Origin of the sequence: Apibacter sp. wkB309 (assembly GCF_002964915.1) — a bacterium.
In the GTDB taxonomy this organism is placed as follows: Bacteria; Bacteroidota; Bacteroidia; order Flavobacteriales; family Weeksellaceae; genus Apibacter.
The window spans coordinates 57,672-115,342 of the sequence record NZ_PSZL01000003.1; the positions used below are offsets into that span (position 1 = coordinate 57,672).

The following is a 57,671-nucleotide window of genomic DNA, read 5'->3' on the forward strand; positions in this document are numbered from 1 at the left end:
TCGATTTGTTGTGTGGTGGAAGTGAGGGAAAGGGAAGTAGGCATATTATTCCATAAATAGGTAGTGTTAGCAAAATCAGCTGTTAATGTTTTACCTTTCCAATCATAATAAGTATTTTGAATCTTATACGTATTAGAGCTTTTACCTTTGACAGGGTAATTCCAATATTTCATAATTTGGGCCATAGTGGTAGCCACACAACCCGTTGGACAAGATTGGTTTTCATAGGTTTTAGGTACCAACTTATTATAAAATGTATTTTGACTCCACTTTGTTGTAATCAAAGGATCTATTGTTAAAGGAATTTCATTGTATTTAAGATTAATTTTAGATAAAGGTATTTCTTTTCTATAAAGTAAAGCATCCCATTCTTCTTTTATTAAATATCTTTCTTTATCCTCGCCTATTTTTTTAACTTTACTTTTTCTTAAATATTCGTTTGCTGATTGGTATTCTCTAAGAAAGTATAAAAATTCGGGCGATTGATTTCCTTCCGCGTTAAGAGTTGTATCAAATGAATAAGCTAGAATTGGGTGGTTTTCACTTTGTGAAGAAATTATTATAAAACCATTTAAGCTTTTGAAAATGTAGAAACCATCGTATTTTTTATCAAAACAATCTGTAATATTAATTAATTTATTGTGGTTTGAATTTTTTGAATGAATTCTTTGATTTAAAAAATTATTGGCTACAATACGGGCAGTTTTTTCAGAAATATCTTGACTATAATATGTGTAAGATATAAATATAGCTATAATTAAAATAGAATATTTTAATCTCATCGGAATTGTTTTTAGTGTTTTAATTATGAAGTAAAATTGTAATTACTATAAATTTAATTATTCTAATAAACGTATACTGTTTGGTATAGAATATATAGTTGAATGGAGTGAAAAGATTTTGATGTAATTTTTTTAAATTAAAATAATTACATACTATGAAAAAATATATTTATTAAGATAAAACATAAGCTTTTTAAGTTTTTTTAGGTTACTATATATCAAATTTACTAAATTATATTAAATAATGTGTAAAAATGATAATATAAAGTTTACTATTAATTATTTTTTTAGTATATCATGTTTATTGGATATATGAAATTTGTAATTGATAACTTTTATATTAAAATGATTTGCATAAAAAAACCGAAAGATTGATCTTTCGGTTCTTTTTTAATTATAAATTAAAAACTCATTTTTTAATGAATTTGTAATTTTGCCCCTGAATTTGTAAAAAATAAATATTCGGAGGGAGGTCTGAAACATTTACAAGTATATTGTCGTCAACTTTAGATTGCAAAATTTTCACAACGTGCGCATTTCTGTCAACTATAGTTAATGTAATAAGTTTTCCTTTTTCCAGTATATTTAATCCTTTTATATTTATAGCATCATGAACAGGATTAGGATATACGAAAACGGAATTCTCAGGATTTCCAAATTCAGGTGAATTCTTAGCAGGAACATAGTTAACACTTAGATTATAACATTTGCCCGGCTCATATGCGCCATTTTTACCATATACATATACATAATAAATGCCTTTATTTAAATTTTTAATATCAATAATTTCTTTGGTAGTTCCGTTGTTAGTACTACTTCCTATTTCTCTTTTTAAATTATCATAAAGTTTAAGGTCATAATCATTTGGTAAATTTTCTAAAATAACCAAAAGATCAGATTTTTCACCTATATATATTTTATAATAATCATCATCAGTTGAAGAACTTATATCAGAAGAATAGGTCAATATATTTCTTATGGTATATGCAGAATCAAAGGTGTTATTTGGCTCATAATTATCCTTACATAATGAATTACTGCTTTCTGTTTGAACTTCTAAATTATAACAAAAAGTAGTATCATAGGCGCCTTCATATCCATATACGTATACATAATAATTACCGGCAGGTAAATTTTCAGCTACAATTTTTTCATTTATTGTACCCTTATTTGAACTGCTGTCAATTTCATCACCTACTTCATCAAGAAGTTTTAAATCATAGTTTTTAGGTAAATTTTGAAGTAAAACCGTTATGTCTGATGTTTCATTGATTGTAAATTTATAGTAATCTTTATCTGTTGGAGAACCAATACCGGCTTCGTATACAGTATTTAGATTTATTGGAGTTGCTTTTTCTAACGAATCATTAGATTCAAAATTATTAACACATGGAGAAGCTGTAGCGATCGTTTCTACTAATAATTCATAACATTGAGTAGCATTAAATGCGTTATCAATTCCTTCAACCAATATATAATAAGTTCCGGGATCTAAATTGTCTAGATTAATAGTTTCATCGCTTAGATCTTCATTATAACTTCTACCTATTTCTCTTTTAGAAGAATCATAAACTTTCAATTCATATTTATCAGCTATATTTTGAAGAGTAACCGAGATGTTAGATTTATTATCTAAAATAAATTTATAATAATCAAGATCACTAGGAATTCTTATTCCTGCTGAATATTTATTATCAGTTTTAATATGAATGGCATGTTCAAATGAATCATTGGGTTCATAATTATTAATACAAGAATGTCTTGATATATCAGTATCAATTAAAAGTCTGTAACATTCAAATGGGTTTAATTTACCTGTTATTTCAATGTAATAGGTACCTGAAGGCAGATCTTCAATATGAATTACTTTGTTATTGGGTTCATCAAATACTCCTTTAGCTACAAATTTTTTTGATGAATCATATAAATTGAATTCATAACCAAAATAAATATTTTGAAGACTTATATTAACATCAGAAGTTTCTTTTAATGTAAATTTATAGTAGTCCATATCTTTAGAAGATCCAATAGCCGCATAGTAAGTGGTAAGAACATCAATTGGGTAAGCTTCTTCAAAAGATTCATTGGGTTCATAATTAGTACTGCATGTAGGAGCAGCAGGTCCGGAATTGATCGTTAATTCATAACATTCTGACTCATCATATGCTCCATCATAACCAAATACTTTTAAATAATAGGTGCCGGGTAAAAGATTTTCAATTTTAATTCTTTCACTTGACTCGCTACCCGCAATACTCTTCCCGATTTCTTTATAATAACGATTATATAATATAATATCATAATCCTTATTTAATTTATTCATTAATACTACTAAATTTGAATTAGTAGTAAAAACAATTTTGTAGTAATCAACGTCCTCAGGATATCCTATACCAGCAAGGTAAGTAGAATCAGATTTTATTAAATAAGCATCATCAAAAGAATTATTAGGTTCAAAATTATTAACGCAAGCAGATGAAGTAGGATATTCAGGGATACTGGTTTGAAAGGTTGTTTCTGCAAAGTTATTTGTATTGGAATAATTAGCATCGCAATTGGCTGCTACTCTTGCAGTATATGTTGTATTTGCCTTTAAATTTACTAACTCAAGAGATGATCCTGTGGCTTTATCATTAGCAACGGTCCAATTGGAATCTCCACTTGATTTATATTCAATCTTATAACTTTTAAATCTAATATCATTACTCCAATTAAGAGTGGCACTGTTGGATGATATGTTTGACGTTGAAAGACTTGAAGGCGGAACACAATAAGTTTCTGAAGGATATATATTTATTACTATCATTTGGCTGGATGAATAGCCGCGAAGATCATTAATATAATAATATCCGTTAGCTTCTCCGGCCCATCCTAAATTAAGATGTACATAATTATTTGAATCATATCCGTCAGCTATATACGCATGTTCGGCATCCGGGCTTATAGATGAAAAATATACAGGGTAACCTTGTGAAATTTGGCCTTTAATAATGTCTAACCATTCCTCATCTGAATTAAAATCAGATCTGTTTTTTAATTCAATATTTGAGCTGTATTTAAAATATTTTTTTAAAGCATTAGGAACTTTTTCACTATGAGCACCTGATCCAATAGGTCCATACATCATATTAACGGAAATTCCGGTATGAGACAAGAGTGTAGCTACCGCATCGATCTCCTCGTCTGTAGAACTTCCTGAAAGCGAGGTAGGCATCTTACTCCATTGATAGTTTGTTTTTTGAAAATTAGCACTTAACTTTTTCCATTTCCAATTATAGAAATAATAAAAATAATTGGAAGGAATTCGATAAGTTACAGAATCATTTCCTGTAGCAGGATAATCCCAATATTTCATAATTTGTCCTAATGCTGTAGCAGCAGAACCCGTAAATGTGGGTTGTCCTTCATAAGTAATGGGAGTGTGCTTGTTATATAAAGGAGCTTGATCCCAATTAGTTTTTATTAGTGGAGCAATCGAATCCGGAATTTTAGCACTAACCGATAGATTTCTTAATAATTGTGTTGAATTTGGAAATACATTATCGGAAAGTAAAGCATCCCATTCTTTTTTTATTTGTTCGCTTTCTTTACTATAAGATTTTTTTAAATAGTTTCTTCTAAGATTTAAATTAGTATACTGATAATTATTTAAAATATTTAAAAATTCTGGAGAGCTCTTTTTGTTGGTTAGTATAGATGAGTTTAAAGAGTAAGCTAAAATTGGATGATTTGCGCTTTCAGCGGATACAATACAGAATCCATTTCCATTCTCCACTTTAAATACATAAAAGCCATCGTATTTTTTATCAATGGTTGAAGTAATATTTGATAATTTGAATTGTTTCGATAATCTTTTTAAAGGATCTTTAGCTTTCAATTTTAAAAAATTGTTAGCCACTCTCTGTGCAGTTCTTTCTGAAATATCTTGTGCTTGATATACACTAAATATAATGAAAGCTGTGATAAAGAGCAACGGTTTAAAATTTATCATAATCAAAGTTTAGGTTAAATTAGTAAATAAAATAATGTTGAGTTTATATTGTATATAAGTATTCTTACTATTTCATCCAAGATAAAATAATGAAAATATTAGGGATCAAAATACCTCAATATATAATAAAAAGGTATAAATGCTTAAATAATTTATTAAATATTAGTTATGTCATTTCATTCATATATATTTTGGTTAACATAATTCAAATATATAAAAATAATTTATATTATGACAAAATACTATAAACATATTATTAATTTATGTTGATTACTACTGTTATAATTTTTATTAATAGTAATTATATAGTTGAGATCTGATATATAATTTATATATTTTATTTAAATATTAATAATATTTTTCATGATATATTAATTATAATAAATTATAAAATTATGTTTTATGATTATAAAGGATAATAATAAAAAAAATAAAGTATAATGATTGTGGAGATAATATATCTTATATATCTATTTAATTGTTTTTAGGTAAAAATTAAACAATATGAAAATGTGAATTAATGATATAAATATTAGAATTATCTAAATATTTATGTTACTTATATATGATAATTAATTTTGAGAATGTTAATAGAACTAAGATTTAATGTGATTGTGTATAATTGTTTTTTGTTGTAAACCATTTGGCTAAATAAATTAAATAGTAAAACTATTATATCAACAATAATTTACAATTAAGTAATAAAGTATTTACAATAATTAAAAAGTGATATAATATATAATAAAAAAATATTTTTGGAATATTTAAGTTTTTTAATAAAAAAATCTTCCATAATGTTTTGAAGATTGTAGACTACTATGATTAAAAAAAAATAAGTTTTTGTATTTATTTATATAATCTATAGAACAAATATTATATTGGTAAAATAGAAAAAGCCCTGTTATATCAGAACTAATTCATAATTATAATATAAAAATATTAAAATTAATAGAAGAATTTAAAAGTAACTAAAATAAGAGATAAAAAAACAATATTTATATTTTTTATTAATCAATAAAGTATTTTTTGAAACAATTACCCAACTAAAGGGGGACAATGGAATTTATAAGATTGAAAAATTATATGGAAATTAAATTTTGTTTAATTTCTTTGATTTCGATTTCCAATTTGAGGGACACACCCAAATATCTGTATAAGTGCATCCAAATTTAGTGTTTTTTGCCATAATTACATTGCCGTTTTATGTAATTATACACTTGAAGTAGTTTATTAAAAAACTCCAAAGCTGTTGTAGGAGTGCTTTGGAGCTTTGGGTGGCCAATGGGTCTCGAACCCACGACCTTCGGAACCACAATCCGACGCTCTAACCAACTGAGCTATGGCCACCGTTTTGGGAATGCAAATATATGAATAGATTTCATATTATCAAACAAAATTTTCAAAATCTTTCAGACCAATCCATTTTTGAGAAGTAAAGCCTTCACCTGCATCACAGCCTATTAACCTACCCAAATTTTCAGCTCTGTATATAATACTTTTTTTGAAATTAATGGAGGTAATAGGAGTATTAGGTTCTAATGAATTCGGATCATAAAACTGTGTTTTATAGGCCATACAAGCTTCTATTTTTTTATCTAAAAAATGAGATATATCGATTATAAAATCCGGTTTTTCTTCATTCCATTGAATGTAATTGAATATATGTTTAGGTCTCCATCTATCTTGTGTTACCCCGTTATAACTTGTTTGTATTTTTAATAAACCGGAGAGAAAACAGGCATCATAAACCAGCTTAGCAGCTTTCCCGTGATCAGGATGTCTATCGTTTACCGCATTAGCTAAAACAATATCCGGTTTATATTTTCTTATTATTTTAATTAATTTAATTTGATGAATATCATCATTTTTAAAAAAACCATCTCTGAATTTTAAGTTTTCACGATAAGCAATTGAAAGTATTTTACTGGCTTCTTCGGATTCAGATTTTCTAGTAAGAGCTGTTCCCCTTGTCCCTAATTCACCTTCCGTCAGGTCTAATATTCCCACTTTTTTATTTTCAGAAATCATTTTGGCCAGAGTTCCTCCACACCCTAGTTCAACATCATCAGGATGGGCACCTATGGCTAATATATCTAATTTCATTGGTCAAATTTTAAGTTAAAAAAACTCCAGTAAGTCATTACTGAAGTTTTGAAGTTTAGTATATAAAATTTTTTTTACAGTTCAGATTTTACTTTGGACATAAGTTTTTCAACTCTTGCCTTTATATCAGTATTATCAGAAATTTGCCAGGCACTTATGGTAAATGTATTCCCTTTAGTTCTAATCATAAGACCATAATCAGGATTATTTGAAGTCCAAATTCCGGGTGAAGAAGCAGAGCCAAATTCTTGTTGAATCAGAGCTTCCACTTTCTGTACTTTTTCATTGGTAGATTGTATTTCTTCTCTATATTTATATTTTTCTTGAGAATAACCGAATATAGAAGAAAAGGTCATTATTACTAATAAAATTAAAATTTTAGCATTCATAATATGTTGTTTTATTAAGGCAGAAACCTAATTTACTATTCTTTCCATCAATATTTATGCCAAAAAGATAAAAAAATATACCCATGGTATTACTACTATGGGTATATTTAATTTTTTATAATAGTATTACTATATTACTTTTTATAATTTTTGTATTTGTTAAAGAATTTATCAACTCTACCTGCAGTATCAACCAATTTAACTTTTCCTGTATAAAAAGGGTGAGAAGAACTTGAAATCTCCATCTTAACTAAAGGATATTCTACTCCTTCATATTCAATTGTATCTTTTGTTTCTGCAGTAGATTTACATAAAAATACCTCGTCGTTGCTCATATCTTTAAAAACAACTAATCTATAGTTATCCGGATGAATGTCTTTTTTCATTTCTCTAAAAATTTGAGTTGCAAAATTACAATTTTATTTCTAAATAATCAAGAATACATAGGAAAAAAATATGAGATTCTTCATATTAGAAAAATATGTTAATATTTAGTCACACAAGTAGTTGATTAATAAGATAAATATATTTGTGCGACAGATTAAAAATACTTGATTATTTAACTAATTTATTTTTTAACCCTTTGTCAATAGCATCTAGAAAATCTTCAGTATTAAGATAATCTTCTCTGGTCATTTGTTTACCTTTTACTAATAAAGCAAGGTCTTTGGTCATTTTACCTCCTTCAACAGTTTCAATACAAACCTTTTCCAGCGTTTCTGCAAAATTGACAACATCCGGAGTATGATCTAATTTACCGCGATGCATTAAGCCTCTGGTCCATGCAAAGATAGATGCTATGGGATTGGTAGAAGTTTCTTTACCTTCTTGATATAATCTATAATGTCGGGTAACAGTACCATGAGCAGCCTCTGCTTCAACGGTTTTGCCATCCGGAGTAACCAAAACAGAAGTCATTAAGCCTAAAGAACCAAAACCTTGAGCAACAGTGTCTGACTGTACGTCACCATCATAATTTTTACACGCCCATACAAAGCCTCCGTTCCATTTCATGGCACAAGCTACCATGTCATCGATTAGACGATGTTCATAAGTAATTCCCAGTTCTTCAAATTTAGATTGATAATGATCTTCATATATTTTCTGAAAGATATCTTTAAATCTTCCGTCATAAGCTTTTAAAATGGTATTTTTAGTAGACAGATATAAAGGCCATTTTTTGCTTAATGCCATTTGAAATGAAGAATGCGCAAACCCCTCAATAGATTCATCGGTGTTATACATGGACATTGCAACCCCGTCATCTTTAAAATCAAAGACTTCCCAAGTTTGAGGTTCACCGTTTTCAGGAGTAAAAGTCATGGTTAATTTACCCGGACCTTTAGTTACCACATCCGTTGCTTTATATTGGTCACCAAAAGCATGACGGCCAATTACAATGGGTTGCGTCCATCCTTGCACATATCTCGGAACGTTATTCATAATAATAGGTTCTCTAAAAACTGTTCCTCCAACAATATTACGAATGGTGCCATTAGGCGATTTCCACATTTTTTTTAAGTTAAATTCTTTAACACGAGCTTCATCAGGAGTAATAGTAGCACATTTTACGGCAACATTATATTTTTTAGTTGCTTCTGCAGAGTCTATAGTAACTTGATCGTTAGTTTTATCTCTGTTTTCAATACCTAAATCAAAGTATTTCAGATCTATATCTAAATAGGGGAGAATGAGTTTGTCCTTAATGAACTTCCATATAATTCTTGTCATTTCATCTCCGTCCATTTCAACAACCGGATTAAGTACTTTTATTTTTTGCATGATAACTATTGATTTGTATCAAATATAACAATACTTACCTCAGTAAAACAAATATTTGACCTAATTTTAGTTTAATACAATGAATAAAGATAAGTTATGGTCTACTTATGTTTAATAGATTTAATCGAAGAGTTTGGTAAGGATCTTTAAAAGCATAGATTAAAAATAAAAAAGGTTAATAATTACCATTTATTAACCTTTTTATTTTACTAAAAAAATAGATTTTTAAACTCTTATAAATTTTCTGCAAATTGTTGTCTGATTAGTTTTTTATTTAATTTTCCCACACTGGTTTTGGGGATTTCTGAAACAAATTTTATATTTTGAGGTATAGCCCATTTACTCAATATTCCGGATTCCGTATATTGTTTTAAATAATCTTTTAATTCATCATGAGTTAACGTCATATTCGGTTTTAAAACGATAAATGCACAAGGCTTTTCACTCCATTTTTCGTCCGGAATTCCTATTACAGCGGTTTCAGCCACAGATTCATGTCCGGTAATAATATTTTCTAATTGAACAGAAGAAATCCACTCACCTCCACTTTTGATAATATCTTTTATTCTATCTGTAATATTTATAGAATTATTGGAATTTATGGTAGCTACGTCTCCTGTATGTAAATATTGTTCATTCCATAATTCGTTTCCTCTTTCTTCGTCTTTAAAATAACCTTGAGTTAGCCAGGGCGCTCGAATAATAATTTCCCCTTGTTCAACATCATTATTTTGTACATGGTTTCCTTGTTCGTTAATAATTTTTATGGTTGTAAATAGAACAGGAGTTCCGGTTCTGATTCTCATTTCAGATTGTTCATCTATATCTAAATTTTTATATTTAGGGTCTATGTGAGTTAATGTTATAATTGGACAAGTTTCGGACATCCCGTATCCTGACATAATATCAATATTTTTTTCAAGAGCATTTTTTGCTAACTTTTTGGTTAAAGAAGCTCCACCAATAATAACTTTCCATCCGTTAAAATCAATATTTTTAGTTTCATTGCTCTCTAAAATCATTTGCAAAATAGTAGGTACACAATGAGAGAATGTTGGTTTTTCTTTTGTGAAAATATCGATAAATCCGGTTAAATTAAATTTTCCGGGATATATTTGCTTTAATGAAAAGGTGGTTGCAAGATAAGGAAATCCCCATGCATGAACATGAAACATCGGTGTTAATGGTAAATACACATCATTGGAATTTAAACGACACGCAATTGAACCGGAAAATCCAAAACTGGCTGCCGTATTGTAGGTATGAAGCACCAATTGTCTATGGGTAAAATATACGCCTTTGGGATTGCCGGTTGTACCTGTAGTATAAAATGTTGTGGCAACTGCATCTTCATCAAATTCTTCGAATTCATATGAATCAGAAGCTTCAGCCATCAATTGTTCGTATTCTCCGGTAATACTTAATTTTTCAGAAGTTATTATAGTATCATCATCTTTACAAATGATTAAATGTTTTAAAGAGGGCATATCTCCTGAAAATTTTTCCAAAATAGGAAGAAAATCTGCATGGGCAATGATAACTAAATCTTCAGCATGATTAATAGTATAATGAATTTGCTCAGGAGACAATCTCCAATTAATCATATGAAGAACATTTCCGGTCATAGGAATAGCAAAGTAAGATTCGAGATATCGATGACTGTCATAATCCATTACGGCAATGGTTTCTCCACCGTCTATCCCAAGATTTCTTAGCATATTGGCATATCGTTGAACTCGTTTTTTGAATTCTCGATAATTATATCTGGAAATATCTTTGTAAATAATCTCATTATTAGGATTTAAAGTAGTACAATAATCATATAATCCTTTTATGAGCAGAGGAGACTTGTGAGCATTTTTTACAGAGTTAATTTTTTTAAATATCATCTTAAATTATTAAATATGCGCTAATTTACAAAATATAATATTTTATGCTAATGGTTTTTATTATAAATCATATGAATGCGGTTTTAGTAGTAGAATCATAGCACAATTTCTAATTAATATAAATATTTGAGCTTGTATATAGATGTTGCTTGATGAATTAATAATTATAATTAATTTATTGGATTACATATCTGTTTTGTATAGGAGTAATAAAGCTGAGTAACTACATGCGTTATCATTATGCTGGTTTATATATTTTATAAACGTGTGTAAACTTTAATATAAATATGTTTAATAAAAAAAACATACAGACAAGTATGTCTGTATTTAAAAATTTATTTTATCTTTGTTGAATGGAATTAAAGAATAAGCCCCCCAGAGAAAGAATAGTATACGTAGCATCACAATTATTTCATCAGCAAGGATACAATGCTACAGGAATCAATGAAATCATTGAAAAAGCCAAGGTTGCAAAAGCCAGTTTTTATCAACATTTTAAATCAAAAGAAAATTTAGCTCTTGAATATTTAGAAGTACGTCATAAAACCTGGTTTGAAGGATTAAAACATTTTACTAAAGAAAAAACAATCCCGAAAGAAAAAGTACTATCAGCTTTTGATTATTTAGAACAAATGAATGAAAAAGAAAATTTTCGAGGTTGTTGCTTTTTGAACATGCTATCAGAAATACAACCGGATAATGTTCGCATTTTAAGTGTAATACAAAAACATAAAACAGAACTGCGGAATTTTTTTATTGATATAATAGGTGAGGAAAACGACGCCTTCATTATTTATATGTTTTTTGAAGCATGTATGATCGATAGTCAAGTATATAGAACACAAAATCTTATAGAGAAAACAAAAAATAATATCAAAAATTTAATGAAATGAATAGTAAAAAATATCTCTCAAAATTTATAAGTAGAGAACGTAGTCCTCTTAAAGTTAATTTTAATTTTTCAATTTTATCGGGAATTGGAGGATGTATAGCAATTATATGTATAGCCTTATTAACAAAATCAACCTCAATTCCTTTTATTATGGCACCTTTCGGCGCAACCTGTGTATTGGCATTTGGTGTACCTGAAAGTCCACTGTCTCAACCTAGGAATATTATTGGTGGCCATATTTTATCTTCAATTATGGGTTTAATTGTATCGATGGTATTAAAAAATGAATGGTATTCCCTATCATTGGGAGTAGGATTAGCTATATTTGTCATGCAAATAACGAAGACTACACATCCGCCGGCAGGAGCAGATCCGCTTATAATTATTACCGGAGGAGTAGAGTGGAACTTTTTAATTAATCCGGTTTTAACGGGATCAATCGTGTTGGTGATTATTGCATTATTATTCAACAATCTGAGCAAAAATAGAAAATATCCTAAATTTTGGATTTAATTAATTTATATAATGATTTATTAGTAGTAGATAAGTTCGTAAATAATATTTAAAATTTATTTTAAGAGCTGATAAGCAAGTAAAGCGACTAAATAGGCTATGCCCGTCATAAAAAATAATTGGATCGCCGGCCATCTCCACGAATTCGTTTCTTTTTTAACAACAGCCAAGGTACTGACGCATTGCATGGCAAAAGCATAGAACAATAAAATGGAAATGCCTGTCGCTAAATTAAATGTAGGCTTCATCGTATTGTGGTTAATATCCTTTCTCATTAATTCTTTTAATTTAAGATTTTCACTGCCATCATCTTCCAAACTGTATATGGAAGCAATGGTTCCGACAAAAACCTCTCTGGCAGCAAATGAAGAAAGAATACCAATATCAATTTTCCAGTCATACCCTAAAGGTTTAAAAACCGGTTCAATTACTTTTCCGAAATTTCCTAAATAAGAATTTTCTAAAGGAACATCTGCCAGATAATTTGTTTTACCATTTTCGGCTGTCTCTCCAAATTTTCCTAAGGCCCAAAGTATGACACTGACAGCAACGATGATTTTACCGGCATTAGCTATAAAGCTCAATGATTTTTCAAATAAACCGTAAAATACATTTCTCCAAAAAGGAACTTTATAATTCGGCATATCCAAAATAAGATAGCTTTTATAGTTAGATTTTATTAATTTGTTGGCAATGGATGCACTTATAAAAACCATTATGACTCCCAATAAGTACATAATCATCATAACAATACCCTGTAAATTAAAGATTCCATTTCCTTTAGGAATGACTAAAGCGATGATAATGGAGTATACCGGAAGGCGAGCCGAGCAGGTTATAAATGGTGTAACCAAAATTGTAATTAATCGTTCCTTTGAATTTTCAATATTTCGTGCCGACATTATTGCAGGAATAGCACAAGCGGCACCGGATAATAAAGGAACAACACTTTTTCCGTTCAGTCCAACAGGTCGGAACCAACGATCCATCAAAAATACAACTCTAGCCATATAACCGCTTTCTTCCATAATCAACAGAAAGAAAAATAAAATTGCAATTTGAGGGACAAATACAGCAACTCCACTAATTCCGGGAATTATACCTTGCGTAATAAGCTCCGATAGTGGTCCTTGCGGTAAATAAGCATCGAGAAGTTCACTTGTAGTAGCAAATAGAGTTTCAATCCAATCTTGAGGATAACCTGACAAAAAAAATAAAGCTTGAAAAATTAAAAATAGGATTGAAAAAAATAAAAAATATCCCCAAAAATGATGTGTTGCAATTTTATCGAATTTGTTCGTGAAAGTCTGATAGTTTGGGTCTTTATAAACAACTTTTTCTACAAGATCATCAATTTGGCGATGCCTCAAAATAGTTTCTTTAAGTTGAAGTCTTTTAGGAATCAACTTATACTTATTTATAATTTCTGATACATTTTCACGATACGCACTCGGGATGTTGTTCGTTTTTGTTTGAGCCAAGAATAGCCAAGCGAGATAATCATCAATTTTAAACCTATCGGATAATTCTCTTACCGGTTTTTCAAATTCTTTAGGATATTGAAAAGTTTCAAACGATTCATTGACGAAGCCATTATTTATGGTTTCTTTTAATTGATCAATACCTTTACCTTTTCTAGAACTAACAAGCACTACAGGAGTAGAAAAATAATCGGCTAAATTTTTATCTCGAATTAGAATTCCTTCTTTTTCAATATTGTCAATCTGATTAATAACTAAAATAGTAGGAATTTTTAAATCTTTGATTTGTTCATACAGAAATAAACTTCTTTTCATATTATGAACATCGGCTACTACTATAATAATATCAGGATAGTAAGGATTATCAGGATTGGCAAGAATTGATAATACCACCTCTTCATCAGCAGAAGAAGGACAAAGACTGTATATCCCCGGAAGGTCAATTAACCTATAGTCAGTATCTTTATAGGTAAATTTACCTTCTTTTTTTTCAACGGTAATACCCGGATAATTTCCGGTTTTTTGATGTAATCCGCTTAGTTGATTAAAAAGTGTTGTTTTTCCGGCATTTGGATTTCCTATGAGAGCAATAGTTTTAATACTCATTGTTTTTTTCTATTGCATTTCAATCAATATACAATCTGCTTCTTCCTTACGCAACATTACCGTGCTTTTCTCTTTACCGTATTCAATAAAAAGAGGACCGTTCCAAGGAGCTTGACGTTTTAATTTAACAAAAACACCGGGAACTATTCCCATTTCTAAAATCTTTGTGGGTATATCTTCTTCAGAAAATCCTATAACTTTTGCTTGTTGTGCCGGTTTTAAAAATGAAAGGGATTTATGGGTAAGCATGATTTTATAACTAAACACCTTTTTAATATTCTCAAGCAAATATATGAATTATTTGTATTTAATCTAAATAAAATCAAAAATTATTTAATAGACTAGATACCAAAAGATTTGTATAATAGGGATAAAATAAAAACTTAAGGTATGTTATCAAATTAAAAATTGAACGTATTGAAATTTATTAATTTCGTAAAAATCCTATAGTTTTGCTACACTATGACATTTATAATGATGAGAAAAGCAGTATTTATGTTCTTTATTATGACATCTATTATAATGCAAGGAGGAGGGTTTAGGGTTTCACTTCAAGGAGCGAGACAAGCAGCTATGGCACATACCAGTGCCCACACCAGAGATGCAAGTGTTGCTTTCTTCAATCCGGCAGGTATATCATTTATACCCTCAAAATTAAGCATTGCAGCGGGAACTTTCATAATAATGGGAAAAGCTGATTTTCAAAATAAGCCTACTTTATATAAAACAAAAACAGATAATCCGATAAGTACGCCTTCTCTGTTTAATATAGCCTATAAAGCCACTGATAAACTATCCGTTGCTTTTAGCTTTACTACTCCTTTCGGAAGCAGCGTCGATTGGGGACAAAATTGGGAAGGTAAAGATTTAATTACTAAAATTACTATTCGGTCGTATTTCTTTCAACCAACAGTAGCCTATCGTCTAAACGATTGGTTTAGTGTGGGTGCCGGATATATATATGCTTTAGGTAGCGTTAATCTGCAAAAAGCTATATCTTCAATAGACGGAAGAATGAAACTGGTTGATAAAAATGCAACCGGTAATGGGTATAATGTAGGTATGTATATCAGGCCTATTAAAGATTTGGATGTCAGTATAGCCTATCGTTCCAATATCGATATTCATGCGGTCAATGGAAAAGCTCGGTTCAACCTTCCAAAATCATTAGTTGGAAGTGAATCATTTCCTACGGAAAATGACCGATTTAATGCAAAGTTACCCCTTACCTCTGAAATCACACTCGGATTAACCTATAGGCTTTTACCTCAATGGACGATTTCTACCGATTTGAATATTTCTGGATGGAATAAATACAAAGCTTTGACAATTGATTTCAATCAAAATAAGGTAGGCAATGATCCCAACGATCCAACGATATCCACATCGCCTAAAAATTTACATAACACTCATACATTTAGAGTGGGTTCAGAATATTCCGTATCTGATAAGTTGGATGTTCGTTTAGGATACTACTACGATCCTTCACCGATCAGTAAAGACTATTGGAGTCCGGAAATGCCAAGTACAGATAATAATGCCATAACAGGAGGTATTGGTTATAAATTCTTAAAAGATAAATTAATGCTTGATATGACAGGAATGTATTATGTAGGTAATTCAAGAAAAGTAGTTAATAAATTTTATAATTTCAAAGGAGATGTCAAGATGCATAGCTTTATGTTCGGGCTGGGATTAGCTTGGAATCCTTTTTAAAACACAAAATATGGGTAAGAATATACTAATGCTTTGGTTAGGAATGTTTATTTTTTTCCTTTCATGCAATAATGACTTTAATGAAGATATAAATACGGTATTTAGTTCGGGAGATGCAAATTTTTCTAAATATATAGCCTTAGGAGATTCGTTTACTGCAGGTTTTAGAGATAATGCACTGTATATATCAGGACAAAAAGAATCCTTTCCATTAATGATTGCCGAGCAAATGAAGCGTTCAGGCTGCCAAAAATTTAATATTCCTTTTATGGCAGATGAATTAGGAGGAATTCCGAGTGCGAAAGTGGATAATAAAAAAATATTGGTAGTATCAGAGGGTTCTCTTGCTCCTGTTACCAGTGCGGGCGTAGGAACAACTACTCTTGCAAATATTTATTCAAAAGATGGATATCAAAATATGGGTATACCGGGAGCTAAATCATTTCATTTGCTTGCGTCAGGATATGGAAATCCGACTCATTTAGCTTCCAAAAAATCTAATCCTTATTTTGTACGATTTGCTTCTAAGCCCAATGCTACGGTGGTAGAAGATGTAATGGAACAAAATCCTACTTTTTTTTCTTTGTGGATTGGAATTAATGATATTTTAAGCTATGCCACTTCAGGAGGAGATGGATCTGCTTTGATTACAGATATTTCAACTTTTCAGAATGCTTATAATACATTGGTACAAACACTTACCTCAAATTCGGCAAAAGGAGTCGTAGCTACAATTCCGGACGTTACCGATTTTCCTTTTTTCAATAAAGTTTCTTCCTTACCTTTTCGAGCCAATCAATTTACACCGCAGCAAATAAAAAATTTAAATGTTTCCTATCAAAAGTATAATGCCGGTTTGGATCAAGCAAAAGCAAAAAATTTAATTACAGAGGAAGAAGCCGAAAGTAGAAAAATTGTTTTTATTGAAGATAAAGCTAATGGAGCAGTAATTATAGATAAAATTCTAACTAATTTAGATGCGATGGGACTTCCTTCTATAAGGATGTCTACATCAAAAGATTTATTTCTATTGTCAGTATCTTCGATTTTGAAAACGGGAGGAGGAACCTCAAAACCTATAGATGATCAATATGTTTTGACCGATAAGGAGATTTTAACCATCAAAGAAGCAACTCAAGCATTTAATGAGAGCATTGAAGCTGTAGCAAAACAGTATAACCTGGCAATAACAGATACAAATTCACTAATTAAAAATTTAAAAACAAAAGAAGGTATTCTTTACAACGGAGTAAGTTATACCAATGAATTTATAACAGGAGGATTTTTTTCATTAGATGGTATACATCCAACCGGAAGAGGGTATGCAATTATAGCTAATGAATTTATTAAAAGTATAAACTTTAAATTTAAATCGAATCTTCCTTCCGTTAATCCTAATCTATATCAAGCAGTTAAGTTTCCTTAAAGATAAAGTAAATATTAAATAAAACTGAACAAATTTTGTTCAGTTTTATTATGGTATGATTAAAAAAATCATAAATTTGCAGTACTCGTTTTCAGAAAATATTTTTAACACATATAAATGATTCAACCAGTCCATATTTTCTCGACTAGAGAAAGTGTTTCTTTAGCAGAAAAAATATCACAAAGTTATGGAATGCCCCTAGGGAAAATGAGTTTCTTTGATTTTAGTGATGGTGAATACCAACCCTGTTTAGAAGAATCGGTAAGAGGTTCCAGAGTCTTTATTATAGGGTCAACATTTCCACCGGCAGATAATTTGATGGAAATGTTGTTAATGATAGATGCAGCCAAAAGAGCATCTGCAGATAAAATAACAGCAGTAATTCCTTATTTTGGTTTAGCGCGTCAAGACAGAAAAGATAAACCTCGTGTTCCAATAGGAGCAAAATTAGTAGCCAATTTATTGACTGCTGCCGGTGCAACGCGTGTTATGACTATGGATTTACATGCTGATCAAATTCAAGGATTTTTCGAAATTCCGGTTGATCATCTATTTGCGTCTGCAATATTTATTAATTATGTAAAATCACTAAATCTAGACAACTTAACCATTGCATCTCCGGATATGGGAGGAGCAAAAAGAGCAAGAACCTATGCGGGATATTTAGATGCTGATGTGGTTATTTGTTATAAGGAAAGAAAAAAAGCCAATAATGTCGATTTTATGACTTTAATTGGAGATGTTAGAGGAAGGAATGTGATTTTAGTAGACGATATGATTGATACTGCAGGGACTTTAACTAAAGCGGCTGATATATTAATGGATGCAGGAGCAACCAGTGTACGAGCCATGGCAACACATGCAATTTTTTCAGGTGCTGCTTATGATAGAATCAACGATTCTAAATTGGAGGAAGTGATTGTAACTGATTCAATTCCTTTAAAAAATACTTTGGTAAGTAAAATAAAAGTGTTATCTTGCGCCCCTTTGTTTGGAGAAGTGATGAACTTGGTACATAACAGAGAATCAATAAGTAAAAAATTTATAATGTAAATATTATATGAAATCAATTACAATTCAAGGAGAAAAAAGAGAAAGCGTAGGTAAAAATTCTTCAAAAGCCTTACGTAATGCTGAAAAAGTTCCTTGTGTTGTTTATGGAGAAAAAAATGTAATCCATTTTTCTACTAAAGAAAGAAGCTTTACTGATTTAGTTTATACTCCTGAAGCACACACAGTTACTTTGGAAATAGATGGAGAAAAAATAGATGCTATTTTGCAAGATCTACAATTTCATCCGGTAACAGATAAGATAATCCATGCTGATTTTTATCAAATAAATCCGGAAAAATATGTTACTATGGAAGTACCTGTGGTAATTACCGGTAGAGCAAAAGGAGTTGTTAGAGGAGGTGTATTACGTGTTAACTTAAGAAAACTTAGAGTTAAAGCCCTTCCTGCAAATTTACCGGATGAGATTGTTATAGATGTAACTTCTCTAGATGTTGGTAATAAATTTGAAGTATCTAAAGTTGAATTAAAAGATTACCAAATATTACATCCGGCTAATACTGTAATTGCAGCTGTGAAAACATCTAGAAATGTTAAGGCTGCTTCTGCAGATGACGAATCAGAAAACTAATACTCATAAAGTTTTCGAAATTAATTTAGAATCTATAGTATTCTATATAAATCAAAATAAAAGCTGTTCAAAACGAACAGCTTTTTTATTTTTTATAAAATATAACTAATTTGTTATAATTAAAAAGTTTATCACTTTTTTAATTTTTAATTATTGTTTTTTTCTTTATTCCTTGTGAGCATAATTATTGAAATGATTCCCATTATAATCATTAACACCATTTGTAAACTGTGAGCAAGTATTGCATAAGAATAGCCAATATCTTTGCCTTCATCTAAAGATTTTCCGGATTGTAAATATAAAGCCGAAAACCCGATCATCATTGCAAGGTGAAAAGCACCTATACCTCCCGATGCAGGTACTAACATGCCTAAAGTTCCAACGGCTAAAATATAAAAGCCTGTTTGAACAGGTAAAGAAGAAGTTTCGGGCAAGGCAAAAACTACAAGGTAAGAAGCAAAAAAATAACATATCCATATTCCAAAGGACAATAAAATAAACTTCAATCTTTGTTTTAATCTAAAAACTGAAACTAAACCGTCAATAATTCCTTTTATGAAAAATATTATTTTTTTAATAATTGATAATTGAAGTAATTTTTTTCTGAATACATACATTAGAATACAGCATAATAATATTACGACTAGTATAGATATATAAAGTGTATAATTTTTTTCATCAGGATTATTCGTTTTATTTTTACTTAGTAATTCAAAAAAAGACAGTAATGTTGAATAATTAAAAACTAAGGCCAAAAGAATAATAAATAACATAAAAAATAAATCGATAATTCTTTCAGTAACGATAGTCCCAAATGAATTAGTAAAAGGTACTTTTTCTACGGTTTGTAAAGCAGTTGCTCTTCCTATTTCTCCCATTCTTGGAATTCCTAAGTTTAAAAAATACCCAAATGAAAGAGCCCATAAAGCATTCGAATTTTTAATTTTATAGCCCATAGGTTCTAAAAGTAAATTCCATCGGACAGCTCTGATCCAATAAGCCCCTAAACCGAAAATAGCAGCCATGCTTATCCAAAAATAGTTTGCTTTTTTTGCAGTTGATATAGTTTTTTCAACAAAATCACCACCTAAACTTTTAGAAACTAAAAACATTAGTCCACCGGCAATTAAAACAGATATACAAACCGTAAGGATATTTTTTAATTTTTTACTCATGTATTCAATGTATTATTCAGACCAAAATAATAATTAATCATATAATCTCCAAAATCAAAAAACTTATAAAAGTTAAACTATAAATAGCTGAAAAATTGTAATAGTTAAACATAAATTTAATGATTTTATATTTAATATATTATAATTTAAATAAATAGGTAAGGCTATAAGATATAATATTATTTAAAATAAAGATAAGATAATTGTAAATTAAATAAATAATGGAATAGTTTTTTAATGGTATGTAATGATATAATTAATTTAGACTTTATCTTATTTGAATGTTATCTATCAAACGGATCTCTCCGGCAAAAACAGCTATAAAAGCTCTATAATGTTTAGAGGGATCAAAAGATTTAGCCGCCTGTAAAGATTCTTCTTCAGTTATGGTGAAGTATTCCAACTTTAAATCTGAATTGAGATACAATTTTTCAATTTTGCAAATTACAATTTCAGGAGCATAATGGGAAGATAATTCTTTAGCTTTAAGTAACGATTGATATATAAATAATGATTTTTTTTTAAATTCCTCGGTAAGCCTCATATTACGTGAACTCATAGCTAAACCGTTGGATTCACGAATAATTGGCATTCCTAAAATTTCGACAGGCAATTGTAAGGTTTTGACCATTTGGCGAATAATTTGTAACTGTTGAAAATCCTTTTCACCAAAATAGGCTCTGGTAGGCTGAACTTGTAATAACAAACGCTTTACAACCGTTGCCATACCTTGAAAATGACCTGGGCGAAAAGCTCCTTCCATAACAACATCCAATCCGTTCATATCTATTGATTCACATTCCAACCCATTTGGGTATAAATCTTCAACGCTTGGTAAGTATAATGCGTCGCAACCGACACTTTCCAATTTTGCAATGTCTGCTTCTTCCGTGCGAGGGTATTTAATCAAATCAGCTTGATTATTAAATTGCGTAGGATTTACAAAAATGCTGCCTATAGTATATTGATTATCTTCTATAGCTTTTTTAAAAAGAGAAAGGTGGCCTTCGTGAAGTGCGCCCATAGTAGGAACAAATCCTAAAGTTAATTTTTTAGCGTGGATATATTGAATGAAATCAAATAATTCATTTCTGGATTTTAATAATAACATACTTTAGATTTAAGTGACGAATGTCATGGTTTAAAATGCAAACTTACTACAGTTTGATTAATTTTTTGTAACTTTGTTAAATTATAATCAGCCTTCAATTTATAATGAGTTCAAAAAGAATACTTCACGTTACTTCAGAATTAGTACCATACTTTGACGAAAATCCGATTTCATCAGGAGTTTACAATTTAGCCAAACAAATGTTTGCACAAGGAAATGATGTTAGAATCTTTATGCCTAGATTCGGGCAAATAAATGAAAGAAGATTTCAGCTTCACGAAGTAATCAGGCTATCAGGTATGAATTTGATTATAAATGACCTTGATCAGCCATTGGTTATTAAAGTAGCTTCACTTCCGGGAGAAAGAATGCAAGTTTATTTCATTGAAAATCATGAATATTTCAAAAGAAAATCTCCCTATAAAGATGAAGCAAATGAATGGTTTGAAGATAATGATGAAAGGGCTGTTTTCTTTACCAAAGGGGTTTTAGAAACAATAAAAAAATTAAATTGGATACCCGATATCATTCATTTACATGGATGGATGGCCAGCTTTTTACCAATTTATTTGAAAACGAATTATGCTAATGATGCATTCTTCAGTGATATAAAAGTGATCACTTCGGTTTATAACCAAGGAAGTAACGGGATTTTTAGCAATAATCTTAAAGATATTTTGGAATTTGATAATATAGATACAAGTAAATTAAATTACTTAACTGATAACAAGTACGTAAGTATTATCAAAGAAGCCATGAAAGGATCCGACACTATTGTAAAAGGCGAAGAAGTTTTAATTGACGAATTGGAAGAAATGTTTAAACAATCAAGCAATCCTAAATTTGATTTTATTCAAAATGAAGATGTCAAAGAAATTTATCACGTCACTAGCGAAATAAAGATCCAAGAGTAAAACAACTATGAAAATATTTAAGTCTCAAGTAAAGTTATTAGCTCTAACTTTACTTCCAACCTTTTTTTTATTAAGTTGTGAAAACGATACAACAGATATTGGAGCTAACCTTATACCTGATAAATTAGAAGGAAATAAAACATTTGTTGATCTGGTTGCGTATAATATTTCTAACAACGATACTATTCGAGCAGATTATAACACTCTAGGAAGTGGATTGATCGGTATTTATGAAGATAATACTTTTGGGAAATCAAAAGCCTCTTTTAATATTCAAGTAAGACTAAGTACAGCCGATGAAATCAAAGGGACTATCCAGCAAGTCGATTCTGTTGTATTAAGCCTCAATCCGGCATTCAATTCCTCTTCTTACAAAGAAAAGAAAATCATTTTAAATCCCGGAAGTACCAGCGGTGTTGATACTATAAAATATGTTAAAAAATATACATTAGCTTCTTATTTAGGTAAAGCAGGTAATTCCATGGAAGTTAATGTGAATAGGATTAATACATTTTTGGAATCAACCTCATCCAAGTTTTATTCCAATAAAACAGTTGATGTTGGCGATAAATTAGGAAATGCACTGTTAGGTGATTCATTGACCAGTATATCGGTAAAAACAAGTGATGGAAAAGTTATTTCAGAACCTACTGCTGCCGGATATAGAATAAAATTAAATCCCGATTATTTCTACCAATATTTTTTCAGTAAAAAAGGAAACGCAGATATTAGTGATAATTCACGGTTTATTCAGTATTTTAAAGGAATTAAAATACAACCGGTCGATGAAAATTCAAAATTTATGTTTAATTTTCCTGTAAGCAAAATGACCTTAATTGCTTATTATAGATATAAAGATCAATCATCAGACAATTTTACACCTGCAACTTATTCATTTACCATGAATTCGGCCTATAATTCAATGTTAGGAGAATATAACTTTTATAATCGTAATACTGCCAGTTCCCAATTTAAGCAGCAAATGCAGAATCCGGATAAGCAGTCAGGTGAATCCATTTTATTTTTACAAGGTATGGGAGGGCCTTCCATTCATCTTAAATTAGATGATTCTCAATTGGAAGCTATAAAAGATTCTGTACAAAATCACAATTGGGCTATTACCGGAGCAAAATTGAAATTTTATCTTACCGAAAATGTGCAGTCAAAACCTGATTATATATATGGATATAATTATACACAAAAGAAGTTTTTGCCTGATTTAACTTTTTATTCCGGTTTAGCGGGTTATTTCTTCAATCCAAAGTACGATTTTGAAACTAATCCCCAATATTATACACTGAATGTAACCAAACAAATCAAAGATATTGTAGAAAAAAATAAACCTAATGATGAAATACTTGTAGAAATGGGTAATTTTATAACTCGTTCTACCAACAGTAACGAATATTTAGGATATTCAAAGACGACAAGAGCTTATGAACCTTTCCGATTAACTTTTTATGGTAATAAAAATTCAGGAGATAAAAAATTAAGATTAGAAATATTGTATACCAAAAATTAAATATATATTTAATATAAAAAAATATAAAAACATTAAATTATGTGTGGAATAACTGGATATATTGGAAATAAAAAAGCCTTACCCATAATATTAAACGGTCTAAAAAGGTTAGAATATAGAGGTTATGATAGTGCGGGCATAGTTTTAAATGAAAACGGAGCCTTTAAATTAAGAAAAACAAAAGGTTCAGTATCCGATTTAATAGCTAAATGTAAAGATTTAAACTCAGAAGCAACTGTAGGAATTGGCCATACAAGATGGGCTACCCATGGAGTTCCCAGTGATATAAATGCACACCCTCATATATCAAATAACGGAAAATTAGCAATTATTCACAACGGTATTATTGAGAATTATGGAACTTTAAAAATAATGCTTACCTCTAAAGGATATACATTTAAAAGTGAAACCGATACAGAAGTATTAGTTAACTTGATACAGTATATGCAAGAGACACAAAACGTAGATTTATCAACAGCTGTCAGATATGCTTTAAATGAAGTTGTAGGTGCTTATTCCATAGCAGTTATGGAAGTAGACCAACCGCAAGAAATCGTAGTAGCAAGATTAAGTAGTCCGTTAGCAATAGGTATAGGTGAAAATGAATACTTCGTAGCATCAGATGCCTCTCCTTTCATTGAATTTACCAATGAAGTCGTTTATCTTGAAGACGGAGAAATGGCGACCATAACTCTAAAAGGAGTAGATGTATATAAAATAAAAGATAATTCTAAAGTAAATCCACAAATTCATGAACTAAAAACGAGTTTAGAGAAGATTGAAAAAGGAGGTTATGAACATTTCATGCTAAAAGAAATCCACGAACAACCCAGATCTATTATGGATACCATGCGTGGAAGGTTATTAGTAGATGAAGACATAATCCAAATGGCGGGAATATGGGATTATCAAGAAAAATTTTTAAATGCAGAAAGGATAATAATTATTTCATGTGGAACTTCTTGGCATGCTGGTTTGGTTGGAGAATATCTTATTGAAGATTTAGCCAGAATACCAGTAGAAGTAGAATATGCCTCTGAATTTAGATACAGAAATCCGATAATAACAGATAAAGATATTGTTATTGCAATATCTCAATCAGGAGAAACAGCAGATTCAATTGCTGCATTAAAATTAGCAAAAGAAAAAGGGGCATTTATTTATGGTATTTGTAATGTTATCGACTCTTCAATAGCACGTTTAACTGATGCCGGTTCATATACTCATGCAGGACCGGAAATTGGTGTTGCTTCCACCAAAGCATTTACTGCTCAACTTGCCCTTTTGGCAATGATAGCACTTAAATTAGCTAAACATAAAGGTACTATAAGTAAAGAGCGATTCAATAGTCTAATCATAGAGTTGGAGACTATACCGGAAAGGGTAGCAGAAGTGATTAAAAATACAGAAAATCAAATTAAAAAGATTGCAGAGCAATACGTTGGAGCAGGAAACTTCTTATATTTAGGTAGAGGTTATAACTATCCTATCGCCTTAGAAGGTGCTTTAAAATTAAAAGAAATATCCTATATCCATGCAGAAGGATATCCGGCAGCAGAAATGAAACACGGACCTATAGCATTAATTGATGAAAATATGCCGGTTGTTGTCATTGCACCTAAAAAAGGATATTATGAAAAGATTGTAAGTAATATACAGGAAATTAATTCAAGAAAAGGAAAAGTAATTGCAATTGTTACCCAAGGCGATACCGTAGTTAAAGATATGGTAACCGAATCCATTGAAATTCCTGATGTTTCAGAATGCTTTACACCGCTATTATCCGTTATACCTTTACAATTGTTAGCGTATTACATAGCTGTATTAAGAGGGGTTAATGTAGATCAGCCTAGAAATTTAGCCAAATCTGTTACCGTTGAATAAACACTAGATCATGATTATTAAATATATAAAAGACTTGATTACCAAGTCTTTTTTTATTAGAAAAAAGAATGGATTATCGATATATATTCAACAAAAATCATAAAAATTCAGTAACTTTAAAATTAAAAATACGCATAAAAATAGATTAATTTTACAAAAAATAATAAATTATGAATAAAAAAGTAATCTTAATGATTCTGGATGGATGGGGAATAGCCACAGATAAAAGTGTATCTGCTATTGACCATGCTCATACACCTTTTATGGACAGTTGTTTTCAAAAATATTCCAATACCACTTTAGTAACTTATGGATTGGACGTTGGATTACCTAAAGGACAAATGGGAAATTCAGAAGTAGGACATATGAATTTAGGTGCTGGAAGAGTGGTTTATCAAAATTTGACGAAGATTAATTTAGCCGTAGAAAACGGAACCTTAGGAAATGAAGAAGAATTAAAAAAAGCATTTGAGTATGCTAAACAAAATAATAAACCGGTACATTTCATCGGGTTAGTATCCAACGGAGGTGTTCACTCACATATAAGCCATTTAAAAGCACTAGTAGAAGCGGCAAACTCTTCGAATGTACCTAATGTTTTTGTACACGCTTTTACCGATGGGAGAGATTGTGATCCGCAAAGTGGTAAAGGTTTTATAAAAGATACGATCGAATTTTGCAAAGATAACAATGCAAAATTAGCTTCTATTGTAGGCAGATACTATGCTATGGATAGAGACAAACGTTGGGAAAGAGTTAAAATAGCTTATGATGTAATGGTAAATGCTGAAGGAAATAAAACAGAAGATCCTTTACAAGCTATACAGCAATCGTATGAAGACGGAATTACCGATGAGTTTCTTATGCCTATCGTTGTAACAGAAAATAACAATCCGGTAGCAAAAATACAAGAAGGAGATGTTGTGATCTGTTTTAATTTCCGTACCGACAGACCGAGAGAAATAGTAGATGTTTTATCTCAACATGACCATCCTGAAGTTGGAATTAAAAAATTGGATTTATATTTTGTTACTATGACGGAATATGATGAAACATTCAAAAACATTCATGTCATATTCAAAGAAGATACTATTAAAAATACAATCGGTGAAGTAATAGCAAATGCAGCTCTTAAACAAATCAGAATAGCCGAAACCGAAAAGTATCCACATGTGACATTCTTTTTTTCAGGAGGAGAAGAAAAAGTATTTGAAAATGAAAAAAGAATTTTAGCCCCATCTCCTAAAGATGTGCCAACATATGATTTAAAACCACAAATGGCTGCATATGATATTAGAGATGCTATTATTCCCGAACTAGAAAAAAAAGAAGTGGATTTTGTATGTCTCAATTTTGCCAATGCGGATATGGTAGGACACACTGGAGTATTTGAAGCAGCAGTTAAAGCGGCAGAAGTAGTTGATGAATGTGCCGGAGATATTTGTAAAGTAGCGTTGGAAAATGGATATACAACTCTGATTATTGCAGATCACGGAAATTCTGACAAAATGAAGAACGAAGACGGCTCACCTAATACTCAACATACAACTAATTTAGTCCCTTTAATTGTAGTAGATAATCAAAAATACAATTTAAAACAAGGTAAACTAGGAGATATAGCTCCTACCATTCTAACTTTAATGGGCTTACCTATTCCATCAGAAATGACAGGAAATGTTTTAATTTAGAAATAATTAGGAAAAATTTAAATTATAAAAAAAAGAGATATTATAAATATCTCTTTTTTTTATTGTTATAAATAGTTGCTAAAATATTGAGCTGTATGAAAATTAATTTTCATATATTTTTATGATATAGAGATAAAGTTTATCAAAATAAGGCTGTTTATTTTTAACAAGCATTTAACTAATGGAAAAATACTATCTACTTTCAAATACGTAAATTTGTAAAATTTGAAAATTTCACTAAAAATCATTATTATTATGTCATTTAGAGCACGATTAGAGGTAGCCGGAAGAAAATATAATATTGTTAATGTAAATTATTCATTAGCGCAAGAAACAGATCCAACCGGGCGACCATCAGCACAAATTAGAGGAGGAAGAATTGAGATAACTTTAAGATCAACTAATGAAACTCGTTTTTTTGAATGGATGACTAATAGCTATGAAAAGAAAAATGGCAAAGTAGTCTTTACAAAAAAGGATTCTAACACCCCCTTAAAAGAATTAAATTTTACAGACGGTTATGTAGTAAAATATAAAGAAAAATTTGATTCCTTAGGATTAGGTAGATCCTCGATTACAGAAACATTTACCATATCAGCAAAGGCTATAAGTATGGGATTAGGAGAACATGTCAATGAATGGATAGGATAAAATCCATGCTTATTTTATACATATATAAATAAAAAAAGCAAATCAATAAGCCGGATTTTGTCATTTTCATTACTGAAAAGCCTTGTTATTTATCTAGAATAAGAATTACTCCTTATTTCAATCTGCTTACCCCCCGGCATCGGACGGATAGCCCTTATAAATCCGGTATACATAGCATTGCACCTCACAGAGTTTACCTGATTTCACTACAGCCGAACTGTACTTCCTTTCTGTTGCACTGGTCCTCATCTTACGATGGACGGGCATTACCCGCTGTGATATCCTTTGGTGTCCGGACTTTCCTCTTCTATAAAAAATAGAAGCAACAAGGTTGATTTGCTTTTTGCAAAATTACGATATTTTTCAATATTCAAAAATGGACTTAAAATATTAGTTGATTATATTTGCTTTTAAATTTAGGAATGAATGAATTTAGACGAATTACTGGAAGGTAAAATATTTTTAATAGATAAGCCGTTAGATTGGACTTCATTTGATATAGTAAACAAAATTAAATGGAAAATAAAAAAGCAATTTAATTTAAAGAAAATCAAAGTAGGTCATGCGGGAACATTAGATCCCAAAGCAACCGGTTTATTAATTGTATGCGTTGGTAAAGCAACCAAACAAATACAACAAATTCAAGATGCATCCAAGATCTATTCCGGAGAAATTAAATTAGGAGTGGAGACTCCTTCCTATGACTTAGAAACTGAAGAATTTAATTCCAAAGAATACAATCATTTACAAATTAAAGATATTGAAGAGGCAGTACATGATTTCATAGGGGAATCCATTAGTCAAAAACCTCCGGTATTTTCTGCTTTAAAAAAAGATGGGAAAAGATTGTATGAATTTGCAAGGAAAGGAATAGCTATTGAAGTTCCCTCTCGTGAAATTTCCATTTACGATTTTAAAATCACTAACATTAATCTGCCTTATGTAGAATTTTTAGTCCATTGCAGTAAAGGGACCTATATCCGTTCATTAGCTCACGATTTTGGACAAAGCTTAGGAGTTGGAGGATACTTGACTAAATTGCGAAGGGAGAAAATTGGAGAATATGATATCAAAGATTCAGATAATTCCATAATATCCTAACCTAATTTTTGATAGTAAAGCCGGTTTATTTTATCGTGCAATAACAACTTCAATACCTAAATCTTCGAATCTTTCAACATCTCTTTTTTTAATGCCTTCATCGGTAATTAAGACATGTATTTTATCTAAATCAGTTATTTTACCAAATCCCCTTTTACTAATTTTGGTAGAATCTGCTAATACAATAACCTTTTCCGAATTTTGAATCATCAATTGATTCATTTTAGCCTCCATAGTACTTGAAGTAGAAAGGCCAAAATCAAAATCGACCCCATCGCCGCCAATAAAAAGTTTACTGCAAGAATAATTACTGATCATTAATTCAGCATAAGGTCCCATAACAGACCCGGACTTAGTTCGAACGTCCCCTCCCAGTTGTATTACATCAAAATTTGGATTACCGTATAATAGCATAGCCGATTTTAAAGAAGAGGTAAGAATGGTTAACTTAGTATAATTATTTTCAATTACCTGAGCAACCATCTGTGTGGTAGTTCCTGATGAAATCGTAATAAAATCATTATCTTCAATAAAATTAAGAGCCGCTTTGGCTATTTTCGATTTCTCTTCAACCTGTAGCGTTTCCTTTTTATTAACATGTCTTTCCTTAACAATAAATGATTCTCGAGTTGCTCCGCCGTGGGTTCTGTATAATTTACCGATCTTCTCCAGATGAGTCAAATCTTTTCTAATGGTAACGGCAGACACATTTAATTTTTTACATAATTCAGTTACAGAAACATAATGATTGAAATTTAATTCTTCTAAAATTTCCTGTTGTCTTATATTATTTATGTTATTGTTCTTCATAGGTAGATATATAATGACATGGATGAAATTAAATGTAATACTTTATGATTCAAATTTACGAAAATATTTGAATTGTCAGAAGAATGTAACATAATTAGTTTCGATATTGAAAATAATTAAATTAATATATAAATAATTGTCAATCAATAACAAAGATAATAAATTAATTCTATTTAACCTATTTTTATACTAAAATTATTTTAATATTTATAAAAAAAAATTTTGTTTTATTATTGTTTAGTTTCGATTTAGTAAATACATTTGTTACGTTTTAAATATATAAAACACAAAGCTCAAAAAAATAAAATTATAAATCAAAACTAAATCAAAGATTATGGATTCAGTCATTGCAACAAAATTTATAGGAGAATTACTAGGTTCTTTTTCATTAATTGCCTTAGGATGTGGGATAAGCATGAATCTTACCTTGGACAAATCATACGGAGAAGGTAATAAGGCAGCCTTAAGCGGGCCACTTGGCTGGGGATTTGCTGTAGCTATGTCGGTAATTATTTCTTCTCCATTTGACACGGGTGGACATTTCAATCCGGCAGTTACCATAGCACAATGGGCTGCAGGTGTTTTAGATCCTAAATTTGTTCTTCCGTATATAACAGCACAATTTATCGGTTGTTTTTTAGGGGCTCTGCTTGTTTCATTTGTATATAGAGGTCATTTAACAGCTACTTCTTCAGATTCAAGTAAACTTTTAAGCGTTTTTGCAACCAATGCGTCTATTAGAAAAAATAACTCAATTCAGAATTTCTCAGCTGAAGCTATAGGTACTTTTTTCTTAGTATTTATAGGACTGTCCATGAGTGCCAATCATGGAGGAGTAATTATTGAAAATTCAACAGGTATTCCTCAATTTACCCATTCTATGGTAGGGTTCGGATCTTTAGGAGCATTACCTGCCGGATTTATGATATTTGCAATCGGTATGGCTTACGGAGGGGTTACCGGATGGTCTTTAAACCCTGCCAGAGATCTAATGCCTAGATTAGTTCATCAAATCCTCCCTTTAAAAGGCAAAGGAGATAGTGATTGGGGATATGGAATTGTGTACGCTTCCATTGCTCCAATAGTAGGGGGATTACTTGCTGCAGGATTATACTTATTAGTTAAAGGTTATTTTAATTAAAATAAAAACCGATCAATATGTTTTAAAACAATCAAATCAATTATAAAACCATAAAAAATAAAAAAATGAAATTTTTCATTGATACAGCAGATCTAGAGCAAATTAAAAAAGCTCAGGATCTAGGAGTTCTTGATGGAGTTACCACAAATCCCTCCATTATGGCAAAAGTTGGAATAACCGGAAAAGACAGCATATATGCTCATTATAAAGCAATATGTGAAATCGTGAATGGAGATGTAAGTGCAGAAGTACTTTCAACCGATTACGAAGGAATCATTAAAGAAGGAAAAGAATTAGCAGAAATTGATAAGCAAATAACTGTTAAAGTTCCTATGATCCATGATGGGATAAGAGCCATTAAATATTTTTCAAGTAAAGGAATTAAAACTAATTGTACCTTAGTTTTCTCACCCGGTCAGGCACTTCTTGCGGCAAAAGCAGGAGCTACCTATGTATCTCCCTTTATAGGAAGATTAGATGATATATCAACAGATGGTTTAAACCTGATAGCAGAAATAAGAGAAATATACGATAACTACGGTTATACTACCCAAATACTAGCCGCATCCATACGATCTTCCATGCACATTATCAATTGTGCGAAAATAGGAGCTGATGTGATTACTTCTCCTTTAGCTCCCATACTTGATTTACTAAAACACCCATTAACTGATATTGGATTAGCTAAATTTTTAGAAGACTCTAAAAAACTTTAAATTTAATAAGAGACCCTATCAATCACAAACCACAAAAAATAAAAAATAAAATGTCTAAAGAAAGCATTAAATCAGCTTTAAAACAAGCTACTGAAACAAAGTTTCTGGAAATAGAATCCAATATCTTAAAGGATGTACCGCAAATATTTAAGGAACAATTTCCCGGAAAAAAAGCAATTATTATAGCAGATCCTAATACCTATAGAGTAGCAGGAAAAAAAGTTCATGAAGCATTACAAAAAGCCGGATTGGAAGGAGAAGAACCGTATATTTTAGATGATCCTAATTTATATGCAGATTATATATTTGTAGAGAAAATAAGAGATTATTTAAAAGATAAAGACGTAACACCTATTGCGGTTGGTTCAGGAGTTATAAACGATCTTACGAAACGAGCAAGTTCCGAACTAAAACGACCGTATATGTGTGTTGCTACTGCCGCATCCATGGATGGATATTCTTCGGCAGGAGCATCCATAACCAACAAAGGAGCAAAAATCACTCATGCCTGTGAAGCTCCCAAAGCCTTAGTAGCTGATATTGATATTATTGCTGCTGCTCCCCCTTTGATGACCGCTTCCGGATATGCAGATTTATATGCTAAAGTAGTATCCGGAGCAGATTGGATTTTAGCTGCAGAATTAGCCGACCCCAATCACCCCAAAAAAGGCATTGAACCTATGACAAGTGCATGGAATATAGTACAAGATGGACTGGCAGAGGCATTGCAAGATCCGGCAGGTGCAAAAAATGGGAATTCAAAAGCTATAGAATTATTAACAGAAGGATTAATGTTAGGCGGTTTCGCTATGCAATCCATGGAATCATGGGGCGCAGGGGTAAGCCGTCCGGCATCCGGTTCTGAACATCAATTCAGCCATCTGTGGGATATGGAGCATCACACCTTCAAAGGAGAAATGGCCAAAAAATTCGGTTTATATCCTAATCAAGATGAACAAGCCCCATCGCATGGATTTAAAGTAGGTATTGGCACATTGGCAATTACTGCTTTGTATGAAGTAATGTTAAAAGAATCTATAGAACGGCTTGACGTTGAAGCGGCAGTTGAAAAATGGCCGACCCTGGAAGCTCAATTAAAAGAGATAGATGAAATGTTTGCAGGGACTGAAATACATCCCTTTGCTGTGGCCCAAACTACAGATAAATACGTTACCAAAGAGGAATTAAGGGAACAATTAAATAAAATTAAAAAGAATTGGCCGCAATTAAAAGAAAAACTAAGAAATCAAGTTATACCTTTTGAGGAAACAAAAAAACGATTGGCAGCCGTAGGAGCACCTGTTGAACCTGAAGAAATCGGTATTACCAGAAAAAGACTCAAAGATAGTTTTTACAGAGCACATAAAATCCGAAGCAGATATACAATTTTAGATTTTGCTTACAGAGCAGGATATTTTGATCATTGGATTGAAGAATTATTCAGCGAAAAAGGAGCATTAAGAGGAAAATAAATTAAAAGGATATTCATGTAATAAGAAAAATTACATGCGTATCCTTTATATCTTTTAAATATAAATTGTATGAATAATTATATCACAGATATAAAAAAGACTTCAAATGTTCTTTTAGAAAAAGTAAAAAAGCTCAAACATGTGGCTTTAGATATGGATGGAACGATTTACAATGGCTCAACTTTATTTCCTTATACAGTAAGCTTTTTAAATCAACTTAAAAGATTAGGCATAAGCTATTCATTTCTTACCAATAATCCCTCTAAAAGTATTTCAGACTACCTGCAAAAATTAGAAGGATTAGGAATTGATGCTTCAGAAGAAGAAATGTACTCATCCGCAGTAGCAACCATAGATTATTTAAAAGCGAAACATCCACAAATCAAAAAATTATTCATATTGGGAACACCCAGTATGATCAAACAATTCAATAAGGCAGGATATATATCTACTGAAGACTCAGCACAAGATGAGCCCGATGCATTAATTGTTGCTTTTGATATGACTTTAAATTATGAAAGATTATGCAGAGCAGCTTGGTGGGCGAAACAAGGAAAAATTTATATAGCAACCAATCCCGATAAAGTTTGTCCGACCGACAAACCGGTTGTTTTAGTTGATTGTGCTTCCATATGTTCATCTATAGAAACCGCTACGGGAAGAAAACCGGATATAGTGTTGGGTAAACCACAAAAAGAAATGTTAGACGGCATATTGTCAGCGAAAAATTTAAAGCCGGATGAAGTGGCTATGGTAGGAGATCGCATTTACACAGATATGATGATGGCTCATAATGCAGGAGCTTTCGGAGTATTGGTACTAACCGGAGAAGCTACCCTGGAAGATGCAGAAAAAGCTGATCCTGAATTGGATATTGTCTTGCCGAGTATAGAGGTATTAGGCAACCTGATAGAATATTCACATATAAAATAAAGCTATGAAAAAATATGCTCAAATAAAAGAAGAAGCATTCGAAGGAAATAAATTATTACCCCAATTGAATTTAGTTTTATTTACTTGGGGTAATGTAAGTGTCGCAGATCACAATCAAGGAGTTTTTGCTATCAAACCCAGTGGAGTGCCCTATGAAAAGTTAAAGGTCGATGACATGGTGCTGGTTGATTTTGACGGTAAAGTGGTCGAAGGTAAACTAAGACCTTCATCAGACACACCCACCCATGCCGTTTTATACAAACATTGGAAAGACGTTAACTCAATTGTACACACGCACAGCACCTATGCTACCGCTTGGGCGCAATCTTTATTGGATATTCCCATATTCGGTACAACCCATGCAGATCATACCATTTCTGATATACCTTGTGCTCCGCCTATGAGTGATGAGATGATTCAAGGAGACTATGAATACCAAACAGGTTTCCAGATTCTCAATATTCTTAAAGAAAAAAAATTAAGTCATAAAGAGATGGAAATGGTATTGGTAGGAAGCCATGCGCCCTTCACTTGGGGTAAAACTGCTGAAAAAGCAGTTTACAACAGTGCGGTGTTAGAAAATGTAGCGAAAATGGCTTATTTAACAAGGCAAATAAATCCCCAAGCCCCAAGATTGAAAGAAGCATTGATCCATAAACATTACGAAAGAAAACATGGAGCGAATGCTTATTATGGACAAGAAAAAAACAAATAATTACTATAAACCAACTGAATAAACAAAAAAATGATGAGCATTTCAAACAATTTAGTAATCGGTGTTGATTACGGAACTGATTCAGCAAGAGCCATATTAATGGATGCTGAAACCGGCGAAGAATTAGCACTCTCAGTAAAAGAATATCCGAGATGGAAAAAAGGTATGTACTGCGATCCGGTGAATTACCAATTCAGGCACCATCCCTTAGACTATGTTGAAGTTTTAGAATATATAATTAATGAAGTAGTCAGTACAGTTCCGGTAGCAAAAGAAAGAGTTAAAGCATTAGCAATAGATGTTACCTGCTCTACTCCGGTAGTTGTAGATAAAGAAGGTACTCCCTTAGCTTTACGAGAAGACTTTTTAGATGATCCCAACGGGATGTTTATCTTATGGAAAGATCATACAGGAATAAAAGATTGCGAACATATCAACGAATTTTCCAAAAAATGGCATACCGATTATACCCGATATTCAGGTGGAGGTGGAAATTACTCTGCAGAGCATTTTTGGGCTAAAGCTCTTCACATATTCAGAAAAGATCCCAAAATAAAAGAAATCGGACATTCTTTTGTAGATGCCTGTGATTGGCTTTCCAATTTAATTATAGGGGTAAAAAAACCGGAAGACTTAAAAAGAAACATATGTACAGCCGGATTTAAAGTGTTGTGGAATAAAGAATGGGGAGGATATCCACCTAATGAATTTTTTAAAGAATTAGATCCCGTTTTAGATGGAATTGTAGACACCTTTTCAAAAAAAGTGTATACCTGTGTAGAAACGATAGGAAATTTATCAGAAGAATGGGCTAACCGATTAGGATTAACCACAGCAGTTAAAGTAGCTGCCGGAAACATAGATGCCCATGCAGGAGGAATTGGAGCAGGAGTAAAAAATAAAGCCATTGTTCAAATTATCGGGACATCCACATGCGATATTATTGTAGGACCTAAAAGTGAAAATAATCCGTTAATTCCGGGGATATCCGGTCAGGCAGATGATTCTATAATTCCCGGAATGGTAGGTTACGAAGCAGGACAATCCGTTTACGGGGATTATTATGCTTGGTTTAAAAGGGTTTTAATGTGGCCGTTGAGGGAAATATTTGCAAAAATCGAATATATAGATAAAGAAACCAAAGATAAAGTAATTCAGGAAGTTTATGATAAAATGATTCCTGAATTGGCCAGACAAGCAAAACTCATACCGGCAAAAGACAGCCATATTATAGCTACTGACTGGATTAATGGAAGAAGGACGCCCAATGTTGACTATGAATTGAAAGGGACTATCACAGGGTTGGCATTATCCAGCAGTACTCCTTTACTATATAAATCCATAGTAGAAGCAACCGCATACGGTTCAAGAGCTATTGTAGAACAATTTATAAACAATGGAATTGAAATTGAGGAAATTATCGCAGTAGGAGGAATTTCCCAAAAGTCTCCTTATGTTATGCAAATTTTATCAGATGTTCTAGGCAAGCCTATAAAAGTTATCGCAACCAGGGAAGCATGTGCCTTAGGAGTGGCGATGTGTGCAGCTGTAACCGCCGGAATTTATTCTAAATTGGAACATGCTCAAGAAAAAATGGGAATGGGAATTTCAACAATTTACTATCCTAACGAACAAAATCACCAACATTACAATGTTGAATATGAAAAATACAAACGGTTAGAAAAAGTAAAAGAGCTAACCGGAAAACCATAATATTTCGGAGACAGAGGATAGTATAAAAATAATTATCGCTGTCTCCAATCAAACAAAACTTCAAACTAAACCCAAAAAAATGCAATTATCCAATAATTTAGTAATAGGATTAGATTATGGTACAGATTCCGGAAGAGCAATTTTAATGGATGCAGAAACCGGAAAAGAATTAGCCTTATCAATCAAAGAATATCCAAGATGGAAAAAAGGATTATATTGTAATCCTGTAAAGACCCAATTTAGACAACACCCTTTAGATTATCTCGAAGTTCTCGAATATATCGTTAAAGACGTTTTATATAAAGTGCCGGGAGCAGCCGCTTGCGTGAAAGCCATCAGTACGGATATGACCGGTTCAACGCCGGTAGCGGTAAATAAAGAAGGAACCCCGTTGTCTTTGTTGCCTGAATTTGCCGAAAATCCTGATGCCATGTTTATTTTATGGAAAGATCACACAGGGCAAAAAGAAAATGAATATCTGAATGACTTTGCAAAAAAATGGCATATAGACTATACTAAGTCTGCCGGTTGTGGAGATTATTCCACAGAACACTTTTGGACCAAAGCATTACATATATTTAAGATACCCGAAATTAGACAAGCCGCCTATTCTTTCGTTGAGTCCAGTGATTGGTTGCCTGCCATACTTTGTGGGTTAACTAAGCCCGAAGAGATCAAAAGAGGAATGGGCATAGCCGGATCTCGGGTAATGTGGAACAAAGAATGGGGGGGATATCCTCCCAATGAATTCTTTAAATCACTGGATCCGTCTTTAGATGGCTTAGTAGATACATTTAACAAAGAAGCATATACTTGCGACCAAGTCGCGGGAACGATCACCAAAGAGTGGGCTAATAAATTAGGTCTTCCGGAACATGTACTTATTGCCGTTGGTAATTTAGATTGTCATGCAGGTGCAGTTGGTGCGGGGGTAAAAGATAAAGCTATGGTGGAGATAGTGGGGACTTCCACTTGTGCCATTACCGTAGGACCTAAGAGCTTAGGGAATAAATTAGTACCGGGAATTCCTCAACAAGCTGATGATATTATTCTTCCCGGTATGGTAGGATTTGAAGCAGGTCAATCGGCTTTTGGAGATTTATATGCCTGGTTTAAGAGATTGCTAATGTGGCCTTTAGATAACATAATGCTAAAATCGAATATCGGAGATCCGGAGACACGGCAAAGTTTAAGAGATGAGGTATACGCTGAAATGATTCCAAATTTGGCCAGACAAGCGAAAATCATACCTCCCAAAGACAGTCAGATTGTATCTACCGATTGGATTAATGGCAGAAGATCTCCTAATGTAGATTATGAATTAAAAGGAACGATAACAGGAATAGCTTTATCCAGTGTAGCTCCTTTAGTTTATAAATCCTTAGTGGAAGCAACTGCTTACGGAGCTAAAAATATTATTGACCGTTTTATTGACAACGGAATAAAACTTAAAGAAATTATTGCCGTTGGGGGAATATCTCAAAAATCACCATACGTAATGCAAGTCATGTCGGATGTTATTGGAATGCCTATTAAAGTTATTGCAACCCGTGAGGCGTGCGCTTTGGGAGTTGCCATGTGTGCTGCTGTAGTTGCGGGAGTATATAAAGATTTACCCGAAGCGCAGAGCAAAATGGGAATGGAAATTTCAAATATCTATTATCCTAACCAAGAATATAATAAACATTATAATCAGGAATTTAATAAATATTTGAGTTTAGAAAATATCAAAGAGATCATATAAATTAGTTTTCAAGGGTATTGGAGGATCTGTCTTTATGATCAGATAGAGGCAGAACTCGCCCTTTTAAAAATTATATAAAAGAATAATAATAATTCAATAATCAAATTTTTCACAATATTGCTCTGAATAATTGAAGTAAGTGCAATTAAAGCGTAAATTTGAAATCCAAAATTTTATAAAGTACAATGACTGATATTAAAACATTAAATAGAGCAGCAGACAATATTAGAATATTAGCTGCATCAATGGTAGAAAAAGCAAAATCAGGCCATCCTGGAGGAGCCATGGGGGGTGCTGATTTCATTAATATATTATATTCGGAGTTTTTGGAATATGATCCCAAAAATCCGAGATGGGAAGGAAGGGACCGATTTTTTATGGATCCGGGACATATGTCGCCCATGTTATATTCAGTTTTGGCATTGGCCGGAAAATACTCGATGGATGACCTTAAGAACTTTCGTCAATGGGGAAGTGTTACTCCGGGACATCCTGAGTTAGATGTTGAAAGAGGTATTGAAAATACTTCCGGACCTTTAGGACAAGGTCATGCTTATGCCGTGGGAGCGGCAATAGCTGCAAAGTTTTTGAAAGCTCGATTAGGAAATTTAATGAATCAAACCATCTATGCCTTTATTTCAGACGGAGGGATTCAAGAAGAAGTTTCACAAGGGGCAGGAAGAATAGCCGGACATTTAGGGTTGGATAATCTGATTATGTTTTATGATTCCAACGGAATACAACTTTCTACTCAAGTAAAAGAAGTTAATCAAGAAAATGTAGCTGCAAAATATGAAGCCTGGGGTTGGAAAGTAATTACTATAAAAGGAAATGATGCTTCAGAAATACGTAAAGCCTTACATGAAGCAAAAGCAGTTAACGACAGGCCTACTCTTATCATAGGAAATACTATCATGGGAAAAGGAGCCGTGGATGCCAATGGGCAATCCTTTGAAAATAAAGTATCTACACACGGTCAACCATTAGGGGAAGCCGGAGGTAGTTTGCCAAAAACCATTGAAAATTTAGGAGGTGATCCGAATAACCCATTTATTATTTTTCCTGAAGTTCAGGCATTATATGCAAATAGAGCCAAAGAATTAGAAGAAATAGTAAAAAATAAAAAAGAAATAAAAGAACAATGGGTAAAAGAAAATCCTGAATTGGCCAAAAAAATGGAAAAATGGTTTTCGGGTGCTGCACCAAATATCAACTGGTCTGAAATTACGCAAAAACCTAATGCGGCTACAAGAGCAGCATCTTCAACGGTGTTGGAAACTTTAGCTAAACAAGTTGACAACATGATTGTATCTTCTGCAGACTTGTCAAATTCAGATAAAACGGATGGCTTCTTAAAGCATACCCGTCCATTTACTAAAAACGATTTTTCAGGTGCATTTTTACAAGCAGGGGTAGCTGAATTTACTATGGCTTGTTTATGCGTGGGAATGAGTCTTCATGGAGGAGTAATTCCTGCGTGTGCCACCTTTTTCGTTTTTTCTGATTATATGAAACCTGTAGTTAGGGTTGCCGCATTAATGGAACAGCCGGTTAAATTCATTTGGACGCACGATGCTTTCAGAGTGGGAGAGGATGGGCCCACTCATGAACCTGTGGAGCAAGAAGCACAAATACGTTTGATGGAAAAATTGCAAAACCATAAAGGTAAAAATTCCATGTTAGTCTTAAGACCGGCAGATGTTCAGGAAACAACTGTTTCTTGGAAATTAGCAATGGAAAATACACATACTCCAACAGCTTTGATTTTGTCTAGACAAAACATTAAGGATTTACCGACTAAACAAGATCGATTTAATGAATCCTTACAAACTTCTAAAGGAGCTTACATAGTACAGGAAGATGAGGGGTATGAAATAATTTTGCTGGCTTCCGGTTCAGAAGTTTCCACTCTGGTGGAAGGGGCTGAATTACTAAAAAAAGACGGTATAAAAACAAGAGTTGTATCCGTACCATCAGAGGGATTATTCAGATCACAACCTAAAGACTATCAAGAGTTGGTTTTACCTAAAAATAAAAAGAAATTCGGATTAACTGCGGGGCTTCCCGTTACTCTTGAAGGATTGGTTGGAGAAAATGGAAAAATCTGGGGAATGAATTCATTTGGATATTCTGCTCCGGCTGCTGTTTTAGATCAAAAATTAGGTTTTACCCCTGAAAATGTATATAAACAGATAAAAGAAATTTTGGGTTAATTAGGTTATTAAGTACCTATGTTGTAATCATACTAACTCTATGAATTCAAGAAAGGAGAATTAATATTTTAATTCTCCTTTTTTTTATATAAAAAAATCAGAGTAATTTATGTAAACAGGTTAAATATTAGGGTTTATGTGTGATAATAGAACAAAATAAATTAAAATATATATTATATAAAATAATTATATTCTTTTTTACGTTATTTTAATTATATTGATTATCTTAATATGATAAGACATACATTAGGTGCTTATTATTGTTTATATAAATTTTAGTTATGATTTAAATGTGGATATTTTTAATCAAGACACCAGGTATTAATTAAAAAAAGTAATTTTAACAAATAATCTAAAATTATAAAAAATGAATCTTATAAAGTGTGTATTATCCGGTATTCTTTCCGGATTTATGCTTAGTAGAATTTTTTAATCATGTAGCAGCGACGATATTGCTGATTCTAATATTAATTTTTTTGTTCCGTACGATTTCTAAACGAGTCAGATAAGGGGATATCTGTAAAGCCTAACAGGTGAAACAGATATCGATGAAAAACGATGTTCCACGTAAGGAAAATGAAATTAATTTTAGGAGATGAGTTTTCAAAAGCGGATTTAATGAAAGGAACAATAATTGAAAAAGCGATTTTATATCCCGGATCTTTATTAAGAGGAGAGTCATTTGTTAACGGAAACTATGATCCATTAATCCTAACGAATTCTTTTAATGCGGTTATTATTATATCTTACGATCAATGGGGTCAAAGTAAGTATTAAAAAAGATGCTTTACCTATGTTAACGGAAACTATGATCCATTAATCCTAACGAATTCTTTTAATGCGGTTATTATTATATCTTACGATCAATGGGGTCAAAGTAAGTATTAAAAAAGATGCTTTACCTAAGGAAAGTGAAGTTTCACAAGCTCTAACCTAAGTAAAAACTTGTAATTCCGGTTATTTTTCTGAGAAATATATTCCGGCTAATTATACGTAAAATAGTGAGAGAGTTACTACGGTTGATAGTTTTAAGAAAATTATCAATTTACATGTAAAATCTAATTTTTCATCCCTTGTAAATTCCACTTTTGATTACGATTATAATAATTCCGTTTTAAAAGCATCCAGCTATTTTTTGGTAAAAACTAAGACAAACAGTTTATTCAGCGGGTATAGATCTTGTTAATTGGACGAATTAGGTAGAAGGTAATATAAAAGCATAGGAAATTGGTTTGTATAAACCGGTATATATCAGCAATATAGATTATGGTAGGGTATCTTATTTATTAATTGAAACAAATAAGTCAGCGAAGGATGCCGGTAAAATGGTAAAAGGTGCGGTTGATTACAAGATAGGAAAATTAACATCAGGAGAGAATTATTTAAAGAATGAAGAATTGAAAAAACTGTTTAATACAAAAAAAAATGAATGTCTCCGTGTTAGGTGGGCCTTCTAATTGAGTTATTTCCTATGACGAATTTATTAATTATATGAATTTATATGGAAAAGATGTCATCATTTCCTCTTCTGCACCAATTTCATATATTTTTCGTCGTTTGAAAGACAATACAAAGGTCGAAATCGTGAATAATTACGAAGAAGTCAGAAAAGAACTCCAACAATTATGCACCAAGTTTAAATTTTAGCTTCAATACTTTTCGTGGTATTGAGGCTAAATGTTTTAATAAGGAGTATTTATTTTGTTATAAGGTAAATATTCGTATTATCATCCAACTATGATTCTTGCCTTGATATTTTATGGTTTGGAAGTGTTTCCACATGTTTAATGCGAAATTAAAATTCTCTTTTTTATATAAATTATTATATAACAAAATATTTAATATATATTGATTTATCTAGTATTTGTTGCGTTAATAGAACAAAACAAAATAAATTTTAGTTAATTGTAAAATAATTTATTAAAATCTACGTTAATACAGTATTAATTAAAAATAAAAACTAGCTATGAAAAAATTAATGCTTTTGTTTTTGCTAATGGTTGTTATATATTCCTGCAGCGATTCTGATACTAATGATTTAAATCTTAATACAGATCAAAACCTAATTGAAAATCCAACATTTTCAATAAAATTTGTCAAAGCTTCCAATGGATCAACCATGAATAATCTTCAGGTAGGAGATTCTCTTGTATTAACTTATAAAATTACTGGTGCCACTATTAAACCGGATGAAGCATTTACTATCATGCCTCAACCAGGAGGTCCTATTTCTCATCAAATGTTAGGAGAAGATTATGATCTATATTTTAAAAATAAAAAGGTCGATAATATTTATACAGTTGAAAACGAAGGTAAATTTACTCTATATATTAAAAAAGCAGGTAATTTTAGTCATACCTATTGTGCTTTTATTGTAAATGCTAAAAATAATGAAATTCCTAAAAAATTGATATCGAAGAGTGAACTATTTTTTAACTCTGTGAGAATTGTTGCATATAATTATGAAATCAGGCTTAGGAAATCGTCTACTTGGCATCATTCTTTAAATGGTGTATTTCATAAACTTTATATAGATACAGGAAATGAAGAATATGATAAATATCTTGAGAATTTAAGCTATAACGTATATTATAATTCGCGAAGTTTCGAACAATCAAATTTTCGTAATAAAGAGAACAGAGATTTTTATGATGTTCAAAAAGTTGAAGGAGGAAAAAGAGCATACATAATAAATACTATTGATAAAATTATTTTCAAAAAAGATGTAAATGGGATAATAACCAATATCGAATACAAAAATATTCCTGTAGTATCCTATGGAAGGAAAGATGATTGGGGAACAGAAGGAAATAATAATCTTTAATAATAATAATCTAAAACTATACAGAAATGACTTTTAAAAAAAATTTAGTATCCGTTCTGATTTTAGGATTTATCCTTGGTAGTGTGTTTAACTCTTGTAGTAGCGACGATGATGCGGTTTCCGGTAGTAGGGGATTGCGTGAAGTGAAATTTCATTCCGAACCGGATATGGAAATATCTACAAAATTTACAGGGAATACAAGTATAGATGCTGATGGTGTTCCCCGTAAAGAATACGAAATCGTTACGCGTCGTTACAACGAATTTTCGGTTGCAGATCTCATGAGTGAAGCAAATATTGAAAAAACAATTTTATATCCGGGAAGCATACTTAGAGGAGAATCTTTTTTAAACGGAAAGTATGATCCGGTAGTTCTTCATAATCCATTTAATCCGGTTACCTTGTTTCTTACTATACAAGGAGTTAATGTTAATGTTAAAAAAGATGTTGTTCCTAAAGGAAGTGAAGTTTTTCAAGCATTATCGGATTTGAAATTAAATAATACAGGTTATTTCCCAGAAGAATATATTCCTGCAAATTATACGTATGAAAGTGAGCGTGTTACAACAGAAGAGAGTTTCAAAAAAACAATAAATCTGCATATAAAAGCAAATTTTGCCGGTATAGCAAATTCTTCTTTTGACTATGATTATAATAAATCAAATGTGAAATCATCAAGCTATATTTTGGTTAAGTTAAGACAAACCGTATATTCTGCAGGTATAGATCCGGTGCACTGGTCAAACTGGGTACAAGGAGATATTAGTCTTTTAGATAGCGGTCCTTACGAACCGGTATATATTAGCAGTATAGATTATGGTCGAGTAGCCTATTTGCTGATTGAAACTAAAAAGTCTTCACAAGAAACCAGTAATATGGTTAAAGGAGCTGTAGACTTTAAAATTGGTAGAATTTCAGTTGGCGGAAATTATCAAAAGAATGAGGAATTTAAAAAGTTGTTTAATTCCAATAAAATAAAAGTTTCAGTATTGGGAGGTCCATCCGAAATTGTAACCAACTATGATCAATTCATGGATTATATGAATTTATTAGGAAAAAAAGCTCTTGTAGCCTCATCTGCACCTATTTCATACACCATCCGACGTTTAAAAGACAATACTCAAGTGGATATTGTTAATACATATGAAGAGGTTAAAAAAGAATACAGATAAAATAATTTATTAGCATTTAAATTTAGCTTCAATAATGTTTAGAGTATTGAAGCTAAATTTTTTTTAAAAAAAAGCATTTTATTAAATTGAAAGCATATTGGCCTATTGAAAAATTTTCTTCATTTTTCTTTAATCAATTTAATCTATTGATAATTATATAACTAAAAAAACATATTGCTTAAAAGATACAACATAGATAAACCTTTATTTTTAACATCTTTTCCGATAAATTATATAATTTAAAAACCTTTATTAAATTTATAGCTTAAATCATTTTAATTGAATTGAAATTCATATAAAAGAAATTTTATTGAAATTAATTTTATTATTAATTTAATTGGTAAATTTTTTTATATTTGAAAACAAGATATAAATAATAAATATGATTAGGATTTATTACGATAATTTCTAAAAATTGATTCAATTTGTAGACTTAATTATATTAAATTCATGATAATCTATGTTTCTTTAATTTAAATAATAACAAACTTGATAAAATATTGAATTTAAAGCTACAATTTCTATAAAATAAATACATAATACATATAAAATTATCTTTATTTTGTAACCAATTTTTTGAACTATATACACATATGAAAATAAAAAAAATTACTCTCACATTGCTTACTTTGATGATCCTATATGGATCATTAGAAGCTCAAAATAGAACACAGGTAGAAAGGCCCAAGTTAGTAGTTGGTATCATTGTAGACCAAATGCGATGGGACTACCTATATCGATTGTATGACAGATATGGAAATGCAGGTTTTAAAAGACTCTTAAATGAAGGATTTTCATTTGAGAATTGCATGGTAAATTATGTTCCTTCATTTACAGCCATAGGACACAGTACGGTTTATACAGGATCAGTTCCTTCCATACATGGAATTGCAGGAAATGATTATATAGAGCAAAACACCGGCAGGAGCATTTATTGCACAGAAGACTCCAAAGTAAAAGGGGTAGGATTGGATGACCCGGAAAACAAAGTAGGGAAAATGTCTCCGTATAATTTAAAAGTATCAACAGTTACCGACCAGCTTAAATATGCTACCAATTCAAGATCAAAAGTAATAGGTATTTCTTTAAAAGACAGAGGAAGTATATTACCAGCAGGACATGCAGCAGATGCTGCCTATTGGTTTGATGCAAAAAGCGGAAGATGGATAACCAGTACCTACTATATGAAAGAATTACCGAAATGGTTAAAAGAATATAATTCTAAAAATATGCCGGAAAAATATTTAAGTAAAGATTGGAATCCAACGTATCCCATTTCAACTTACATACAAAGTCCGGATATCAAAATGCTGGGTAAATATGAAGTAGGATTTAAAGGATATGAAACTCCTTCCTTTCCAATGAAAACTTCCCAAATGATGAAAACATTAGGTGTAAGCTTGATTCAATACACACCCTATGGAAACACAACCACGACAGATATAGCCAAGTTGGCGATTGATCATGAGAATTTGGGAAATAACAAAACAGGAGATACCGATTTTTTAGCCATAAGTTATTCATCTCCCGATAAAATGGCTCACCATTATTCAATCAATTCTATATTAACAGAGGATTCTTACATAAAACTGGATCAAGAATTAGCAGATTTATTTAATCATTTAGACAGTAAAGTTGGAAAAGGAAATTACCTGGTTTTTCTAAGTGCCGATCATGCAGGAATACCTAATGCAAATTTTATGAATGACAATAAAATGGCCGGTGCAATTCGAAGATTAACTCCCTACGAAAAGAAAATTAATGATTATTTGAAATCAAAATACGGAAGAGATGATTTAGTTAGAAGCTTTAATAACTATCAAGTAAATTTCAACTATACTGCAATCAAACAAGCCTCAATAAATTTAGAAGATCTTAAACAAACCTGTATTGATTATCTTCAAACTCTGGAAGGGGTCTTATATGCCGTTGATATGAAAAAAGCATCCATAGCAACAGTTCCTCAATATATTAAAGAAAAAATCATTAACGGGTATAACAGAGAATATTCCGGAGAAATACAAATTATTTTAGACGGAGGATCTTATGATTTTGAATACTATGACCCATCCAAAGGAGGTACGCATGGTACTTGGGGACCGGATGATGCGCACATACCTTTTATTTTAATGGGCTGGAAAATTCCTCACGGAAGCACTACAGAAGAAGTTTATATGACAGATATTGCTCCTACCATATCTGCATTATTAAAAATACAAATGCCTAACGGTGCCATAGGTAAACCCGTTGATTACATAATGAAGTAATATTAATTAAGTTTATTTCCTCTGAATTAATTAAACAATCTAAAAATGTTCAGAGGAAATATTTTGAAGTTCTTGCAATTATGAATAAAAAAAATTTAATTGGTCTGTTATTTCTGATCTTTCTTGTTAATTCTGTTAAAGCTCAAACACTCGAAATAAAAACAGGTACGAATACTGAGGACAATGTAAAAATAACCATGGGAGGTCGAATAGCTTTTGACGGAGCTGTTTATTTTGATGATAAAACTCCATTGGGTAACGGAATGACTATATCTGATGTGCGATTAACCTCCAAAATGCGATATAAAAAATGGGATGCAAAAATAGATTTTGGTTTTTCCGATAAAAAAGTAAATACCAAAGACATCCATTTGATTTATAATATAAATGAAAATTCCTGGGTTAAGTTGGGATATGCCGGAGAGCAACTCGGGTTGGAAAACTGGGAAAGTTCTGCATGGCTTAAATTTATGACGGCAGCAGCTAGTTCACAAGTTTTTGGTTCGGGTCGACAGCTGGGTTTTACCTATGTAAAATGGAATAAAAGAATATATTATAGCGGTGGCTTTTATACAGATAGCGATGCAATAACCAACAGCAAAGAAGGAAATCAAGGATATGCTTTTGTAGGTAAATTTTCGGTTGATCCTGTCAGTACTAAAGATAAATTAGTTCATATAGGAATATCCGGAGAATATAGAAATGGTAATCGAGATGGTTTGGATGATAATAAAAAAACCAAACGGATTATGAGTTACTCCGGAAATTTAAATACAAATGTTGAAAAAAAGAAACCCTTAGACATAACTATCACTAACGTTAAAGATCAGTACAGATGGGTGACGGAATTATTAGCGACTGCCGGACCTGCTTTTTTGCAAGGCGAATATTATTCGATTCATATCAATAGAAAAGCAAATAATCATTCGTATAACGCCGATGGTTTTTATGTGCAATCGGGTTTTTTAATACTCGGAGACAAAACCTATAAATATAATTTAGGGGACAGACGATTGAAAAAACCGGGAGATCATACTTTGGAAATGGCTATTAGATATGATTATACAGATCTTAATGACGGGATCTATAATACGGAAATTTTAAAAGGGGGGAGAATGAGTGATTTATCATTAGCAGTAAATTACTATCTAAATAAATACATAGGTTTTAAAGTTAATTATTCCTACATTAATTTAGGACCTTATAACAATTATGGAACCAATAAAGAAAACATTAACTTAATTCAGGGAAGGGTTATGGTTGTGTTTTAAAAGTTTCCTAAAAACTATCAAATGATACTTTGATTGGAATTTATTAATGGTAAAATCATAGCCTTGAAGGTTTCCAATATATTTAAAATTAGTTGAAACAATTCAATCCATAAATATATATTTTTTTAGATAAAATAGTATCAGTATAAAATAAAGTATAAAGCTAACTAGTAAATACCACAAAAAAAGCAATTACTATCATAATGAGAATGAATTAAGCTTTATCCAACTTTATAAGTTGGAAATAATTATAGATTCTAAATCTTTTTCATTAAGTAATTGCTCTTTAAATAAAACCTTACTTCCATTTTTATAAAAAACGGTTGCAGGTATACTTCCTTCCCATAGTGGATCAATAGCAGGAATCCATTGATCCATATTTTCGAGATCATTTAGAAGATAAACTTCGGTTGAAATGGAATATTTACGTATAAACTTTTTAACAAATTCAATATTTTTAACAGGATTTAAATTTATTAAGATCATTTTATAACCGACGTTATCCTTAAACCTTTCATTTACTTTCATAAAGGAAGGGATTTCAACAACGCAAGGCATACACCATGTAGCCCAAAAGTTAACGACTAAAAATTTATCATTCTCTTTCTCAATAATATTTTTAAAATCTGAAAAAGTGATTACTTTAATATCCTTGATTACATCTGTCGAGGTCTTAGGCTGAGCTTTACCAATAATCGTAAATACTAGTAAAAATAAGCAGATATATATTTTTTTTATCATAAATTTATTAGAAAAGACGTAACATATCCTTTACAAATTTAATTATATCTGCACTTCAGTACGTTACTTATTTATTCATTTCATCATATTGAGATTCATGAATAGGAAGAGACATGGGATTAGTTTCATCATAATAAATAGACAAAGAATCACCCACCTTACTTTTATCTTCAGGCATTTTCTTTATAATGGTTGAATGTAAATTACCTTTGTCATCTCTGTAAACGATATTCCAAACATTAATTTTTTCGTTAGCAATGGATACACCGCTTTGTTCTCCGGTAATTTCTGCCTTAGCTTTTTTTGAAGCAGCAACATTCATTACATTTTCAGGTGCAATAATAGTTGCCGATTCCTTTTTGTTTAATTTTGAACAGCTGTAACAAGCTAACAGAATTAAAATAATAGTAAAATAACTGATTTTTTTCATTTTTTGTGATCATTTAATTATTCAATTTCAAAAGTTGTTCCTTCTTTTCCATCTTTAAGATTAATACCGGCTTCCGACAAACGATTACGAATCTCGTCAGAAAGAGCCCAGTCCTTCTCAAGTCTTGCTTTATTTCTTAAATCAATAAGAACTTTCATGGCTTGATCCAGTTTACCGGTATCTTTCATAGTATCAGATAAAAGTTCCAATCCTAGAATATCATAGAAGAAAACATGAATAGCAGTATTTAACTTTTTTAAATCAGTAGCAGTTAGTGTTTCTTTTTTTAAATCTAAATTATTTATAAGTTTAACTATATCAAATAAATGTGAAATTAATACCGGAGTATTAAAATCATCGTTTAATGCTTCATAACAAGTATCAATCCATTCCTGAATGTTATAACTTGAAGTTTCAGAAGCAGCAATATATGGGAGTTTTTCAATCGCGGAAGTTAAGCGGAAATATCCTTTTTCGGCAGCAATAATAGCATCGTTGGATAAATCTAAGACACTTCTATAATGAGCTTGTAAAAAGAAAAAACGAACAATGATCGGATGAAAAGGTTTTTCAATAAAACTATTTTCACCGCTAAATAATTCTTCAGGTAAAATGGTATTGCCCGTAGATTTACTCATTTTTTGTCCGTTTAAAGTAAGCATATTCGTATGAACCCAATAATTTACGGGTTCTTCACCAAAGGATCCTTTAGCTTGTGCAATTTCACATTCATGATGCGGAAATTTAAGATCCATACCCCCACCATGAATATCAAACTTTTTACCTAAATATTTGGTACTCATTGCTGTACACTCCAAATGCCAACCCGGAAATCCGTTTCCCCAAGGAGAAGGCCATCTCATGATATGTTCAGGAGATGCATTTTTCCACAATGCAAAATCTTGAGGATTCCTTTTTTCTCCTTGTCCGTCTAAATCACGAGTATTGGCAATCATATCTTCTATTTTTCTGCCGCTTAATTCACCGTAATTGCCACCTTCTAAATCAAATTTATTTACATCGAAATAAACAGAGCCGTTAACTTCATAAGCCAAACCTTTATGCAATAGTTTCTTAATTAGCTCTATTTGCTCTACAATATGGCCGGTAGCTGTAGGCTCGATATCGGGAGGGAGCATATTAAATTGATCTAAGACCTTGTGAAAATTAAGGGAATATTTTTGTACGACTTCCATGGGCTCTATTCTTTCCAGGCGAGCCCGCGTTGAAATTTTATCCTCAGAATTGTCATCGGTAAGATGCCCGGCATCGGTAATATTACGAACATATCTTACTTTATATCCTAAATGACGCAAGTATCTGTTAATAACATCAAAAGATAAAAAAGTTCGACAATTACCCAAATGCACTTTGTTATATACTGTTGGACCGCACACATACATTCCTACAAAACCTTCATGCAAAGGGGTAAATACTTCTTTTTTACCGTGTAAAGAATTATATAATTTTATTTGATTGTTCAGATAGCTGCGCATATTTAAATTTTGAAATGGGAGTCAATACCAATATAATGTAAAAATTCTTTTCTTGTTGTAGGATTGTTTAAAAACAAGCCACTTAATTCAGCAGTAACCGTGCTGCTTTCCGTATCTTGTATGCCTCTCGAATTAACACATAAATGTTTAGCATCAATCACACAAGCCACATCATTAGTATTTAATACTTCTTTTATAGCTTCAACAATTTGTCTGGTAAGCCGTTCTTGAACCTGAGGCCTTCTGGAATAATAATTTACGATTCGGTTAATTTTAGACAGTCCGATAACTTTTCCATTTGAAAAGTAAGCAACGTGTGCCCTTCCGATTATAGGCAGAAAGTGATGTTCACAAGTTGAATAAACCGTAATATCTTTTTCAATCAGCATTTGACGATACTTGTAATTATTTTTGAAAGTAGATACTTCCGGTTTATTTTCGGGAAGAAGTCCTCCAAAAATCTCATTTACATACATTTTAGCAACCCGTTTAGGAGTATCTTTTAAACTATCGTCATTCAAATCTAATCCAAGAATATGCATAATTTTAGTAAAATGCTCTTGAATCGCTTTTTGTTTTTCTTCAGGAGATAAAACAAAGGCATCCGATCGAATAGGAGTATATTCTGTATGTGTGAAATGGTCTAGTTCTTCGTCTTCTTTATTAAACATAATAAAAAACATCTAAATTTCTACAAAAATAAGTTTTTTTAGTTGAAAACCATTACAATATTCAAAAGCAAATAATCAATTATAAAAGAATATTTTAAAATAAAATTGTATCTTCGCATAGAATTAATCTAAATAGTTAACTAGGTGTGAATATTTATCTTCAATATGCGTTTATAGCCTTAACTTTACTAGTAGCTGTCTGGTATTTGATTAAATTATTTAGGGAAACTTTTTTTTCCAAAAAGAAAAAATGCGGAGGAGGTGTCAATTGCAAATGCGGCAGAGAGTAATATTTGGAATAAAAATTGAAATTAGCTAATTAATCAAGTATTAAAAAATGAAAGTAAAACGTTTGGTAGGTGCAGTATCTAAAGATAAATCATTTATTTCCAAAATTCCTGTTTTATTTAGAATGTTAAGGGCTTCACTAAAGGGGCAATATAAACCGGGAATTAAAAATCTTTTTATTTTCACCTTTTTAATTATTTATGTTTTATCTCCCATTGACCTTATACCAGACTTTTTAGTAGGCATAGGTTTTCTTGATGATTTAACTATTGCCTTTTTTGCATTTTCCAAATTATTCAAAGAAGTTGATAAGTATGTAGCATGGGAAAAGCAAAAACATAATACTATTGTCATTGAATAAAAATCCGAAAATTTTATGGTCTATAGTAGGGCCTACAGGAATAGGAAAGACGGCTTTATCTATTGAACTGGCTAAAAATTTAAAAACTGAAATAATATCCTGTGACAGCAGACAATTCTATAAAGAATTAAAGATAGGAACTGCTGCTCCTTCATCGGAAGAATTATCTTTAGTTCCTCATCATTTTATAGGAAATTTAAGTATTGCTCAAGATTATTCAGTAGGCGATTTTGAAAAAGACGCTTTAAAAAAGATAAACGAGCTTTTTAATAAATATGATCAACTCATTATGGTAGGAGGGTCCGGTCTATATGAAAAAGCGGTTAATGAAGGTTTAGATAATTTTCCCGATATAGATACTAAAGTCAGAGAAGATTTAATGGTTGAAATACAAGAAAAGGGACTATCCTATTTGCAAGAAGAACTAAAAAAGAACGATCCCGAATATTATTCTCAAGTGGATTATAATAATCCGCAGCGAGTAATGAGGGCGTTGGAAATTTTTAGAGGAACCGGAAAACCTTACAGTTCATTTAGAAAAAATCTGGTAGAAAAAAGAAATTTTACATCCGTAAAAATCGGTTTAACAGCATCTCGTGATCTTATTTACGATAGGATAAATAAACGAGTGGACTTAATGATGGAAAAAGGATTATTAGAAGAAGTTATTTCTTTGCAACCATATAGACATAAAAACGCGTTACAGACCGTTGGGTATAAAGAACTTTTTGACTATCTCGATGGAAATTCTTCCTTAGAATTTGCCATAGATGAAATTAAAAAGAATTCACGCAGATATGCTAAAAGACAATTAACTTGGTATAGGAGAGATGAGTCAGTTAAATGGTTCGATTATCAGAGCACTAAGGAGATTGTAGATTTTGTTACGAAAAGGATTAGGTAATAATCATACGCTATCAAGTTTATAATAAATCAATTTTTAAACAATAAAAAATCAGGATAATTTACTATCCTGATTTATAAGACGGAATTCTAAAATAATTTTCTATTTTCTTAATTCTAATATTTTCTTAACCTCTTGGGATTTAATATTTTGATGTTCACCCAATTGCCAACCTCTTTTTTCCATTCGTTCAGAAATTCGGTTTATTGCTTCTTCTCCTAAATTATAATCTGAAAGTCTGGTTTTACAGTTCATGCTATGGAAAAAAGATTCAACTGCACTAATAGTATCTTTGATCAATTCATCTATAGAATCGGCTTGTAAAGAAAAAACCTCTCTTCCCAATCGAAGGATTTTATCTTTTTTCTCTTCTTTTAAAACTTCCATTACTCCGGGTAAAACAATTGCCAATGTTTGTGCATGATCTATTTCGTAGAAAGCGGTTAATTCATGTCCTATCATATGAGTAGACCAATCCTGAGGTACACCGCAGGCAATCCAGCCATTTAAAGCCCAAGTTGAAGCCCACATCAGATTAGCTCTAACATCATAATTTTTAGGATCTTTTAAAGCTTTAGGTCCTTCAATGATTAAGGTCTTTAGAATGGATTCAGACATGAAATCTTGTAATAAACCATTTACAGGATATGTTAGATATTGTTCAATAATATGCACAAAGGCATCGATAACCCCATTACTGGTTTGAACCGGAGGTAAACTATAGGTTACACTTGGATCTAATACAGAAAATTTTGGATAGACCATTGGTGAACTGAAAGATAATTTTTCTTGGGTTTCATTTTTTGTAATGACAGAATAGGTATTCATTTCAGATCCGGTGGCAGAAATAGTCAAAATAGTACCAAAAGGAAGTGCTTTTTTTATAACCACAGTAGGATCTGCAAGAATTCGCCAAGGATCTCCCTCATCGAAACAAGCTGCTGCAACAATAAATTTGGTTGCATCAATAACCGAACCGCCTCCCACAGCTAATACATATTCAATATTTTTCTGTTTAATAAATTCAACGGCACGCATACAAGTTTCATAGTGAGGATTCGGTTCAATGCCTGAAAATTCATACCATTGGTACCCTTTTAATGCATTAGTTACTTGTTCATATACACCATTTTTTTTGATGCTCCCTCCACCATAGATGACTAATATGTTAGTTTGTAAAGGTATTTCTTTGGTAATTTCGGAAATCATACCTTTTCCGAATAAAATTTTTACAGGATTTACAAAGGCAAAATTATTCATTATTTGATTTTTTAATAGGTTTAATTATGCTTTTTATCCCTCAAAATTTGAACCAAAACCGGATAAAAATAAAAAAGGTTACGTTTATAGTAACCTTTTTATATAGAATATAATTTTAAAATCTTAATTTTCTAAGGCTTGAGCTCCACTAACAATTTCAATTAATTCATTGGTTATGGATGCTTGACGAGCTTTATTATACGATATGGATAGTTGATTTTTTAATGCTTTAGCATTGTCTGTGGCAGCCTGCATAGCAGACATTCTTGCTCCATGTTCTGCAGCATTTGAATCCAATATCGCTTTAAACAGCTGAGTTTTTAATGAAGTGGGAATAAGATGTGTTAAAATACTTTCCTTAGAGGGTTCATAAATATAATCGCTAACTGAGGAAGAATCATTGATATTTTTAGAAAGTTCAATTGGTAGAAATTGTTCGACTTGTAAAAGCTGAACCACCGCATTTTTAAATCGATTATATACCAATTCAATTTGATCATATTCACCATTTAAAAACAACTGCATAAGTTCTTCAGATATTTTAGAAGAATTTTCATAGGTTGGCGCATCCCATATAGAACTGCAATTTTTATATATGGATACTGATTTTTTTAAATTTTCATATCCATTTTTTCCTATTGTTAAAAGGTCAACTTGAGTATTTTTATAGTCATTTTCCAATAGATTTTTAACAGCTTTAACTATAGTAGAGTTAAAGGCCCCGGCAAGTCCTTTATTGGAAGTAATGACAACTAATAAAACCTTTTTAAGTTCTCTCTTTTTAGTATATTCAGCACCACCGGAATCTGAATCAAGAAAAGGACTAACATTTGATAATAATTCTTGCATTTTTTCTGAATAGGGGCGTAGTCTTAAAATAGCATCTTGCGCTCTTTTCAGTTTAGATGAAGAAACCATCATCATTGCACTTGTAATTTGCATAGTCGAATTTACAGAGGCAATTCGGTTTCGTATTTCTTTTAATGTTGCCATTTTCGAGAATATTCTTTTTATTTATGAATAATTTTTTACCACTCCGGCTATTATCGTATCTAAAGAAGAAGTAATTGAATCATCTATTTTACCTTCTTTTAAACTTTTTAATAAATCGGCATGTTGAGTTCGTAATGTTTCCGTTAAATTTCTTTTAAAATCTTGAACTTTATTGACAGGAACTTCACGTAATAAATTTTGAGTTCCTGCATATATAATAGCAATTTGTTCTTCAACAGGCATAGGTGAGTTAACGGACTGTTTTAATATTTCAACGTTTCTCTCTCCTTTTGCAATAACAGCGGCGGTAGCCGGATCTAAATCGGAACCAAATTTTGCAAATGCTTCCAATTCACGGAATTGTGCTTGGTCAATCTTAAGTGTACCGGACACCTTTTTCATAGGTTTAATCTGAGCAGCTCCACCTACACGTGATACAGAAATACCAACGTTGATCGCAGGTCTTACCCCGGAATTAAATAAATCCGATTCTAAAAATATTTGTCCGTCTGTAATAGATATTACATTAGTAGGAATATACGCAGAAACGTCTCCTGCTTGAGTTTCAATGATTGGTAGAGCTGTTAATGATCCGCCTCCTTTAACTTTACCTTTTAAAGATTCCGGTAAATCGTTCATCGTTGAAGCAACCTCATCATTATCAATAATTTTAGCAGCTCTTTCTAATAAACGGGAATGCAAATAAAATACGTCTCCCGGATACGCTTCACGTCCCGGAGGTCTTCTTAATAATAAGGAAACCTCACGATAAGCAACTGCTTGCTTAGATAGATCGTCGTAGATAATTAATGCAGATCTACCGGTATCGCGTAAAAATTCTCCGATGGAAGCTCCGGCAAATGGAGCATAAACCTGCATAGGAGCAGGATCAGAAGCGTTTGCGGCAACCACAACCGTATAAGCCATTGCTCCTTTGTCTTCTAATGTTTTAACAATTTGCGCAACTGTAGATGCTTTTTGGGCAATAGCTACGTAAATACAGTATACGGGTTTGCCTTGATCATAAAATTCTTTTTGATTTAGAATCGTGTCAATGGCTACTGTAGATTTTCCGGTCTGACGGTCACCAATAATTAATTCCCTTTGGCCTCTACCGATAGGAATCATAGAGTCTATAGCTATAATACCGGTTTGCAAAGGTTCATTTACGGGTTGGCGAAATAATACACCGGGTGCTTTTCTTTCCAAAGGCATTCTGTATAATTCTCCGGAAATCGGACCTTTACCGTCTATTGGAGCACCTAAAGTATCGACAACTCTTCCTATCATCCCTTCACCCACATCGATAGATGCAATCGTTTTAGTTCTTTTAACAATATCTCCTTCTTTAATACCATTGGATTTACCCAAAAGTATTACCCCTACATTATCTTCTTCTAAATTTTGAACCATTCCTTCCAATCCATTGGAAAACTTAACAAGTTCTCCTTGTTCTGCGTTACTTAGTCCATATATACGGGCAATACCATCTCCAACCTGTAAAACAGTCCCCACTTCTTCTAAGGAAATATTTTGATCGAAATTTGATAATTGCTGTTTTAAAATTGCAGAAACTTCTGCTGGTTTTATATCTGCCATTGTGGTCTTTTTATTTATAAGTTATAGCTAAAAAATTAAAATATTTTATTACTTAATTTTTTTTGAATATTAGTTAGTTCGGATTTTACGCTTGCATCGATTTGTTGATCATCCATACGTAAAATATACCCTCCAATTAGAGATGCATCTATTTTATTTTCAATAATAGCTTTTTCTTGATTAATTTTTGGGAATGAATTTAAAATTTTGCTTACGGTATCTTGATCTAATGGTACAGCAGAAATAATTTCTACGCGTTGTATGCCATTATATACATCGTGTAATTCCAAGACTTGTTGTGCTATTTCCAATAAATCATTTTCTCTCTTATGTCTTACTACTAAAGTAATAAAATTACGAGAAGTAGGAGAGAAGGATTTGAAAATTTCGTTTACGATATTAATTTTTTTATGGGTTTCAATTATAGGGGAATTTAAAAAGAATTGAAAATCTTTATTTTGATTGATTATATCAATTAAAGATTTCATCTCTTTAATAATAGTTTCACTTTCATGTAAAGATAGGGCATATTCCCATAAACCCGTTGCATAGCGCTTAGCAAGTCTAACTACTGACATTTTAGTTTAATTTTGCTTGGTTTACTAATGAATCAATAAGCTTTTTTTGTTCTTCAGGAGAAGATAGTTCCTTTTGAAGAACTTTTTTTGCTATATCAACG

49 protein-coding genes, 1 tRNA gene and 1 other RNA gene (2 of these 51 cut by a window edge) are annotated in these 57,671 nt (G+C 31.6%); 28 read left to right on the forward strand and 23 right to left on the reverse strand.

The annotated features are described in order from the left end of the window. From C4S75_RS03430 to C4S75_RS03465, 8 genes are all read right to left on the reverse strand, one after another. Positions 1 to 782, reverse strand: partial view of a C10 family peptidase gene (locus tag C4S75_RS03430; protein WP_105296931.1) — the beginning only. Its footprint begins 1,270 nt before the window's first position; 782 of the gene's 2,052 nt are visible here — the first part of the coding sequence; the start codon lies at positions 780 to 782; its stop codon lies beyond the left edge, outside the window. 409 nt (positions 783 to 1,191) lie between these two features. Continuing rightward, on the reverse strand, positions 1,192 to 4,773 hold the full coding sequence (locus C4S75_RS03435) for a C10 family peptidase (RefSeq protein ID WP_105296932.1): 3,582 nt from the start codon (positions 4,771 to 4,773) through the stop codon (positions 1,192 to 1,194). 1,273 nt (positions 4,774 to 6,046) lie between these two features. Further along, positions 6,047 to 6,120: transfer RNA gene (locus C4S75_RS03440), tRNA-His, on the reverse strand. A 39-nt stretch (positions 6,121 to 6,159) separates the two neighbouring features. Continuing rightward, positions 6,160 to 6,876, reverse strand: coding sequence for a bacillithiol biosynthesis deacetylase BshB1 (gene bshB1 / locus C4S75_RS03445; RefSeq protein WP_105296933.1), 717 nt, complete (start codon positions 6,874 to 6,876; stop codon positions 6,160 to 6,162). A gap of 74 nt (positions 6,877 to 6,950) precedes the next feature. Then, positions 6,951 to 7,265, reverse strand: coding sequence for a hypothetical protein (locus C4S75_RS03450; protein WP_105296934.1), 315 nt, complete (start codon positions 7,263 to 7,265; stop codon positions 6,951 to 6,953). Between the two features lie 134 nt (positions 7,266 to 7,399). After that, a complete protein-coding gene (locus C4S75_RS03455; protein ID WP_105296935.1) occupies positions 7,400 to 7,651 on the reverse strand; it encodes a type B 50S ribosomal protein L31 in 252 nt (83 codons plus the stop codon). A 169-nt stretch (positions 7,652 to 7,820) separates the two neighbouring features. Next, positions 7,821 to 9,047 carry an isocitrate dehydrogenase (NADP(+)) gene (locus C4S75_RS03460; protein ID WP_105296936.1) on the reverse strand — a complete coding sequence of 409 codons (1,227 nt, stop codon included), beginning with the start codon at positions 9,045 to 9,047 and terminating at the stop codon, positions 7,821 to 7,823. Between the two features lie 233 nt (positions 9,048 to 9,280). Next, positions 9,281 to 10,936 (reverse strand): fatty acid--CoA ligase, encoded by a 1,656-nt coding sequence (locus C4S75_RS03465; protein WP_105296937.1) that lies wholly within the window; start codon positions 10,934 to 10,936, stop codon positions 9,281 to 9,283. 353 nt (positions 10,937 to 11,289) lie between these two features. Between C4S75_RS03465 and C4S75_RS03470 the strand changes: the two genes are divergently transcribed. Together C4S75_RS03470 and C4S75_RS03475 are read left to right on the forward strand one after the other, a co-directional pair. Next, positions 11,290 to 11,829 (forward strand): TetR/AcrR family transcriptional regulator, encoded by a 540-nt coding sequence (locus tag C4S75_RS03470; RefSeq protein WP_105296938.1) that lies wholly within the window; start codon positions 11,290 to 11,292, stop codon positions 11,827 to 11,829. Further along, on the forward strand, positions 11,826 to 12,341 hold the full coding sequence (locus tag C4S75_RS03475; protein WP_105296939.1) for an HPP family protein: 516 nt from the start codon (positions 11,826 to 11,828) through the stop codon (positions 12,339 to 12,341). Before C4S75_RS03470 ends, C4S75_RS03475 begins: the two co-directional genes overlap by 4 nt. 56 nt (positions 12,342 to 12,397) lie before the next feature. Here C4S75_RS03475 and feoB read toward each other — a convergent pair whose 3' ends face one another. Continuing rightward, on the reverse strand, positions 12,398 to 14,428 hold the full coding sequence (gene feoB, locus C4S75_RS03480; protein WP_105296940.1) for a ferrous iron transport protein B: 2,031 nt from the start codon (positions 14,426 to 14,428) through the stop codon (positions 12,398 to 12,400). A gap of 9 nt (positions 14,429 to 14,437) precedes the next feature. After that, positions 14,438 to 14,677, reverse strand: coding sequence for a FeoA family protein (locus tag C4S75_RS03485; RefSeq protein WP_105296941.1), 240 nt, complete (start codon positions 14,675 to 14,677; stop codon positions 14,438 to 14,440). A 228-nt stretch (positions 14,678 to 14,905) separates the two neighbouring features. On the opposite strand from C4S75_RS03485, the gene C4S75_RS03490 reads away from it, so the two are divergent. From C4S75_RS03490 to C4S75_RS03505, 4 genes are all read left to right on the forward strand, one after another. Beyond that, complete coding sequence (locus C4S75_RS03490; RefSeq protein WP_105296942.1) at positions 14,906 to 16,144, forward strand: OmpP1/FadL family transporter; 1,239 nt, start codon at positions 14,906 to 14,908, stop codon at positions 16,142 to 16,144. Between the two features lie 10 nt (positions 16,145 to 16,154). After that, positions 16,155 to 17,570: a G-D-S-L family lipolytic protein gene (locus tag C4S75_RS03495; protein WP_105296943.1), complete on the forward strand. Its 1,416-nt coding sequence runs from the start codon at positions 16,155 to 16,157 to the stop codon at positions 17,568 to 17,570. Positions 17,571 to 17,687: 117 nt separating this feature from the next. Continuing rightward, the gene (locus C4S75_RS03500; protein ID WP_105296944.1) at positions 17,688 to 18,623 is read left to right on the forward strand and encodes a ribose-phosphate pyrophosphokinase; all 936 of its coding nucleotides are present in this window, start codon (positions 17,688 to 17,690) and stop codon (positions 18,621 to 18,623) included. A 7-nt stretch (positions 18,624 to 18,630) separates the two neighbouring features. Beyond that, positions 18,631 to 19,212 carry a 50S ribosomal protein L25/general stress protein Ctc gene (locus C4S75_RS03505; RefSeq protein WP_105296945.1) on the forward strand — a complete coding sequence of 194 codons (582 nt, stop codon included), beginning with the start codon at positions 18,631 to 18,633 and terminating at the stop codon, positions 19,210 to 19,212. Positions 19,213 to 19,358: 146 nt separating this feature from the next. On the opposite strand, the gene C4S75_RS03510 is transcribed toward C4S75_RS03505, so the two are convergent. Together C4S75_RS03510 and panC are read right to left on the reverse strand one after the other, a co-directional pair. Continuing rightward, entirely contained in the window at positions 19,359 to 20,387 is a 1,029-nt protein-coding gene (locus tag C4S75_RS03510) for a lysylphosphatidylglycerol synthase transmembrane domain-containing protein (protein WP_105296946.1), read from the reverse strand. A gap of 268 nt (positions 20,388 to 20,655) precedes the next feature. Further along, positions 20,656 to 21,498, reverse strand: a complete 843-nt coding sequence (gene panC, locus C4S75_RS03515) for a pantoate--beta-alanine ligase (protein ID WP_105296947.1) — start codon at positions 21,496 to 21,498, stop codon at positions 20,656 to 20,658. A gap of 104 nt (positions 21,499 to 21,602) precedes the next feature. Here panC and C4S75_RS03520 point away from each other — a divergent pair, with 104 nt between their 5' ends. The 5 genes from C4S75_RS03520 to tssD all read left to right on the forward strand — a co-directional run bounded on the left by C4S75_RS03520 (position 21,603) and on the right by tssD (position 28,157). Next, positions 21,603 to 22,412 (forward strand): glycogen/starch synthase, encoded by an 810-nt coding sequence (locus C4S75_RS03520; protein WP_105296948.1) that lies wholly within the window; start codon positions 21,603 to 21,605, stop codon positions 22,410 to 22,412. Between the two features lie 7 nt (positions 22,413 to 22,419). Beyond that, positions 22,420 to 23,934, forward strand: a complete 1,515-nt coding sequence (locus C4S75_RS03525; RefSeq protein ID WP_105296949.1) for a DUF4270 family protein — start codon at positions 22,420 to 22,422, stop codon at positions 23,932 to 23,934. A 39-nt stretch (positions 23,935 to 23,973) separates the two neighbouring features. Then, positions 23,974 to 25,818: a glutamine--fructose-6-phosphate transaminase (isomerizing) gene (glmS, locus tag C4S75_RS03530; protein WP_105296950.1), complete on the forward strand. Its 1,845-nt coding sequence runs from the start codon at positions 23,974 to 23,976 to the stop codon at positions 25,816 to 25,818. A gap of 170 nt (positions 25,819 to 25,988) precedes the next feature. Then, on the forward strand, positions 25,989 to 27,506 hold the full coding sequence (gene gpmI / locus C4S75_RS03535) for a 2,3-bisphosphoglycerate-independent phosphoglycerate mutase (RefSeq protein ID WP_105296951.1): 1,518 nt from the start codon (positions 25,989 to 25,991) through the stop codon (positions 27,504 to 27,506). Positions 27,507 to 27,761: 255 nt separating this feature from the next. Then, positions 27,762 to 28,157, forward strand: a complete 396-nt coding sequence (gene tssD / locus C4S75_RS03540; RefSeq protein ID WP_105296952.1) for a type VI secretion system tube protein TssD — start codon at positions 27,762 to 27,764, stop codon at positions 28,155 to 28,157. Between the two features lie 30 nt (positions 28,158 to 28,187). Here the strand turns inward: tssD and rnpB are convergent. Continuing rightward, positions 28,188 to 28,500, reverse strand: an RNA gene (gene rnpB, locus C4S75_RS03545) — RNase P RNA component class A. Positions 28,501 to 28,583: 83 nt separating this feature from the next. Between rnpB and truB the strand changes: the two genes are divergently transcribed. Then, positions 28,584 to 29,258 (forward strand): tRNA pseudouridine(55) synthase TruB, encoded by a 675-nt coding sequence (gene truB / locus C4S75_RS03550; protein ID WP_105296953.1) that lies wholly within the window; start codon positions 28,584 to 28,586, stop codon positions 29,256 to 29,258. Positions 29,259 to 29,288: 30 nt separating this feature from the next. Here truB and C4S75_RS03555 read toward each other — a convergent pair whose 3' ends face one another. After that, a complete protein-coding gene (locus C4S75_RS03555; RefSeq protein ID WP_105296954.1) occupies positions 29,289 to 30,068 on the reverse strand; it encodes a DeoR/GlpR family DNA-binding transcription regulator in 780 nt (259 codons plus the stop codon). 334 nt (positions 30,069 to 30,402) lie between these two features. Here C4S75_RS03555 and C4S75_RS03560 point away from each other — a divergent pair, with 334 nt between their 5' ends. The 14 genes from C4S75_RS03560 to C4S75_RS03625 all read left to right on the forward strand — a co-directional run bounded on the left by C4S75_RS03560 (position 30,403) and on the right by C4S75_RS03625 (position 48,249). Next, positions 30,403 to 31,209, forward strand: coding sequence for an MIP/aquaporin family protein (locus C4S75_RS03560; RefSeq protein WP_221404048.1), 807 nt, complete (start codon positions 30,403 to 30,405; stop codon positions 31,207 to 31,209). 65 nt (positions 31,210 to 31,274) lie between these two features. Then, complete coding sequence (fsa, locus tag C4S75_RS03565; RefSeq protein WP_105296955.1) at positions 31,275 to 31,925, forward strand: fructose-6-phosphate aldolase; 651 nt, start codon at positions 31,275 to 31,277, stop codon at positions 31,923 to 31,925. Between the two features lie 50 nt (positions 31,926 to 31,975). Beyond that, positions 31,976 to 33,397, forward strand: a complete 1,422-nt coding sequence (locus tag C4S75_RS03570; protein WP_105296956.1) for a sn-glycerol-1-phosphate dehydrogenase — start codon at positions 31,976 to 31,978, stop codon at positions 33,395 to 33,397. Between the two features lie 69 nt (positions 33,398 to 33,466). Then, positions 33,467 to 34,330: an HAD-IIA family hydrolase gene (locus C4S75_RS03575; RefSeq protein ID WP_105296957.1), complete on the forward strand. Its 864-nt coding sequence runs from the start codon at positions 33,467 to 33,469 to the stop codon at positions 34,328 to 34,330. A gap of 4 nt (positions 34,331 to 34,334) precedes the next feature. Continuing rightward, the gene (locus C4S75_RS03580) at positions 34,335 to 35,045 is read left to right on the forward strand and encodes an L-ribulose-5-phosphate 4-epimerase (protein ID WP_105296958.1); all 711 of its coding nucleotides are present in this window, start codon (positions 34,335 to 34,337) and stop codon (positions 35,043 to 35,045) included. Between the two features lie 33 nt (positions 35,046 to 35,078). Beyond that, the gene (locus tag C4S75_RS03585) at positions 35,079 to 36,758 is read left to right on the forward strand and encodes a ribulokinase (protein ID WP_105296959.1); all 1,680 of its coding nucleotides are present in this window, start codon (positions 35,079 to 35,081) and stop codon (positions 36,756 to 36,758) included. 79 nt (positions 36,759 to 36,837) lie between these two features. Beyond that, the gene (locus tag C4S75_RS03590; protein WP_105296960.1) at positions 36,838 to 38,502 is read left to right on the forward strand and encodes a ribulokinase; all 1,665 of its coding nucleotides are present in this window, start codon (positions 36,838 to 36,840) and stop codon (positions 38,500 to 38,502) included. A gap of 185 nt (positions 38,503 to 38,687) precedes the next feature. Beyond that, positions 38,688 to 40,715 (forward strand): transketolase, encoded by a 2,028-nt coding sequence (locus C4S75_RS03595; protein WP_105296961.1) that lies wholly within the window; start codon positions 38,688 to 38,690, stop codon positions 40,713 to 40,715. Between the two features lie 576 nt (positions 40,716 to 41,291). Continuing rightward, positions 41,292 to 41,492, forward strand: a complete 201-nt coding sequence (locus tag C4S75_RS03600; RefSeq protein ID WP_105296962.1) for a hypothetical protein — start codon at positions 41,292 to 41,294, stop codon at positions 41,490 to 41,492. Positions 41,493 to 41,947: 455 nt separating this feature from the next. Continuing rightward, positions 41,948 to 42,172, forward strand: coding sequence for a hypothetical protein (locus C4S75_RS03605; RefSeq protein WP_105296963.1), 225 nt, complete (start codon positions 41,948 to 41,950; stop codon positions 42,170 to 42,172). A 509-nt stretch (positions 42,173 to 42,681) separates the two neighbouring features. Beyond that, positions 42,682 to 43,539 carry a hypothetical protein gene (locus C4S75_RS03610; RefSeq protein ID WP_146105556.1) on the forward strand — a complete coding sequence of 286 codons (858 nt, stop codon included), beginning with the start codon at positions 42,682 to 42,684 and terminating at the stop codon, positions 43,537 to 43,539. A 26-nt stretch (positions 43,540 to 43,565) separates the two neighbouring features. Then, a complete protein-coding gene (locus C4S75_RS03615; RefSeq protein ID WP_105296965.1) occupies positions 43,566 to 44,711 on the forward strand; it encodes a thiol-activated cytolysin family protein in 1,146 nt (381 codons plus the stop codon). Positions 44,712 to 45,304: 593 nt separating this feature from the next. After that, on the forward strand, positions 45,305 to 46,978 hold the full coding sequence (pafA, locus tag C4S75_RS03620) for an alkaline phosphatase PafA (protein ID WP_105296966.1): 1,674 nt from the start codon (positions 45,305 to 45,307) through the stop codon (positions 46,976 to 46,978). Between the two features lie 80 nt (positions 46,979 to 47,058). Further along, positions 47,059 to 48,249, forward strand: a complete 1,191-nt coding sequence (locus C4S75_RS03625; protein WP_105296967.1) for an OprO/OprP family phosphate-selective porin — start codon at positions 47,059 to 47,061, stop codon at positions 48,247 to 48,249. 231 nt (positions 48,250 to 48,480) lie between these two features. Here the strand turns inward: C4S75_RS03625 and C4S75_RS03630 are convergent, their stop codons facing one another. The 4 genes from C4S75_RS03630 to folE form a co-directional block, all read right to left on the reverse strand. Next, positions 48,481 to 48,990, reverse strand: a complete 510-nt coding sequence (locus C4S75_RS03630; protein ID WP_105296968.1) for a TlpA disulfide reductase family protein — start codon at positions 48,988 to 48,990, stop codon at positions 48,481 to 48,483. 67 nt (positions 48,991 to 49,057) lie between these two features. Continuing rightward, positions 49,058 to 49,420: a hypothetical protein gene (locus C4S75_RS03635; protein ID WP_105296969.1), complete on the reverse strand. Its 363-nt coding sequence runs from the start codon at positions 49,418 to 49,420 to the stop codon at positions 49,058 to 49,060. A 17-nt stretch (positions 49,421 to 49,437) separates the two neighbouring features. After that, positions 49,438 to 50,916 carry a cysteine--tRNA ligase gene (gene cysS, locus C4S75_RS03640; RefSeq protein WP_105296970.1) on the reverse strand — a complete coding sequence of 493 codons (1,479 nt, stop codon included), beginning with the start codon at positions 50,914 to 50,916 and terminating at the stop codon, positions 49,438 to 49,440. A 2-nt stretch (positions 50,917 to 50,918) separates the two neighbouring features. Continuing rightward, complete coding sequence (gene folE, locus C4S75_RS03645; RefSeq protein ID WP_105296971.1) at positions 50,919 to 51,587, reverse strand: GTP cyclohydrolase I FolE; 669 nt, start codon at positions 51,585 to 51,587, stop codon at positions 50,919 to 50,921. A 337-nt stretch (positions 51,588 to 51,924) separates the two neighbouring features. Between folE and C4S75_RS03655 the strand changes: the two genes are divergently transcribed. After that, positions 51,925 to 52,236: a YkvA family protein gene (locus C4S75_RS03655; protein ID WP_105296972.1), complete on the forward strand. Its 312-nt coding sequence runs from the start codon at positions 51,925 to 51,927 to the stop codon at positions 52,234 to 52,236. Further along, positions 52,223 to 53,140: a tRNA (adenosine(37)-N6)-dimethylallyltransferase MiaA gene (gene miaA / locus C4S75_RS03660; protein WP_255410575.1), complete on the forward strand. Its 918-nt coding sequence runs from the start codon at positions 52,223 to 52,225 to the stop codon at positions 53,138 to 53,140. The genes C4S75_RS03655 and miaA overlap by 14 nt, the downstream gene beginning before the upstream one ends. A 102-nt stretch (positions 53,141 to 53,242) precedes the next feature. On the opposite strand, the gene C4S75_RS03665 is transcribed toward miaA, so the two are convergent. The 5 genes from C4S75_RS03665 to C4S75_RS03685 form a co-directional block, all read right to left on the reverse strand. Further along, a complete protein-coding gene (locus C4S75_RS03665) occupies positions 53,243 to 54,400 on the reverse strand; it encodes an iron-containing alcohol dehydrogenase (protein ID WP_105296974.1) in 1,158 nt (385 codons plus the stop codon). Positions 54,401 to 54,523: 123 nt separating this feature from the next. Beyond that, positions 54,524 to 55,393 (reverse strand): ATP synthase F1 subunit gamma, encoded by an 870-nt coding sequence (gene atpG / locus C4S75_RS03670; RefSeq protein ID WP_105296975.1) that lies wholly within the window; start codon positions 55,391 to 55,393, stop codon positions 54,524 to 54,526. A gap of 21 nt (positions 55,394 to 55,414) precedes the next feature. Then, a complete protein-coding gene (atpA, locus tag C4S75_RS03675; RefSeq protein WP_105296976.1) occupies positions 55,415 to 56,992 on the reverse strand; it encodes a F0F1 ATP synthase subunit alpha in 1,578 nt (525 codons plus the stop codon). A 35-nt stretch (positions 56,993 to 57,027) separates the two neighbouring features. Beyond that, positions 57,028 to 57,570: an ATP synthase F1 subunit delta gene (gene atpH, locus C4S75_RS03680; protein ID WP_105296977.1), complete on the reverse strand. Its 543-nt coding sequence runs from the start codon at positions 57,568 to 57,570 to the stop codon at positions 57,028 to 57,030. A 1-nt stretch (position 57,571) separates the two neighbouring features. Further along, on the reverse strand, positions 57,572 to 57,671 hold the final stretch of the coding sequence (locus C4S75_RS03685; RefSeq protein WP_105296978.1) for a F0F1 ATP synthase subunit B. 395 nt of this gene lie beyond the right edge of the window; 100 of the gene's 495 nt are visible here — the last part of the coding sequence; its start codon lies beyond the right edge, outside the window; its stop codon occupies positions 57,572 to 57,574.

Excerpts from the sequence above, each read along its gene's own strand:
- C4S75_RS03435 (WP_105296932.1), bottom strand. The coding sequence starts at position 4,773 with ATGATAAATTTTAAACCGTTGCTCTTTATCACAGCTTTCATTATATTT.
- bshB1 (WP_105296933.1), bottom strand. The coding sequence starts at position 6,876 with ATGAAATTAGATATATTAGCCATAGGTGCCCATCCTGATGATGTTGAA.
- C4S75_RS03450 (WP_105296934.1), bottom strand. The coding sequence starts at position 7,265 with ATGAATGCTAAAATTTTAATTTTATTAGTAATAATGACCTTTTCTTCT.
- C4S75_RS03455 (WP_105296935.1), bottom strand. The coding sequence starts at position 7,651 with ATGAAAAAAGACATTCATCCGGATAACTATAGATTAGTTGTTTTTAAA.
- C4S75_RS03460 (WP_105296936.1), bottom strand. The coding sequence starts at position 9,047 with ATGCAAAAAATAAAAGTACTTAATCCGGTTGTTGAAATGGACGGAGAT.
- C4S75_RS03465 (WP_105296937.1), bottom strand. The coding sequence starts at position 10,936 with ATGATATTTAAAAAAATTAACTCTGTAAAAAATGCTCACAAGTCTCCT.
- C4S75_RS03470 (WP_105296938.1), top strand. The coding sequence starts at position 11,290 with ATGGAATTAAAGAATAAGCCCCCCAGAGAAAGAATAGTATACGTAGCA.
- C4S75_RS03475 (WP_105296939.1), top strand. The coding sequence starts at position 11,826 with ATGAATAGTAAAAAATATCTCTCAAAATTTATAAGTAGAGAACGTAGT.
- feoB (WP_105296940.1), bottom strand. The coding sequence starts at position 14,428 with ATGAGTATTAAAACTATTGCTCTCATAGGAAATCCAAATGCCGGAAAA.
- C4S75_RS03485 (WP_105296941.1), bottom strand. The coding sequence starts at position 14,677 with ATGCTTACCCATAAATCCCTTTCATTTTTAAAACCGGCACAACAAGCA.
- C4S75_RS03490 (WP_105296942.1), top strand. The coding sequence starts at position 14,906 with ATGAGAAAAGCAGTATTTATGTTCTTTATTATGACATCTATTATAATG.
- C4S75_RS03495 (WP_105296943.1), top strand. The coding sequence starts at position 16,155 with ATGGGTAAGAATATACTAATGCTTTGGTTAGGAATGTTTATTTTTTTC.
- C4S75_RS03500 (WP_105296944.1), top strand. The coding sequence starts at position 17,688 with ATGATTCAACCAGTCCATATTTTCTCGACTAGAGAAAGTGTTTCTTTA.
- C4S75_RS03505 (WP_105296945.1), top strand. The coding sequence starts at position 18,631 with ATGAAATCAATTACAATTCAAGGAGAAAAAAGAGAAAGCGTAGGTAAA.
- C4S75_RS03510 (WP_105296946.1), bottom strand. The coding sequence starts at position 20,387 with ATGAGTAAAAAATTAAAAAATATCCTTACGGTTTGTATATCTGTTTTA.
- panC (WP_105296947.1), bottom strand. The coding sequence starts at position 21,498 with ATGTTATTATTAAAATCCAGAAATGAATTATTTGATTTCATTCAATAT.
- C4S75_RS03520 (WP_105296948.1), top strand. The coding sequence starts at position 21,603 with ATGAGTTCAAAAAGAATACTTCACGTTACTTCAGAATTAGTACCATAC.
- C4S75_RS03525 (WP_105296949.1), top strand. The coding sequence starts at position 22,420 with ATGAAAATATTTAAGTCTCAAGTAAAGTTATTAGCTCTAACTTTACTT.
- glmS (WP_105296950.1), top strand. The coding sequence starts at position 23,974 with ATGTGTGGAATAACTGGATATATTGGAAATAAAAAAGCCTTACCCATA.
- gpmI (WP_105296951.1), top strand. The coding sequence starts at position 25,989 with ATGAATAAAAAAGTAATCTTAATGATTCTGGATGGATGGGGAATAGCC.
- tssD (WP_105296952.1), top strand. The coding sequence starts at position 27,762 with ATGTCATTTAGAGCACGATTAGAGGTAGCCGGAAGAAAATATAATATT.
- truB (WP_105296953.1), top strand. The coding sequence starts at position 28,584 with ATGAATTTAGACGAATTACTGGAAGGTAAAATATTTTTAATAGATAAG.
- C4S75_RS03555 (WP_105296954.1), bottom strand. The coding sequence starts at position 30,068 with ATGAAGAACAATAACATAAATAATATAAGACAACAGGAAATTTTAGAA.
- C4S75_RS03560 (WP_221404048.1), top strand. The coding sequence starts at position 30,403 with ATGGATTCAGTCATTGCAACAAAATTTATAGGAGAATTACTAGGTTCT.
- fsa (WP_105296955.1), top strand. The coding sequence starts at position 31,275 with ATGAAATTTTTCATTGATACAGCAGATCTAGAGCAAATTAAAAAAGCT.
- C4S75_RS03570 (WP_105296956.1), top strand. The coding sequence starts at position 31,976 with ATGTCTAAAGAAAGCATTAAATCAGCTTTAAAACAAGCTACTGAAACA.
- C4S75_RS03575 (WP_105296957.1), top strand. The coding sequence starts at position 33,467 with ATGAATAATTATATCACAGATATAAAAAAGACTTCAAATGTTCTTTTA.
- C4S75_RS03580 (WP_105296958.1), top strand. The coding sequence starts at position 34,335 with ATGAAAAAATATGCTCAAATAAAAGAAGAAGCATTCGAAGGAAATAAA.
- C4S75_RS03585 (WP_105296959.1), top strand. The coding sequence starts at position 35,079 with ATGAGCATTTCAAACAATTTAGTAATCGGTGTTGATTACGGAACTGAT.
- C4S75_RS03590 (WP_105296960.1), top strand. The coding sequence starts at position 36,838 with ATGCAATTATCCAATAATTTAGTAATAGGATTAGATTATGGTACAGAT.
- C4S75_RS03595 (WP_105296961.1), top strand. The coding sequence starts at position 38,688 with ATGACTGATATTAAAACATTAAATAGAGCAGCAGACAATATTAGAATA.
- C4S75_RS03600 (WP_105296962.1), top strand. The coding sequence starts at position 41,292 with ATGAAATTAATTTTAGGAGATGAGTTTTCAAAAGCGGATTTAATGAAA.
- C4S75_RS03610 (WP_146105556.1), top strand. The coding sequence starts at position 42,682 with ATGAAAAAATTAATGCTTTTGTTTTTGCTAATGGTTGTTATATATTCC.
- C4S75_RS03615 (WP_105296965.1), top strand. The coding sequence starts at position 43,566 with ATGACTTTTAAAAAAAATTTAGTATCCGTTCTGATTTTAGGATTTATC.
- pafA (WP_105296966.1), top strand. The coding sequence starts at position 45,305 with ATGAAAATAAAAAAAATTACTCTCACATTGCTTACTTTGATGATCCTA.
- C4S75_RS03625 (WP_105296967.1), top strand. The coding sequence starts at position 47,059 with ATGAATAAAAAAAATTTAATTGGTCTGTTATTTCTGATCTTTCTTGTT.
- C4S75_RS03630 (WP_105296968.1), bottom strand. The coding sequence starts at position 48,990 with ATGATAAAAAAAATATATATCTGCTTATTTTTACTAGTATTTACGATT.
- C4S75_RS03635 (WP_105296969.1), bottom strand. The coding sequence starts at position 49,420 with ATGAAAAAAATCAGTTATTTTACTATTATTTTAATTCTGTTAGCTTGT.
- cysS (WP_105296970.1), bottom strand. The coding sequence starts at position 50,916 with ATGCGCAGCTATCTGAACAATCAAATAAAATTATATAATTCTTTACAC.
- folE (WP_105296971.1), bottom strand. The coding sequence starts at position 51,587 with ATGTTTAATAAAGAAGACGAAGAACTAGACCATTTCACACATACAGAA.
- C4S75_RS03655 (WP_105296972.1), top strand. The coding sequence starts at position 51,925 with ATGAAAGTAAAACGTTTGGTAGGTGCAGTATCTAAAGATAAATCATTT.
- C4S75_RS03665 (WP_105296974.1), bottom strand. The coding sequence starts at position 54,400 with ATGAATAATTTTGCCTTTGTAAATCCTGTAAAAATTTTATTCGGAAAA.
- atpG (WP_105296975.1), bottom strand. The coding sequence starts at position 55,393 with ATGGCAACATTAAAAGAAATACGAAACCGAATTGCCTCTGTAAATTCG.
- atpA (WP_105296976.1), bottom strand. The coding sequence starts at position 56,992 with ATGGCAGATATAAAACCAGCAGAAGTTTCTGCAATTTTAAAACAGCAA.
- atpH (WP_105296977.1), bottom strand. The coding sequence starts at position 57,570 with ATGTCAGTAGTTAGACTTGCTAAGCGCTATGCAACGGGTTTATGGGAA.